Source organism: Lactococcus sp. NH2-7C (genome assembly GCF_029953655.1).
GTDB classification, from domain to species: Bacteria; Bacillota; Bacilli; order Lactobacillales; family Streptococcaceae; genus Lactococcus; species Lactococcus lactis.
In genome coordinates, this window is sequence record NZ_CP124538.1 from 1,609,247 (window position 1) to 1,666,917 (window position 57,671).

59 protein-coding genes (2 of these 59 running past the window's edge) are annotated in these 57,671 nt (G+C 34.3%); 48 read left to right on the top strand and 11 right to left on the bottom strand.

All coding sequences use genetic code 11. The features are described 5' to 3' along the window. Positions 1-613 carry the beginning of an MATE family efflux transporter gene (locus tag QJV49_RS08160; protein ID WP_225513027.1) on the bottom strand. The gene continues 728 nt to the left of window position 1, outside the view, so 613 of the gene's 1,341 nt are visible here — the first part of the coding sequence; the start codon lies at positions 611-613; the stop codon falls past the left edge of the window. A gap of 180 nt (positions 614-793) precedes the next feature. Beyond that, positions 794-991, bottom strand: coding sequence for a cold-shock protein (locus QJV49_RS08165; protein WP_003129735.1), 198 nt, complete (start codon positions 989-991; stop codon positions 794-796). A gap of 117 nt (positions 992-1,108) precedes the next feature. Here QJV49_RS08165 and QJV49_RS08170 point away from each other — a divergent pair, with 117 nt between their 5' ends. From QJV49_RS08170 to QJV49_RS08245, 16 genes are all read left to right on the top strand, one after another. Then, a complete protein-coding gene (locus QJV49_RS08170; RefSeq protein WP_029344716.1) occupies positions 1,109-1,642 on the top strand; it encodes a 5-formyltetrahydrofolate cyclo-ligase in 534 nt (177 codons plus the stop codon). Then, entirely contained in the window at positions 1,632-2,324 is a 693-nt protein-coding gene (locus QJV49_RS08175) for a rhomboid family intramembrane serine protease (protein WP_225513028.1), read from the top strand. Before QJV49_RS08170 ends, QJV49_RS08175 begins: the two co-directional genes overlap by 11 nt. A 98-nt stretch (positions 2,325-2,422) precedes the next feature. After that, complete coding sequence (locus tag QJV49_RS08180) at positions 2,423-2,854, top strand: DUF3284 domain-containing protein (protein ID WP_225513029.1); 432 nt, start codon at positions 2,423-2,425, stop codon at positions 2,852-2,854. Between the two features lie 345 nt (positions 2,855-3,199). After that, positions 3,200-4,252 (top strand): enhanced intracellular survival protein Eis, encoded by a 1,053-nt coding sequence (gene eis, locus QJV49_RS08185; RefSeq protein WP_225513030.1) that lies wholly within the window; start codon positions 3,200-3,202, stop codon positions 4,250-4,252. Positions 4,253-4,583: 331 nt separating this feature from the next. Further along, the gene (locus QJV49_RS08190; RefSeq protein ID WP_225513031.1) at positions 4,584-5,678 is read left to right on the top strand and encodes a DUF871 domain-containing protein; all 1,095 of its coding nucleotides are present in this window, start codon (positions 4,584-4,586) and stop codon (positions 5,676-5,678) included. Positions 5,679-5,775: 97 nt separating this feature from the next. Then, complete coding sequence (locus QJV49_RS08195; protein WP_012897016.1) at positions 5,776-7,260, top strand: PTS sugar transporter subunit IIC; 1,485 nt, start codon at positions 5,776-5,778, stop codon at positions 7,258-7,260. 124 nt (positions 7,261-7,384) lie between these two features. After that, complete coding sequence (locus tag QJV49_RS08200; protein ID WP_010905174.1) at positions 7,385-7,591, top strand: hypothetical protein; 207 nt, start codon at positions 7,385-7,387, stop codon at positions 7,589-7,591. Continuing rightward, on the top strand, positions 7,588-7,782 hold the full coding sequence (locus QJV49_RS08205) for a hypothetical protein (protein WP_225513032.1): 195 nt from the start codon (positions 7,588-7,590) through the stop codon (positions 7,780-7,782). The genes QJV49_RS08200 and QJV49_RS08205 overlap by 4 nt, the downstream gene beginning before the upstream one ends. A 129-nt stretch (positions 7,783-7,911) precedes the next feature. Further along, a complete protein-coding gene (locus QJV49_RS08210; RefSeq protein WP_241892739.1) occupies positions 7,912-9,348 on the top strand; it encodes a glycoside hydrolase family 1 protein in 1,437 nt (478 codons plus the stop codon). A 63-nt stretch (positions 9,349-9,411) separates the two neighbouring features. After that, a complete protein-coding gene (locus tag QJV49_RS08215; protein WP_225512846.1) occupies positions 9,412-9,864 on the top strand; it encodes a dUTP diphosphatase in 453 nt (150 codons plus the stop codon). Between the two features lie 247 nt (positions 9,865-10,111). Then, on the top strand, positions 10,112-11,455 hold the full coding sequence (locus QJV49_RS08220; RefSeq protein WP_225512847.1) for a bifunctional UDP-sugar hydrolase/5'-nucleotidase: 1,344 nt from the start codon (positions 10,112-10,114) through the stop codon (positions 11,453-11,455). A 14-nt stretch (positions 11,456-11,469) separates the two neighbouring features. Next, positions 11,470-12,228 (top strand): YutD family protein, encoded by a 759-nt coding sequence (locus tag QJV49_RS08225; protein ID WP_225512848.1) that lies wholly within the window; start codon positions 11,470-11,472, stop codon positions 12,226-12,228. A gap of 193 nt (positions 12,229-12,421) precedes the next feature. Beyond that, the gene (gene rlmN, locus QJV49_RS08230; protein WP_012897023.1) at positions 12,422-13,519 is read left to right on the top strand and encodes a 23S rRNA (adenine(2503)-C(2))-methyltransferase RlmN; all 1,098 of its coding nucleotides are present in this window, start codon (positions 12,422-12,424) and stop codon (positions 13,517-13,519) included. Positions 13,520-13,763: 244 nt separating this feature from the next. Continuing rightward, complete coding sequence (locus QJV49_RS08235; protein WP_225512849.1) at positions 13,764-14,375, top strand: nitroreductase family protein; 612 nt, start codon at positions 13,764-13,766, stop codon at positions 14,373-14,375. 149 nt (positions 14,376-14,524) lie between these two features. Next, the gene (locus QJV49_RS08240) at positions 14,525-15,505 is read left to right on the top strand and encodes a polyprenyl synthetase family protein (protein WP_225512873.1); all 981 of its coding nucleotides are present in this window, start codon (positions 14,525-14,527) and stop codon (positions 15,503-15,505) included. 222 nt (positions 15,506-15,727) lie between these two features. Further along, complete coding sequence (locus QJV49_RS08245; RefSeq protein ID WP_225512850.1) at positions 15,728-16,633, top strand: prenyltransferase; 906 nt, start codon at positions 15,728-15,730, stop codon at positions 16,631-16,633. Positions 16,634-16,651: 18 nt separating this feature from the next. Here QJV49_RS08245 and QJV49_RS08250 read toward each other — a convergent pair whose 3' ends face one another. From QJV49_RS08250 to QJV49_RS08265, 4 genes are all read right to left on the bottom strand, one after another. Continuing rightward, positions 16,652-17,800: a CPBP family intramembrane glutamic endopeptidase gene (locus QJV49_RS08250; protein WP_225512851.1), complete on the bottom strand. Its 1,149-nt coding sequence runs from the start codon at positions 17,798-17,800 to the stop codon at positions 16,652-16,654. Positions 17,801-18,053: 253 nt separating this feature from the next. After that, positions 18,054-18,254 (bottom strand): hypothetical protein, encoded by a 201-nt coding sequence (locus tag QJV49_RS08255; protein ID WP_225512852.1) that lies wholly within the window; start codon positions 18,252-18,254, stop codon positions 18,054-18,056. Then, positions 18,241-20,316, bottom strand: a complete 2,076-nt coding sequence (gene feoB, locus QJV49_RS08260) for a ferrous iron transport protein B (protein ID WP_225512853.1) — start codon at positions 20,314-20,316, stop codon at positions 18,241-18,243. Before feoB ends, QJV49_RS08255 begins: the two co-directional genes overlap by 14 nt. A 101-nt stretch (positions 20,317-20,417) precedes the next feature. Next, positions 20,418-20,876, bottom strand: a complete 459-nt coding sequence (locus QJV49_RS08265) for a ferrous iron transport protein A (protein WP_003129762.1) — start codon at positions 20,874-20,876, stop codon at positions 20,418-20,420. 333 nt (positions 20,877-21,209) lie between these two features. On the opposite strand from QJV49_RS08265, the gene msrB reads away from it, so the two are divergent. After that, a complete protein-coding gene (gene msrB / locus QJV49_RS08270) occupies positions 21,210-21,638 on the top strand; it encodes a peptide-methionine (R)-S-oxide reductase MsrB (RefSeq protein WP_225512854.1) in 429 nt (142 codons plus the stop codon). 129 nt (positions 21,639-21,767) lie between these two features. Here msrB and QJV49_RS08275 read toward each other — a convergent pair whose 3' ends face one another. The 3 genes from QJV49_RS08275 to rpmB form a co-directional block, all read right to left on the bottom strand. Then, positions 21,768-23,432: a DAK2 domain-containing protein gene (locus QJV49_RS08275; protein ID WP_225512855.1), complete on the bottom strand. Its 1,665-nt coding sequence runs from the start codon at positions 23,430-23,432 to the stop codon at positions 21,768-21,770. Beyond that, positions 23,432-23,794 carry an Asp23/Gls24 family envelope stress response protein gene (locus tag QJV49_RS08280; RefSeq protein WP_025016601.1) on the bottom strand — a complete coding sequence of 121 codons (363 nt, stop codon included), beginning with the start codon at positions 23,792-23,794 and terminating at the stop codon, positions 23,432-23,434. The genes QJV49_RS08275 and QJV49_RS08280 overlap by 1 nt, the downstream gene beginning before the upstream one ends. A 245-nt stretch (positions 23,795-24,039) precedes the next feature. Continuing rightward, a complete protein-coding gene (gene rpmB / locus QJV49_RS08285; RefSeq protein WP_003129776.1) occupies positions 24,040-24,234 on the bottom strand; it encodes a 50S ribosomal protein L28 in 195 nt (64 codons plus the stop codon). Positions 24,235-24,369: 135 nt separating this feature from the next. Here rpmB and QJV49_RS08290 point away from each other — a divergent pair, with 135 nt between their 5' ends. The 30 genes from QJV49_RS08290 (at position 24,370) to glf (ending at position 54,671) form a co-directional block, all read left to right on the top strand. Further along, on the top strand, positions 24,370-25,029 hold the full coding sequence (locus QJV49_RS08290; RefSeq protein ID WP_095348308.1) for a DUF1129 domain-containing protein: 660 nt from the start codon (positions 24,370-24,372) through the stop codon (positions 25,027-25,029). Positions 25,030-25,220: 191 nt separating this feature from the next. Then, positions 25,221-26,090, top strand: coding sequence for a glucose-1-phosphate thymidylyltransferase RfbA (rfbA, locus tag QJV49_RS08295; RefSeq protein ID WP_095348309.1), 870 nt, complete (start codon positions 25,221-25,223; stop codon positions 26,088-26,090). A 48-nt stretch (positions 26,091-26,138) separates the two neighbouring features. After that, positions 26,139-26,429 carry a hypothetical protein gene (locus tag QJV49_RS08300; protein ID WP_225512856.1) on the top strand — a complete coding sequence of 97 codons (291 nt, stop codon included), beginning with the start codon at positions 26,139-26,141 and terminating at the stop codon, positions 26,427-26,429. A gap of 62 nt (positions 26,430-26,491) precedes the next feature. After that, entirely contained in the window at positions 26,492-27,085 is a 594-nt protein-coding gene (locus tag QJV49_RS08305) for a dTDP-4-dehydrorhamnose 3,5-epimerase family protein (protein ID WP_225512857.1), read from the top strand. Beyond that, positions 27,085-27,339 carry a hypothetical protein gene (locus QJV49_RS08310; protein ID WP_225512858.1) on the top strand — a complete coding sequence of 85 codons (255 nt, stop codon included), beginning with the start codon at positions 27,085-27,087 and terminating at the stop codon, positions 27,337-27,339. Before QJV49_RS08305 ends, QJV49_RS08310 begins: the two co-directional genes overlap by 1 nt. Before the next feature lie 41 nt (positions 27,340-27,380). Beyond that, positions 27,381-28,433, top strand: coding sequence for a dTDP-glucose 4,6-dehydratase (gene rfbB, locus QJV49_RS08315; RefSeq protein WP_023190041.1), 1,053 nt, complete (start codon positions 27,381-27,383; stop codon positions 28,431-28,433). An 84-nt stretch (positions 28,434-28,517) separates the two neighbouring features. Next, positions 28,518-29,417 carry a dTDP-4-dehydrorhamnose reductase gene (gene rfbD / locus QJV49_RS08320; protein ID WP_058217796.1) on the top strand — a complete coding sequence of 300 codons (900 nt, stop codon included), beginning with the start codon at positions 28,518-28,520 and terminating at the stop codon, positions 29,415-29,417. A gap of 133 nt (positions 29,418-29,550) precedes the next feature. After that, a complete protein-coding gene (gene cps2T, locus QJV49_RS08325) occupies positions 29,551-30,759 on the top strand; it encodes a beta 1-4 rhamnosyltransferase Cps2T (RefSeq protein ID WP_225512859.1) in 1,209 nt (402 codons plus the stop codon). Then, a complete protein-coding gene (locus tag QJV49_RS08330) occupies positions 30,749-31,687 on the top strand; it encodes a glycosyltransferase family 2 protein (protein WP_225512860.1) in 939 nt (312 codons plus the stop codon). Before cps2T ends, QJV49_RS08330 begins: the two co-directional genes overlap by 11 nt. Beyond that, positions 31,688-32,497, top strand: a complete 810-nt coding sequence (locus QJV49_RS08335; RefSeq protein WP_031559109.1) for an ABC transporter permease — start codon at positions 31,688-31,690, stop codon at positions 32,495-32,497. Positions 32,498-32,511: 14 nt separating this feature from the next. Then, complete coding sequence (locus QJV49_RS08340) at positions 32,512-33,693, top strand: ABC transporter ATP-binding protein (protein WP_225512861.1); 1,182 nt, start codon at positions 32,512-32,514, stop codon at positions 33,691-33,693. A gap of 28 nt (positions 33,694-33,721) precedes the next feature. Beyond that, the gene (locus QJV49_RS08345; RefSeq protein ID WP_225512862.1) at positions 33,722-35,764 is read left to right on the top strand and encodes a rhamnan synthesis F family protein; all 2,043 of its coding nucleotides are present in this window, start codon (positions 33,722-33,724) and stop codon (positions 35,762-35,764) included. After that, a complete protein-coding gene (locus QJV49_RS08350) occupies positions 35,757-37,109 on the top strand; it encodes a DUF2142 domain-containing protein (RefSeq protein ID WP_225512863.1) in 1,353 nt (450 codons plus the stop codon). Before QJV49_RS08345 ends, QJV49_RS08350 begins: the two co-directional genes overlap by 8 nt. Positions 37,110-37,112: 3 nt before the next feature. After that, the gene (locus QJV49_RS08355) at positions 37,113-38,351 is read left to right on the top strand and encodes a glycosyltransferase family 4 protein (RefSeq protein ID WP_031559113.1); all 1,239 of its coding nucleotides are present in this window, start codon (positions 37,113-37,115) and stop codon (positions 38,349-38,351) included. Between the two features lie 71 nt (positions 38,352-38,422). Further along, positions 38,423-39,166: a glycosyltransferase gene (locus QJV49_RS08360; RefSeq protein WP_281449127.1), complete on the top strand. Its 744-nt coding sequence runs from the start codon at positions 38,423-38,425 to the stop codon at positions 39,164-39,166. Between the two features lies 1 nt (position 39,167). Next, positions 39,168-39,896 carry a glycosyltransferase family 2 protein gene (locus QJV49_RS08365; protein WP_031559115.1) on the top strand — a complete coding sequence of 243 codons (729 nt, stop codon included), beginning with the start codon at positions 39,168-39,170 and terminating at the stop codon, positions 39,894-39,896. Then, a complete protein-coding gene (locus QJV49_RS08370) occupies positions 39,896-40,294 on the top strand; it encodes a DUF2304 domain-containing protein (RefSeq protein ID WP_032947689.1) in 399 nt (132 codons plus the stop codon). The genes QJV49_RS08365 and QJV49_RS08370 overlap by 1 nt, the downstream gene beginning before the upstream one ends. A gap of 9 nt (positions 40,295-40,303) precedes the next feature. Next, complete coding sequence (locus QJV49_RS08375; protein ID WP_225512865.1) at positions 40,304-41,350, top strand: glycosyltransferase family A protein; 1,047 nt, start codon at positions 40,304-40,306, stop codon at positions 41,348-41,350. 6 nt (positions 41,351-41,356) lie between these two features. After that, positions 41,357-42,283: a glycosyltransferase family 2 protein gene (locus tag QJV49_RS08380; protein WP_225512866.1), complete on the top strand. Its 927-nt coding sequence runs from the start codon at positions 41,357-41,359 to the stop codon at positions 42,281-42,283. After that, positions 42,280-43,266 (top strand): glycosyltransferase, encoded by a 987-nt coding sequence (locus tag QJV49_RS08385; protein ID WP_031559119.1) that lies wholly within the window; start codon positions 42,280-42,282, stop codon positions 43,264-43,266. Before QJV49_RS08380 ends, QJV49_RS08385 begins: the two co-directional genes overlap by 4 nt. A 10-nt stretch (positions 43,267-43,276) precedes the next feature. Next, positions 43,277-44,239, top strand: a complete 963-nt coding sequence (locus QJV49_RS08390) for a glycosyltransferase (RefSeq protein ID WP_225512867.1) — start codon at positions 43,277-43,279, stop codon at positions 44,237-44,239. A 3-nt stretch (positions 44,240-44,242) separates the two neighbouring features. Further along, entirely contained in the window at positions 44,243-45,064 is an 822-nt protein-coding gene (locus QJV49_RS08395) for a phosphorylcholine transferase LicD (protein WP_225512868.1), read from the top strand. 2 nt (positions 45,065-45,066) lie between these two features. Beyond that, the gene (locus tag QJV49_RS08400) at positions 45,067-45,789 is read left to right on the top strand and encodes a 2-C-methyl-D-erythritol 4-phosphate cytidylyltransferase (RefSeq protein ID WP_031559122.1); all 723 of its coding nucleotides are present in this window, start codon (positions 45,067-45,069) and stop codon (positions 45,787-45,789) included. Beyond that, positions 45,789-46,841, top strand: coding sequence for an NAD-dependent epimerase/dehydratase family protein (locus QJV49_RS08405; RefSeq protein ID WP_031559123.1), 1,053 nt, complete (start codon positions 45,789-45,791; stop codon positions 46,839-46,841). The genes QJV49_RS08400 and QJV49_RS08405 overlap by 1 nt, the downstream gene beginning before the upstream one ends. Beyond that, positions 46,841-47,797 carry a glycosyltransferase gene (locus tag QJV49_RS08410; protein WP_225512869.1) on the top strand — a complete coding sequence of 319 codons (957 nt, stop codon included), beginning with the start codon at positions 46,841-46,843 and terminating at the stop codon, positions 47,795-47,797. The genes QJV49_RS08405 and QJV49_RS08410 overlap by 1 nt, the downstream gene beginning before the upstream one ends. Continuing rightward, positions 47,794-48,876 (top strand): glycosyltransferase family 4 protein, encoded by a 1,083-nt coding sequence (locus QJV49_RS08415; RefSeq protein WP_225512870.1) that lies wholly within the window; start codon positions 47,794-47,796, stop codon positions 48,874-48,876. The genes QJV49_RS08410 and QJV49_RS08415 overlap by 4 nt, the downstream gene beginning before the upstream one ends. Positions 48,877-48,887: 11 nt before the next feature. Further along, a complete protein-coding gene (locus QJV49_RS08420; protein WP_225512871.1) occupies positions 48,888-50,315 on the top strand; it encodes an oligosaccharide flippase family protein in 1,428 nt (475 codons plus the stop codon). A 25-nt stretch (positions 50,316-50,340) separates the two neighbouring features. Further along, positions 50,341-52,035, top strand: coding sequence for a hypothetical protein (locus QJV49_RS08425; protein WP_225512872.1), 1,695 nt, complete (start codon positions 50,341-50,343; stop codon positions 52,033-52,035). Positions 52,036-52,044: 9 nt separating this feature from the next. Further along, positions 52,045-53,451 carry a DUF2142 domain-containing protein gene (locus QJV49_RS08430; RefSeq protein ID WP_050490619.1) on the top strand — a complete coding sequence of 469 codons (1,407 nt, stop codon included), beginning with the start codon at positions 52,045-52,047 and terminating at the stop codon, positions 53,449-53,451. Between the two features lie 77 nt (positions 53,452-53,528). Further along, positions 53,529-54,671, top strand: a complete 1,143-nt coding sequence (glf, locus tag QJV49_RS08435) for a UDP-galactopyranose mutase (protein ID WP_031559129.1) — start codon at positions 53,529-53,531, stop codon at positions 54,669-54,671. Between the two features lie 51 nt (positions 54,672-54,722). Here glf and QJV49_RS08440 read toward each other — a convergent pair whose 3' ends face one another. Both QJV49_RS08440 and QJV49_RS08445 read right to left on the bottom strand, forming a co-directional pair. Then, positions 54,723-55,634 carry an RICIN domain-containing protein gene (locus QJV49_RS08440; RefSeq protein ID WP_309568397.1) on the bottom strand — a complete coding sequence of 304 codons (912 nt, stop codon included), beginning with the start codon at positions 55,632-55,634 and terminating at the stop codon, positions 54,723-54,725. Continuing rightward, on the bottom strand, positions 55,580-56,476 hold the full coding sequence (locus QJV49_RS08445; RefSeq protein ID WP_225513056.1) for a GH25 family lysozyme: 897 nt from the start codon (positions 56,474-56,476) through the stop codon (positions 55,580-55,582). The genes QJV49_RS08440 and QJV49_RS08445 overlap by 55 nt, the downstream gene beginning before the upstream one ends. A gap of 488 nt (positions 56,477-56,964) precedes the next feature. On the opposite strand from QJV49_RS08445, the gene guaB reads away from it, so the two are divergent. After that, positions 56,965-57,671, top strand: partial view of an IMP dehydrogenase gene (gene guaB, locus QJV49_RS08450; protein WP_031559132.1) — the start only. The gene runs 775 nt beyond the window's last position; the window shows 707 of its 1,482 coding nt (coding positions 1-707); its start codon is at positions 56,965-56,967; the stop codon falls past the right edge of the window.

Genomic DNA, 57,671 nt, shown 5'->3' on the forward strand with positions numbered 1-57,671 from the left:
AAACCGAGATCATTTGGGCTAAAATTGTCGCTCCACTTGCTCCAGCAATTCCTAATTTTAAGACTAAAATAGCAAAATATTCAAAGGCAATATTTAAAATTGAGGCAGCAATCAAAGCATACAATGGGGTTTTAGAATCACCGAGAGCCCTTAGAGCATTAGACAGATATGCGTAGAGATTAGTAGCAATCATTCCGCCTAACATAATGCTTAGAAAGGTTTTCGCACCTTCAAAAATTTGGCTTGGAGTTTGCATGATTTGAAGCAACGGCCCCACAAAAATAAGGGACAATATGCTAAGCAAAATAGAAATTGCAATTGTAAAGTAGAGACCCGTGACATAGGATTTTTTTATCGCTAACTCATCTTTTGCCCCGAAACGTTGGGCCGTTAAAATTGTCAAACCAGCCGTCATTCCTTGGGCAAAACCGACAATTAAAAAGTTGATAGAGCCTGTTGCTCCAACAGAAGCCAAAGCATCTTTTCCCAAGGTTTGACCGACAATCAGAGTATCTGCTGTGTTATAGAGGACCTGAAAAAAGTTACCCATAAGTAAGGGCAAAGTAAATGCAATAAGTCCTGTTAAAATATTTCCTTTAGTTAAATCTTTCATTTTTTCCCTAAACAAACTAAGTTGATTTCTTTATTTTAGCCCATTTTAATTGTTTTTACAATAGCATTTTTAAGAAAATAGAAATTATTTGTAAAGGCTTTCGAAAAAAGTTCTATCAGTAAAATTGGCAATAAAAAAATCACTGACAAAACTGTCAGTGATTTTTATTTAAAGCTGTAATTATTTTTGGATGTTAACAGCTTGAGGTCCACGAGGGCCATCTTCAACGTCAAAAGTTACTTTTTGACCTTCGTCAAGTGTTTTGAATCCATCAGTTTGGATAGCTGAGAAGTGAGCGAAAACGTCGTTTCCTTCTTCAGTAGTGATAAAGCCGAAGCCTTTAGTTGCGTTAAACCATTTAACAGTTCCTTGTGCCATTTTTGGTACTTCCTTATTTATAAATTTGTAAATCTAATTTCTTGAATAGGAATGAACCCAAAAGCACAGAACTAATCGTAAAACAAAAACTTACACTTTCATGTTATCATAGTTAATATGGAAAGTAAAGCAGAAAACCGTAAAAAAATATTACAAATGTTAAAAAAATTTTCAGACTACGAGAAAAGGCGTCAGAATAAGGATGTTTTAAAGCAGTTAACCGCTTCCTCAAAATGGAAATCTGCAAAAAAAATAGCGCTTTATATGTCAATGCCAATTGAATTTAATTTGACAGAACTTTTCGACCAATCTGATGACAAAGAAATTTTGATTCCTAAATGCTTACCTGAGCGTCAAATGATTTTTGCAAAGTATGATAAAGAAAATCTTGTTCGCTCAAAATTTGGCTTGCTTGAGCCAAAATCTGAAATTGCAGTTGAGCCTGATTTTATCCTTGTTCCAGGCTTAATTTGGAATGATGAGGGTTATCGAATTGGTTTTGGCGGTGGCTATTATGACCGCTATTTGGCTAATTTTGAGGGAACAACGGCCTCTGTGCTTTATGATTTCCAAAAAATGGATTTTGAGGCGGAAAGCCATGATATCGCAGTACAAGAACTTTTTATAGGGAGAAAAAATAATGAATTTTAATGAAATTAAACGAGATTTTACACGTTACAAGGCAACTTATATCTTATCAATTATCACACTCTTAGTTTGGTTATGGCAATTTTTTACTTACGGAATATCGGCGACTTCAGCAATCAACTTGTTCAATAGTGGAGCCATACTTGGTCAAGTTATGCTGTTTGACCCAAGTCAAATGTGGCGTTTGTTTACAGCAATCTTTATTCATATTGGTTGGGCACACGTTTTATTAAATGTGGCGACCCTCTTTTTCATCGGTCGGCAAATTGAAAATGTTTTTGGTTGGTTACGCTTTACCTTGATTTATCTTTTGTCAGGAATTTTTGGTAATGCCATGGTTTTTCTTTTGACACCTAGAGTGGTTTCAGCAGGAGCATCCACTTCTATATTTGGCCTCTTTGCGGCAGTCGTTGGTTTAGCATTTTTTACAAAACATCCATTTTTACAACAAATCGGTCGAATGTTTACTGTGTTGATTGTTGCTAACTTGGTAATGAACCTCTTTTCTTTAGGAAATGTAAGCATTTGGGCACATATTGGTGGTGCAATTGGTGGATTACTTTTGTCAGCAATTTTCGCTCCCAAGGCTTTCATTCCATCTATTCCCAAACAATATCGTATTTTTGCAACCGGCGCCTTTGTTATTCTCTTTGTTCTCTTTATCGGTTTACCATTTTTCAATTAAAAATATGTTTTGCTTTTGAAAACATGAAAGTGCTTGCAAAGAATCTTTAATCTTGTTAGAATAAACTTAGTTATAAAACCTGCTGAGGGAGAAAAAAGATGAGAATTGATAAAATAGTTGATGCCCCAAGAGAATTTATCTTTGAAAAAATAATTGATTCATGTCTATTTGACATTGAAAAAAATACAGGGAAACGTCCGAAAGTTAGAAGCCTGAATGGTTATGAATATAGTAAGAGTTTTGGTAAAAATCAAAGAGGAAGTATTAAAATTACAGAATTGACAGAACCAAGCATTTACGCTTTTACAACTAAAACAAATCGCAATACTTTTAGTACTCGCTGGGAATTGCATAAAATTGATGACCGAACCACTCAGGTGGTCATTGAAGAAAATCAAACATCAAATGGTTTTATTCAGATGATTAACGACAAGGCCGTTGGTTTTTTCTTGGGACGTTTTAAAAAGCGCCAAATGGTTGCTGTCTTGGATAATGTCAATCGGGCCTACAATGGTGGTAGAGCAAGATAAGTAAAGTGTCTGACAATGAAAATTTCAAGGGTTTTAAATTTACAAAGGACTACGTTGTTTTCATGCACTTTATTTTCAGTCTTACTGTTTGACTTTACTGACAGAATCAGACTGGAATGAGGATTTTGAATTGAAAAGAATTAAAAAGTACTGATTGCTCTAAAGAAAATGATACTGAAAGCTGTCAGTAATTTTGGGCTAAATATTTGGTCTCGAAGAAATTAAAATTTTGATTTGAAACAGCCGATTTTGGCTGTTTTTTTATTGGACGATTAGAAAAATCAAAAAAGTAAACGTTAACAAAAATGTTTTCTTATTCCTACAGATTTGTGTTAAAATGAATTTATGAATGCGAATACAAAAAATAATAAAGAATTTTTAGATTTGGCAACTTATGCCTTTCATAAGCCTAAAACAAAGGAACGGGCAAAAGCCTTTGACAAATTACTTGAATTTTCAACTCCTTATGGCCACTACGAAAATCAAAAACTCACGTCAATGGTGATTGACTCACACTTTAATGTTTATTGGAAAAATCAAGAAGTCAAAACTTCTGGAATTGGTTATGTTGCCAGTTATCCTGAGTTTCGAGGCAATGGAGCCATTCGACAATTAATGACCAAAAGTTTGCGAGATAATTATGAAAAAGGAGTGATTTTTTCATATTTAGCACCATTTTCATATGCTTTTTATGAAAAATTTGGTTATCATTATGCTTTTAATCAAAAACATTATCGACTAGCAGCTCAAGATTTTCCTAAAGGTAAGAGAAGTGCGGGCGAAATTAGTCGAGAAAAGTTTGAGTTTGATGATGAAAATGCTAGTGAATTTTCTGTCAGTAAAAATACAGCCCTTTTTAAAGTGCTGACAGAAGTTCATCAAAAGGATGATAATCCAGGCTCACTTGTTCGCTCTCCAGAACTTTGGTCTTACTTTTTCAGTTTTAAATCACAACCTCACTGTGCGATTTATCGCGAAAATGGTAAGGCTTTGGGCTATCTTCTCTATGAATTTTCAGAAATGACATTTGTTATCAAAGAACTGATAACTTTGACTGACGAGGCAAAACAAGCATTTTATCGTTTTATTTCAAGCCATGCTGGTTCATTTTCGGAAATTAGTTGGCAAGCACCCTCAGATACTCTCCTTGAAGAAGAACTGACAGAGCCACAGCGAGCAGAAATTAAACTTGTTCCTTATATGCAGGCACGAATTGTTAACTTACAGGAATTTTTAAAAGTACACGGTCAGCCCGATTTTTCAGTTGAAATTACTGACGAAATTATTCCTGAAAATAATATCAGTCTTGGAGAAGGAAAAAGAGAAAAAATGACCATTGGCCAATTTACGGCAAAAATTTTAAAAGAGAATCAGGCGATTCTTCGTGAATATTTTTAAAAAAGTTACTGACAGCTTTGTCAGTAACTTTTTTGATAAAAATTAAAGAAATTAAAAAATTAGAATATTGTGGGAGGAGTAGTTTGTTTGTTACACTGATATTACTGATGGAAATTGGTATAGGTCAATTCGCCTTATTTTAAAGATTTTAACGAAAGAAAGCGTTAAACCTATCTAAAAATGAGAATTTATCGTTAATGTTTCAATTTAAGAAACATGTTTTTTTTGAGATGATATCGCTTGCAAAAACGAAATGAAAGCCTTATCATAGACTTAAGGTTTATTTCAGAAATAAAAAAGGAAATAAACAAATAAGAAAAAGGAGAAAAAAATGGGAAAATTAGGGGTATCTATCTATCCAGAACGATCAAACTTTGAAGCGGATAAAACTTATCTTGATTTAGCGCATCAATATGGATTTAAGCGTGTCTTCACTTCTTTACTCGAAATTGATGGAGATAAAGAGAAAGTTCTTGCAGCTTTCAAAAAAGTTGTCAATTACGCCAATCAGTTAGGAATGGAAGTCATGGTGGATATCAATCCAGGTCTCTTTACACAACTTAACATTAGTTATGATGACCTTAGCTTTTTCCATGAAATGGGTGCAGATGGAGTTCGACTTGACATAGGATTCACAGGAGCCGAAGAAGCCAGAATGACCCGAAATCCTTACGGAATCAAAATTGAAATCAACATGAGTCAGGGAACAACCTATGTTGATTCAATAATGGATTACTCACCTGATACTGAAAAACTGTTGGGAAGTCACAATTTTTACCCACATCGTTACACAGGATTGGAGTTTAATCATTATCTTAAGTGCACAGAAAAATTCAAAGGCTATAATTTAAACACCATGGCCTTCGTCAATTCACAGGCAGCAACATTTGGGCCTTGGCCAACTCAAGATGGCCTTTGTACTCTTGAAGACCACAGAAACCTTGAAATTGCGACACAAGTTAAACATTACAAACTCCTCGGTGGAATTGATGATGTCACTATTGCCAATGCTTATGCGAGTGAAGAAGAACTTATAGCGATGAGCCAAGCATTTAACGCAAGCATGCCTGAGATTAAAGTCGTTCCACGTGAAACAATTAGCGAAAATGAACGCAAATGTCTTTTTGAAGCGACACATAGCTACCGTGGTGATAAATCAGCTTACATGCTCCGTTCAACAATGACAAGAATCACTTATAAAGACCTTGAATTCCCCGCTCACGATACTGATAAAATTCAACGTGGCGATGTCATTATTGACAACGAAGGCTATGGTCAATATAAAGGTGAGACTCAAATCGCCTTACGTGAAATGGAAAATGATGGTCGAGTCAATGTGGTTGGACGTATCGCAGATGATGAATTATTCCTACTCGATTTCCTAAAACCATGGAGCTCATTTAAACTTATCGAGAGCAAAAAATAATCGATAATCTATGCCTGTCAGTACTGACAGAACCTTAATTATGTTCAAAAAGTTTTTTTGAAAGTTATTTATTATTATATTATAAAGGAGGAATTCCATGAACGGAATTACTGCGTGGATGGAGAAATATCTCGTCCCTGTTGCGGCAAAGATTGGGTCTCAAAAACACCTAGTTGCGCTGCGTGACTCATTTATCGGTATGTTGCCAGCAACACTTGCTGGTGCCTTAGCTGCCATGATTTCAGCTATCGTGACAACATTCCCGTCAGCTATCCAACAAATGATGTTGGGAGCAACAGCATTCTCAAAATTAGCACCAGAGAAAGTCTGGACACTTGCTAATACACCAATCATTGGTGATTTGAACAATATTTCAGCCCTTGTTAACCAAGGAACACTGACAGTTATTGGTCTTATCTTTGCCTTTTCTTGGGGTTACAATTTGGCCCGTGCTTACGGAGTCAATGACCTCGCTGGTGGTATCGTATCAGTTGCAACCTTATTTGCAGGTTTGCCAAACCAAATGGGTAAATTTACAGCAGCCCTTGGTACAGGTAAAGCCGGTGTAGCAGCAACTGACAAGCTTAATGGCGTTCTTGGTGATCAAGGCCTTGCCGCTTGGAAACCACTCTTTGCCTCAGCTCACCTCGATGCTGGAGCTTACTTCACAGTTATTATTATGGGTGCCCTTGCAGTTATTATTTATGCAAAACTCATGCTTGCTGACATCACAATTAAGATGCCAGAATCAGTTCCACCTGCAGTAGCAAAAGCTTTCTTAGCAATCATTCCTACAATTGCAGCACTTTATATCGTTGGTCTAATCTACTACATCATTGGTAAATTGACAAATGACTCTGTTATTAACCTGATTACCCACTATATCGCAGAGCCATTCCAAATTCTGTCACAAAATATCTTCTCAGTACTGATTGTTACACTCTTTGTTTCAGTATTCTGGTTCTTCGGACTTCATGGACCAAACGTTTTGGCACCAGTACTCGATGGTATCTGGGGACCTCTTGGACTTAATAACCAAGCCCTCTACTTCCAAGTTCACTCACAAGGTATCCGTGACTTGATTGCTAAAGGTGCGGTTGATAAAGCACATGCCATTAATGGTGACTACGTTAACCTTTGGGTACGTGGTTCATGGGACGCCTTTGCATGGTTTGGTGGATCAGGTGGTACAATTACACTTGTTATTGCAATCATCCTCTTCTCTAAACGTAAAGATTACAAGATTGTTGGACGTCTCGGACTTGCACCTGGTATCTTCAACATCAACGAACCAGTCCTCTTCGGTCTGCCAGTTGTCTTGAATGCAATCTTCTTTATTCCATTTGCAGTCGCTCCATTGATTTCTGTAATCATTGCTTACACTGCAACAGCCCTTCACTTGGTTGACCCAGTTGTCAATGCTGTGCCATGGGTAACACCACCAATTATGAATGCCTTCATGGCAACCGGCTTTGACTGGCGGGCAATTGTCCTTACAATTATCAACTTGATCATTACCTTTGTTATCTGGGTACCATTCGTTATCGCAGCTAACAAGTTGGAAGAAACTGAACTCGACTAAATTTGAAATTAATGGTAGAGCAAGTAAGAAAACTTGCTCTACACATTTTTTGTTAAATCTGGTAAGATTTATAATATAAACCTTATCAGATGTGATAAAAAACACTCATAGAGGAGGAAATACTATGATACTCGTAAATTCTGCAATGATGCAAAAAGAAATTATTCAACTTTTAGAAGAAAATGGCTTTAAACATACAAAAAAACAAGGACTAAAACTTTTCTTTGAAACACCAACAGATGATGCAACGACTGATGCAGCAATGGCTAAGCAGTTAATTAAAGGAAGCTCATTTGGAGCAGCTGTCTTCTTTAATGTGAGTGTTGTATGAGTACCTGGGGCATCGCTTTTATCAGTTTAGGTCTATTGCTTGTGGCTTATCATAACTGGCTTGGTTTAGCAATCGTTCTAATTGGCTTTGCAATGATTCTTATTGCACGCAGCCAAAAAAAGAAAGCCGACAAAATAGAAGCAGAAAATCAACAAGCACATAAAGATATAAAAATAAAATCAAGAAAATAAAGTTGTCTTTTAAGACAACTTTTTTAGGATAATCGCTTAAAAATAAAAAACAAATTCCAAAAGATAAAACAAAATAAAACGGTTACAAATGTTATAATATAGACTATAAACAACTAATGGGGGAATAAAATGGAGCACAAAAAATTAAAGGCATTTCCAAATGATTTTCTATGGGGTTCAGCTTCGGCAGCTTATCAAGTTGAGGGAGCACCTTTTGAAGATGGCAAAAAAGCCAGCGTATGGGATAATTTTGTCCGTATTCCAGGCAAGACTTTTAAAGGAACAAATGGGGATGTCGCTGTTGATCATTATCATCGCTATAAAGAAGACGTGGCTTTAATGAAAGAGTTAGGCCTTAAATCTTACCGCTTTTCGATTGCTTGGACGCGGATTTTACCTGATGGTCGTGGTGAAGTCAATCAAGCAGGCTTGAAATTCTATGAAGATTTGATTGATGAGTTGATTGCTAATAAGATTGAACCAATTGTCACAATTTATCATTGGGATTTGCCTCAAGCCTTAGAAGATTTATATGGCGGTTGGGAATCACGGGAAATTATCGCAGATTTTGTTAACTATGCTGAAGTTTTGTTTAAAGCTTTTAAAGGTAAAGTAAAATATTGGGTATCGCTTAATGAACAAAATATTTTTACAAGTCAAGGTTGGTCACTCGCGACTCACCCACCTGGAAAAAGAGATATGAAACTTTTTTATCAGGTTAACCATATTGCTAATCTGGCAAATGCTGCGGTAATCAATAAATTTCATGAACTTGAAATGGATGGACAAATTGGCCCTTCGTTTGCCTATACGCCACAATATGCTAAGGATTCTGACCCACTCAATGTTTTAGCGGCTGAAAATGCAGAAGAACTTTATAGTCATTTTTGGATGGATGTCTATCTTTACGGAGAATATCCAATCGCAGCAATGGCTTATTTACGTGAAAATGGTTTAGCACCGGAATTTGAAGCAGGAGATGCTGAACTCTTGAAAGCTGCCAAACCTGATTTTCTAGGTATTAATTACTATCAAACGGCTACTAACGCATGGAACCCAATTGACGGAGGAGTTGGAGTCGGTTCATTTAATACCACGGGTAAAAAAGGAACGACCAAAGAATCAGGAATTCCTGGTCTACATAAAAAAATCCAAAATCCCTTTATTGACCGAACAAATTGGGATTGGGAAATTGATCCTGAAGGCCTGAGAATTGCACTTCGTCGTATCACTTCTCGTTATCGTATTCCAGTGATGATTACAGAAAATGGCTTGGGCGAATATGATAAAGTTGAAGATGGAAAAATTCATGATGATTATCGAATCAAATATCTAGAAAGTCATGTTAAAGCAATCAAAGAAGCGATGACGGATGGAGCAAAAGTCATTGGTTATCACACTTGGTCTTATACTGACCTCCTTTCTTGGTTAAATGGCTACCAAAAACGTTATGGCTTTGTCTATGTTGACCAAGATGAAACAATGGAAGGTTCATTGAAACGGATACCGAAGGATTCTTATTACTGGTATCAACATCTCATCGAAACAAATGCTGAAGAAGTCTAAATGAAAAGCGCTCTCTGAGTGCTTTTTTTATGATATAATAGAAAAAAACAAATGAGGTAAGAGATGAAAATTCGTGGATTTGAAGTGGTAACTAAATATAAAAATGCTGGAATTAATTTACCAAAACGTTCAACTGAACATTCAGCAGGTTATGACATTGAAGCAGCTGAAACAGTTAGTTTTGCGCCGGGGGAAATTAAATTAATTCCAACAGGTTTGAAGGCCTATATGCAGGCAGGTGAGGTGCTTTACATGTATGACCGTTCATCAAATCCTCGTAAAAAAGGCTTGGTTTTAATAAATTCAGTAGGTGTTATTGACAAGGATTACTATAATAATCCTGATAATGAAGGGCATATGTTCATGCAGATGCGTAATTTCACTGATGAAGAAGTCGTAGTTGAAAAAGGTGAGCGCGTGGTTCAGGGAGTCTTCATGCCTTTCTTAGTCGCTGATGGTGATGAAAATCAAGAAAAAGAAGAACGAACTGGTGGGTTTGGGTCAACAGGAGCCTAATCCAAATTAAAGTGATTTAGGAAGCGCAGTAGCGCTTTTTATTTTTGTGAATGGAAGCTTTTAAAGTCTATTACTTGGGTTATAAATCTTATGTTTGTCACAAGCAAAACCGCTAGGGCATCTGTAGATGCTTTATTGCTCTGGGGAAGATGCTATAGCTATCTTAATTTTCACTTGCTTATAAATTAGGCGAAAGCTAGTGAGACCAAATATTGTTTAGGCTTAGTAGCTATGCTATAATAGTATTATGAATAAACTGCGTATCCTCCATTTGAATGATTTACACTCTCACTTGGAATGTTTCCCTGTGATTGAGCGTTTTTTTGCGGAAAAATCACATGAAGAAGTTGAAAGTTTTTCTTTCGACTTGGGTGACAATGTGGATCGGGTTCACCCTTTGACGGAGGCAACAGAGGGACAATTTAACGTTGAATTGATGAATCGCTTAGATTTAACGGCGGCTACAATAGGTAATAATGAGGGATTAGGACTGACACATGAGATGCTTTCTCATCTCTATGATGAAGCTAATTTTCCTGTTCTTTTGTCCAATTTGACGACAAATTTTGCACAATCTGAGCCTTTGATAGTCACGACTTCATTTGGCTTACGAGTTGGATTAATCGGTTTGACAGCACCATATGTTCTCGCCTATCCACAGGCGGGTTGGGAATTGTCAGACCCTTTTGTGGTTTTAGATAAACTTTTACCAAAACTGGATTGTGATTTTACCATTTTGCTTTCTCATTTGGGTAAGAATGTTGATGAGCAAATTGCAAAGAACTATGATGAGATTGACTTGATTATTGGAGCTCATACACACCATTTATTTGAACATGGTGCTCAAGTTAATCAAACATTCCTTGCAGCTGCTGGACGTTATGGCGAATATGTGGGGCAAATTGATTTAACTTTTAATGAAAATAATCAGTTAGTTGATGCACGAATTGAAGCGATAGCAACCAATACGCTTCCTCAAAGAAAATCGGATTTGGTAGAAACCAATGGTTGGGAACTGAGAGGGCATAAACTCTTAGAGGGAACAGTCGTTGCTGATCTACCTAAAGCCTTACCTAATGTTTTACCAGATTTCAAAGCAAGTCATTATTTGGCAAAAATCTTTGCGGATTATGGAAATACAAAACTTTGTCTCATGAATTCTGGATTGTTAGTGACGGATGAATTACCAAATCACCTAACTTTAGACGATTTACATGAATTTTTACCTCATTCGATTCGTTTAGTTCGTTTCACATTTACAGGTGAAGAACTTAGACAAGTTTTGCTTGAAATCATGGATGTTTCGGATTTCCTTGCCAACCAAAAAATTCAAGGGATGGGTTTTCGAGGAAAAACATTTGGTTCTCTTATATTTCATGGAATTGAGCCACATGAAGGTGACTTTTACATAAAAAATTCGGAAAATCAGTCACTTGAAAAAATTTCTGATAAAGAGTATTATCAAATCGTTTTACCTGACCAATATTTGTTTGCTTGGTATTTCCCTTTATTGAAAAAATTGGGAAAATCAGAAATTTTATTCCCTTATTTCTTACGAGAAATTGTAGCAGAACATTTTAAAAATAAATAGAAATAGAAAAATTAATGGCTAAAGTAATAGACGAAAGTAAGTTAAATTATAATAAATATCCTGGCGAACATGTTATGGCAGTAGGGGAAGTTGTTCAAGTTGGACAACGAACTTTTCATATTGTTCATAATTATCGTGAGGCTTTTGATGCGGAAAAATTAGAACAACGCTTTTCTGATGTTTTAGATAAGTATGATTATATTGTGGGAGATTGGGGCTTTGAGCAGTTGCGTTTGAAGGGCTTTTTCTCAACAAGTCGTAGAAAAATGTTGGCAGACAATAAGATTGATCACCTTGAAGATTATGTCAATGAATACTGTAATTATGGTTGTGCTTATTTTGTTTTACGGCGGATTCGGACAAAAGATGAAGCTTTTGTTTCTGAGAAACTTTTTACCGAAAAAGAGTTGAAGCAAGGATTTGATAAGCCACGTCGTAAGAGAAATCGCAATCGAAATCGGGCGCGTGATGAGCAAAAAGTTACTACTAAAGAAGACAAACGTTCAGAAAATTCATCAGAAGCTCGTAAAGATTTTAAAATTCATGAAAAATCTACTGACAGAAAAGCAAAAGTTACTGACAAAAATAAAAAAGTTTCTGTCAGTAAAAAATCTCAAGAGAGAAAAACAGATAATAAAAAACAAAATCCAGCTAAAGATTCTGATAAAAAATTTACAATGAAAAAACGGAATCCTCGTAAAAAAGTTGAGCAAACAGAGACTAAAAAGCAAGAAAATCAAGGCTTTGTCATTCGTAATCGTAAAAAGGATTGAGGATTTTGTAAAAGTTATTTGACGGTCAGCCAACTTGTCAAAGACTAAAAATTATCGTAGAATTAACATTTATGGACTTCTAAGTGATTTAGTTCTTCATAAATAAATGATAATAATTTAAATTGATTTTAAGAGTGTATTCAAGGGATATGAAAAATTGCACGATTAAAATTTGAGATACTTAAGGAAAATAATGACAGAGAATATAATAACAGAAACGCGTCCTTCAATTTATGGATTGACACGTGACCAATTAATTGAATGGGCAATTGAAAATGGAGAAAAGAAATTCCGAGCAACTCAGGTTTGGGATTGGCTTTACCGTAAACGTGTTCAATCTTTTGAAGAAATGAGCAATTTATCAGCTGCTTTTATTGATAAACTTAATGAGCATTTTATTTTGAATCCATTAGAACAAGTTGTTGTTCAAGAATCTGCTGACGGAACAGTGAAATATCTATTTATGCTTCCTGACAAGATGATGATTGAAACAGTTTTGATGCGTCAATCTTATGGCTTGTCTGTCTGTGTTACAACTCAAGTAGGTTGTAATATGGGGTGTACTTTCTGTGCTTCTGGAATTTTGAAAAAAGAACGTGATGTAACTGCTGGGGAAATTGTCAGCCAAATCATGCTCGTTCAAAAATATTTTGATGAACGTGGTTTAGATGAACGTGTTTCACACGTGGTAGTTATGGGAATTGGTGAACCTTTTGATAATTACGAACACCTAATGAACTTCTTGCGTGTTATTAATGATGATAATGGGCTGGCAATTGGGGCCCGTCACATCACAGTTTCGACTTGTGGATTTATGCCAGCAAAAATTAAAGAATTTGCGCATGAAAATCTACAAATCAATTTAGCAATTTCACTTCATGCTCCAAATAATGAGTTGCGTACTTCATTGATGCGTATTACTCGTAACGCACCACTTGAAAAGCTTTTTGAAGCGATTGACTATTACACAGAAACAACCAATCGACGTGTGACTTACGAATATATTATGCTTTCTGGTGAAAATGACAGCCCAGAAATTGCTCAACAATTGGCTGACTTGATAAAACCTAGAAATAAATTGTCTTATGTTAACTTGATTCCATACAATCCAGTTGCAGAACATATTAAATATGAACGTTCAACAAAAGATAATACGGCAAAATTTTATGATGTTTTGAAGAAAAATGGCATTAACTGTGTCGTTCGTCAAGAACATGGAACAGATATTGATGCAGCTTGTGGACAATTACGTTCAAAACAAATTAAGAAAAATAAGGCCAAATTAGCCTAATAAAAAACTGCTGACCAGGCAGTTTTTTTATTTCCACTTTTGTCAGTAAAATATTTCGGAAATAACCTATATTTAATAAAAAAAACAAATATAATGAATAAATATGCTATGCAAAAGTGACAAAAATTTGCTAAAATATAAACAAAGAAAAAACGGGTGTCTGCTCTACTAGACTTAGAAATTGATGCATACAATTTCAGAGAAACTATTCAGCTACATCTCATAAGAGGAATAGAGGAGTATCATGGATTACGTAAAGCTCAATAAATCACGACACAAAGTAAAAAACTTTGACGGTAAAAAAATTCCCACAGTGGATGTTAAACAAATTATTTCTGCAGCAAGTTTAGCTCCTTCTGCCCACAATATTCAAAGTTGGCATTTTGTCATTGTAGAATCAGAAGAAAAACGGGAAGCATTACTTTCTGAAGTTGATCCTGGCAATCGCGAACAAATCAAACAAGCTGGTGCAGTCATTGTCCTCTTTAGCGATACAGATTTAGTTGAACGTTCTCGTGATATTGCTAGATTAGGAGCTGGAGAGTTGGATGATGAACAACTTCTGCGCTTCAATAGTCGTTATCCACAAATGTATGAAGGATTTGAAGAACTTCATGAAAGTAATTATCTTTCTATCAATATTGGATTGGTGACAATGAATCTTGTTTTGGCTATTAAAAATTACGGTTATGAAAGCAACATCATCATGGGCTTTAATCGAACTCAAAAAGTGAATGAACTTTTAGAAGTTGAAAAACGTTATCGCCCAGAACTAATTATTCCACTTGGAAATTCAGAAGACAAAGGAAAACCAAGTTATCGCCTACCTCAAAGTCAAATTATGGAAATTCGATAAAAAAGGAGTTCATCTGAACTTCTTTTTACTTATGAAAAAAAGCCATTATGTTCGCAACATTGGGTCTATTTTGCTAAAATGGAGTAAGATATTTGATAAGTCATTATCAAAAGAAATGAATGAATTATCGAGAGGAAAGAGAAAAAACATTGCTCACATTTTGGCAGGATTATCCCGAAATTCAGAATAAATTAAAGGATGTTCAAGCGCTCATGATTGAGCGTTTAAAAATTAATAATCAAGAGATAGAAGCAGCACTAGAGAAATTTGCATCACGTGGCGGGAAAATGGTTCGTCCTGCGCTTTTTTTGCTGTTCGCTGGGATTGTCCCTAATGGCTCTAAAGACGAAGAAAAGCTCATCAAAATCGCTGCATCATTAGAGATGCTTCATTCAGCAACGTTGATTCACGATGATATTATCGACGACTCCCCTTTAAGACGTGGTTTACCATCAATAGAGTCACAATTTGGCAAAGATGTAGCTGTTTATGCTGGAGATTTTGTTTATACCGTTTATTTTGAATTATTGATTGAAACTATGAATGGGACAAGTTTTGTCGCTAAAAATGCTCAATCAATGAAAAAAATTCTTCAGGGTGAATTGACTCAAATGCAATCTGCTTTTGACAAAAATAATACAGCGAGACGCTATATGAAAGCAATTAGTGGAAAAACAGCTGAATTGCTGAGCCTTAGCTGTTTAGAAGGTGTTTATTTTGCTGGTGGGGATAAAAAATTACAACGTTCTGCCCGTAAGATTGGTCGAGCAATTGGTCTTGCTTTTCAAGTTTATGATGACATTTTAAATTTTACAGTAGGACTTGATGAAGCTGATAAACCCATTTTGACAGATTTTCGTCAAGGAATTTATACATTACCTTTACTCTTAGCTCGTGAAGTAAATGATGAAGCGATTGGCCCTTATTTAGAAACGCCAGAAAATTTGTCAAGACAAGAGTGTTTAGATTTAGCAGAATTAGTGACAGAATCAGGTGGGATAGCAGGAGCACTCCTTGTCGCCGGAAGATTAACAGAACTGGCTTTGAATGAAATTCGGAAATTACCAGAGTCATCAAATCGGCAAATTTTAGAAGAAGCAACACAAATTTTATTGGAAAGAAATTATTGAAAACCTGTCACTGACAGGCTTTTTCATAGAAAATTTTACTGACAGCTAGTAGGAAATTTTTCTGTCAGTAGATTTTTTATCTAAAATTTTCTGTCAGTAACTTTTAAGATAAAGCTTTTAAATCTAGCATTTCTCTAGTTTGATTTTAAAAGTTTTGATTTAAAATGTGATAAAATAAGAAATAGTTTTTATAGACGAATTGATAAATAAAAAGAGGAAATAATGAATTTTAAAATATTTGCTGAACTAATCGAATTGAAAGCTAAAACTGCTTCAATTTTTCCATTTTTACTAGGGCTTGCTTACTCGCTTTATCATTATCAGTCAGTCAATTTGTCAGCACTTGCCATCTATTTTGTGGCAATGTTTATGTTCAACTGTTTTGTTGATATTTGGGACAACTATAATGATTATCATAAAGCAGTAGATACTGATGATTATCAAAAAAATACAAATATTATCGGACGTGAGAATTTATCAATGGGACTCATCAAAAGTTTATTGGCCTTTTTCTTTTTTGGTAGTCTGATCTTAGGAATTATTGTTGCTTTAATGACTGGTTGGGCAGTCTTTTGGTTAGGATTACTCTGTTATGCTGTTGGAGTTTTCTATGCTGGAGGGCCAAAACCGCTCTCATCACTTCCACTTGGGGAGCTTTTATCAGGTTTGACAATGGGTTATGTCATTTTTCTGATTTGCCTTTATATCAATAGTTCTCAGAATTTTGTTTGGTCATTTGGGAATCTGGCAACAACTTTCTTGATTGCTTTACCTAATACATTATTGATTGCAAATCTGATGTTAGCCAATAACACCTGCGATTTAGAAGAAGATGAAGCCAATCACCGCTACACAATCGTGCATTATATTGGGAAAAAGGCAGCACTTATTTGGTGGAGTACAGCTTTAATTTTGGCTTTTATTGCTATTGTTGTCGCAGTAATTTTAGGATTACTTTCTCCAATTATGCTTTTGATTCTGTTAATTGCACCATTGATGATAAAATTTGCTCGACCATATTTGCAAAAACAAGTAAAAAAAGAAACATTTATTTCCTCGGTTAAAATCTTAATGGTTTTTCAACTTGTACAAGTCCTGCTATTCTTTGTTAGTTTAATTAAATTTTAAAAAAAAACTCCAAATGAATTAATTTGGAGTTTTATTATTAATAGTTTTAGATTGATTTGTTTTTTCAGTTAGTGGTCTTGCACCATTGACCAGAGCGATTAAAGCAAAGACTGGCCCACCGATATAAGGAAGTAATAACCAGCAAAGATTTCCTAAGTGGAAATCAAAGAAAACAATTAAAAAGACATATAAGGCGATTCCTAGAAGAAATAAAAGATAAATAGGCAATGCTTTATTTGCAATTTCTGCTCGACTGCCAGCACTAGTCGATATTTTTGAAAAAAGGAGAATCATCGGTAAAATCAAAATGCCATAAATCATTGAAGCTAGGGCGAAAACTCTACGAAAAATTGAACTTTGAGCAAGAGAAGGTAACTTACGAACTGTAAGTTGTGGACTACGTTCTTGAATAGCGGCAATGAATTTTTCTCTTTGAGTCCAACCCGTGTAAAATAATGCAAAAGCAAGTGTACCAAAAATAAACCATTCGTAGAGAATTGTCAGAGGGTTGGTTTGTTGTGAAGATAAACTACCTGAACTGGCCATGATTGCCATGAAATCATTCATACCGTGTACTACAATTGCAAAAATAAGATTGCTTGTTTTCATATAAACCACAGCGGCTAATAGACCAAAAGCCATGACACCGAGGACTTGAATAATAGTATTTTCCAGTGGTTGATGACGTAAATTAAATAAATGAATGAGTCCAAATAAAATACTCGAAATAAATAAAGGGACAATAATCTTATCCTTAGAATTTTTAATTAAGATGCCAAAAATCAAACCTCGAAAAGAGAGTTCTTCAGCAAAACCAATTAATAAAGTGGCCCCAATTGCCAGAAAAATATATGAAGCGGGGGCATGTTTACTTATTGCGATGACTAGGCCGGCGATGAACATCACTAAAGGAAGTGTCAGCATTCCTAAAGCTTTTTTCCAATTGTATTCTTTAAATAGCAATTTTTGATGCCAGAAAAAATGATTGAGTAGCAGTAAGATAATGATAATTGGAATTTCTTGAACTACAATAGATATTAGTGAAGAAAAATGTCCAAAGCTGCGTAACCAATTGATAAGACCAAGAGACTTGAGAATAGGATTGAGTGCTAGAAGGTAGGCAAGCCAGACCAGGAAAACACTAAAGACGCTGATGTATTTTTTCATAGAAGACCTTTCTTGAGTTCAAAATAGTTGTCAGTAAGCCCTTGTGAAAAAAACTTTGACAGATTTTGCATCATATGTCATTTATGTTTTGATTATAATTTTAAATTTTCAACTTGTCAACTATAAACGCAGAGTAAGAAATGAAACGGACCAATATTCTTAAGCATAAAATACTGACAAAATAAAGTTAAAAAATACTGACAGACTTATTATAGTGGTAAATTTAACCATAATAAGTCTGTCAGTAACTTTTTTAATTACAACAATCATGTTTAACATCTGTTTTCTTAGTTGAATGAGATTCAGTTGAAACGGATAGTGTCGCCGCTCCCTTGACTGGGCAAGTGTTAACATTGCAGTCTTCGCAAGCCCCCTTGCTACGAACAGTTTTAAAAATGGCAAATCCAGTAATAATGAGGATGACAGCCAAAATGACAATACTAGCTAAGTTCATAAGTAAGACCTTTCTCTTTTCTGAAAATGAAATATAAACCAACCGACAGTACAATTAATGCTAATAAACTAAAAACATCAAAGTTTTGTGAGCTAAACAAACTACCCAATTGATAAATAATGAAACTCATGCTATAAGCAACTAAAGTTTGAAAACCAACCGCTCGTAAAGTCCAACGAACATCGCCCATTTCCTTATAAATTGTTGAGATTGCAGCAACACATGGCGCGCAAAGCAGATTAAAAACAAGGAGAGAATAAGCGGAAAGAGGAGTATAAGTGGCTTGGACAGCAGACCAGAGTTGGTGACTGTCAGAAGAATTATGAGCAAAAAGGACACCCATTGTTCCGACGATCGTTTCTTTGGCAATTAATCCAGTAATTGTAGCAACTGTTGCACGCCACTCCCCAAAACCAAGAGGAGCAAAGATAACAGCAACAACTTTACCAACATCAGCAAGTATAGATTGACTCGCATCAACATGTGCCAAGGTCCAATTATAGTTTGAAGTGAACCAAATTAGAACATTCATAGCGAAAATAATAGTACCAGCCCGCTTGACGAAAGAAAACGCACGGTCGAAAGCATATTTTAAAACAGTCATCGCATAAGGTAAATGATAGGCAGGAAGTTCCATGATGAAAGCTGAAGTATCGCCAGAAAACATCCGTGTTTTTTTCAAAATAATACCGGAGAGAATAATCATTGACATTCCCAAAAAGTAAGCACTAGGAGCAACCCAAGAAGCGTGAGGGAAAAAAGCGCCAGAAACTAATGCGATAATAGGGAGTTTGGCAGAACAAGGCATAAAAGTTGTGACCATAATCGTAATTTTTCGATCACGTTCTTGCTCAATTGTTCTCGTCGCCATAATTCCAGGTACGCCACAGCCAGAAGCAATGAGCATAGGAATAAAAGACTTACCAGAAAGGCCAAAGCGTCTAAAAATTCGGTCCATGACAAAGGCTACCCGAGCCATATATCCAGAATCTTCCAGAATTCCTAAAAGTAAAAAGAGCACAAAAATCTGTGGAACAAAACCTAAAATTGCTCCGATTCCAGCAACGACACCGTTTAAAACTAAGTCTTGAACCCAAGGGGTAACAGCTAAAGCATTCATTCCATTGGCAATTAAATCAGGAAGCCATTGACCAAAGAAGACATCATTGAGCCAATCGGTCGCTGCTGTTCCAACAGTTTGAATAGAAATAAAATAAACCAACCACATGATAAAAACAAAAATAGGAAGTCCCAACCACTTATGGGTGATCACCTGATCAATTCGATCTGTCAGATTAATTTTACCAGTTTCAGCCTGAGTAACGCAAAGTTGAACAATATGACCAATTAAATCATAACGTTCATTAACGATAATCGATTCACGGTCATCTGCCATTAATTTTTCGGTGATAGAAACAATTTCATCAACTTCCGTCAGTTGTTTTTCTGACAATGAAGTGATTAAAAGCTGGTCGCCTTCAAAAGCTTTTATTTGATCAAAGCGATTGATAAAACCAGTTACTTTACCAATTTCTGAGAGAGCCCCTTCAAGTCGATGATCATAATCTAAAGGCTGGCTTTCATGACTTTTAAGTGCTGCTTTAATAACCTCATCTAAACCTTTATTTTTGATGGCCGAGGTGGTAACAACGGGAATTCCAAGGCTATAAGAAAGTTTTTCAATATCAATTTTTTTCCCTTGACTAGCCAAAAGGTCACTCATATTAAGTGCCAAAACCATAGGGATTCCAAGTTCCATCAACTGTAAAGTCAAATAAAGCGAACGCTCTAAATTCGTTGAATCCACAATATTAACGAGGGCGTCAGGCGGTGTTTTTGTCAAGAAATCTCTGGCAACTTGTTCATCAAGTGAATATGGAGAAAGAGAGTAAAGACCAGGTAGATCTTGGAGACATATACTTTTATCTTTCCGATAAAATCCAGATTTCTTTTCAACAGTAACCCCTGGCCAATTACCAACTTGCTGATTTGAACCGGTTAGTTGATTGAAAATACTCGTTTTTCCACTATTGGGGTTTCCGAGTAGTGCAATTATTTTCATATTATCATCATTTCTTCTTAAAATTCGTTAGGCTTTGTTAAGTGTTCTGGGACAATTTCTTTACAAAAATAACGATAAAAATAGGTCAACAATTTTGTTTGCTATCGTTCAAGGACGACTTTAATTTTTTCAGCATCGGTCTTTCTTAAAGAGAGAGAATAGCCTCGAAGCCTAAGTTCAAGAGGGTCGCCAAGAGGGGCTAATTTTTGCAGATGAACACTTGTTCCTCGCGTAATGCCCATGTCCATCAAGCGGCGTCTGATATCAGATGTTGCGTCAATCATGCGAACGACACCAGTTTGGCCAACTTGCAAGTGAGCTAAACCAATGATATCCTCGCTAGAACGTTCTTCTTTTACAAAAATTTGTTCCAAAAATTCAGAACTTAAAGCAAGACGAGTTTCATCGATTTTGACAATTGCATTCTCACCGTCAGTAGAAATTAGTGTTATTTTTTTATCGGAAATCATGCCTAAATCACGGAGTTTAGCTTGGTTTTTCCCGATAATTTTATGAATATAATAAATTTGCCCAATATGGGTGTTGTTAAGAGTTTTCATTTTACCTCCCGAAATCAAATGATTACAGAAAATGTCAAGTAAGTTTTACATTTATGATTATATCAAAATTTAAAGTACGATACAAGAATTTTCTGAAAAATAACAGTAACTTTTAAAATTTAAGAAATGGAGATCCTAAAATCTTTAAGTACTTTCAATGGAAATCAGTAACGATTTTTGATAGGATGAATCATATCAGAAGAGTACTTGTTTTTGAAAAAAGTGCTAGTTGGCTGCCTGATGTAAAGGTGCCAAGCACTTTGTCAACCAAGTTTACACTAATGTCAAAAAGGTTGACAGTCAATAGTCACATATAAGAAAGGAAAATTGCTAATGGAAAAAGATGAACTTAAAAAGAAATTAAGCCCGCTTGCTTATCGAGTTACCCAAGAAAATGGGACAGAGGCCCCTTTCACTAATGAGTTTGATGATTTCTTTGAAAAAGGATTGTATGTTGATGTTGTGAGTGGTGAACCGCTATTTACAAGTTTAGATAAATATCAATCAGGCTGTGGTTGGCCAGCCTTTACACAACCGATTGATAAAGGAGTTGTCAAAGAAAAACGAGATAAATCTCTATTTATGGAACGTACAGAAGTTCGCTCTAGTAATGCTGACAGTCATTTGGGTCATGTTTTTGCTGACGGCCCTTTAGATAAGGGAGGCTTACGTTACTGTATTAATTCAGCCGCTTTGCGTTTCGTTCCTTTTGACCAATTGGAAGTAGAAGGTTATGGAGAATACATAAAATACTTTTCATAATTCTATACACTCAATAAAAAAGTTACTGACAGAAATTTAAATGGATGAAAAATGGGTCTGTCAGTAACTTTTTATAAAGCAAAAGAAAAATTCTGATATTAAACATCAGAATTTTTTTATTTCTATATTTTACTCAACTGAGAAGAGATATGGATAAACCGGTTGTTTTCCTTCGTGGATCTCAACTTCAATCTCAGGATATTTTTTCTCAAGTTCTTTAGCAATTCTGTCAGCGTTGGCTTTTTTACCTTCTTCACCAATATAAATCGCTACAATCTCACTATCTTCATCAATCATTTGGTCAAAGACAGCAAAAATTGCATCATTCATTTTTCGTGTTGAAACAACAATTTTGTTATTCAACATTCCAAGTGTATCTTTTTTATGAATTTCGATACCATCGACATTTGTATCACGAATGGCTGTTGTTACTGAACCAGATTTAACATCAAGAAGCGCCTCAGTCATAGCGGCTTTATTTTCTTCAATTGAACGTGTAGGGTCAAAGCTCAAGAGTGCTGTAAATCCTTGAGGAATAGTGGCAGATTCAATCACTTCAACAGGAATTTCAGCAACTTCAGCAGCAGATTTTGCGGCCATGAAGATATTCTTGTTATTAGGTAAGATAATTACTTTTTCTGCATTAACAGCTTCAATGGCAGTCAAGATATCTTCTGTCGAAGGATTCATTGTTTGACCACCAGAAACAACATGATTAACACCCATTTCACGGAAAATATCAGCTAAGCCTTCACCAGCAGCAATAGCAATTAAGCCCCAGTCTTTTTTAGAAGTAGAAGTTGAAACATTTGTTGATTTTGCTTCTTTTTCAGCCACGCCTTCATTTTGGAGACGCATATTGTCAACTTTAACTTTTACAAGACGACCATATTTAAGTCCTTCTTGCATAACTAAACCAGGATCTTCTGTATGAACGTGAACTTTAACGACTTCCTCATCGTCAACAACAAGAAGTGAATTCCCAATTCCTGCAAGATAAGCTTGGAAGTTATCGTGGTCGTAGCTTTCACGAGAAGTTGGACCTTTACCAAGTTCAACCATGATTTCTGTACAATAACCAAATTTGATGTCCGCTGTTGAAGCATTGGCAACACTTTCGTGTTCAACATTAACCATACGGTCCATTGCGCCAAGTTCGGCAACAGGTGTTTCTGGTACGAATTCACCATTAAGCGCCATTAAAAAGCCTTCATAGATATAAACCAAACCTTGACCACCAGAGTCAACAACTCCAACTTCTTTAAGAACGGGGAGCATATCAGGAGTCATGGCAAGTGCTTTTTTAGCCCCTTCAAGTGCTGCTTCCATAATTTCAACAGCATCGTCAGTTTCATCAGTTTTGCGTTTTGCTAACTCAGCAGCACCACGAGAAACAGTTAAAATTGTTCCCTCAACAGGTTTCATAACGGCCTTATAGGCTACTTCGACCCCATTTTGAAGCGCAGCTGCAAGATGAATTCCATCAATTTCTTCGTAATCTTTAACATACTGAGCGAAACCACGGAAAAGTTGGCTTAAAATAACACCAGAATTTCCACGAGCCCCCATAAGAAGACCTTTTGAAAGAATTTGAGCCACTTGACCAACAGTATCAGCTGGTTTAGAAGCAACATCTTTTGCCCCATTTGTAATGGTCATGCCCATGTTTGTTCCTGTATCTCCATCGGGAACAGGGAAAACATTAAGCGAGTTAACATATTCGGCTTGTTCGTTCAAACGGCTTGCCGCTGCTTGAACCATTTCTTGAAATTTACTTGCATTAATATTTGACACTAATCTTCAACCACCTTCACATTTTGTACATATACGTTTACGCTACTGGCTGTGATGCCAAGTTGATTTTCGAGATTGAAACGAACACGTTCTTGAATATTTTTTGCAACTTCGCTAATTTTTACACCATAAGAAATGACAACATAAACATCAATAGAAGTTTCGTTATCAGCAGTTGTAACGACAACTCCTTTAGAATAGTTTTCTTGACGCAAAACACTGCGGACATTATCTTTAACAGCAGATTTACTGGTCATGCCGACTACGCCGAAAATTTCAGTTGTAGATGCACCCACAACCGTTGCAATGACTTCGGTAGCAATATCGACATTTCCATGTTGGTTGTTGATAGTAACACTCATTTTCATAGCTGTACCGTCGTCAATAATTTACAAATTTTTGTAAATAAAGAAAAATTGACTGACAAACGGCACTTTCCTCCATATTATTTAAATATCATCACTCATTTTATCATACTTTTATAAAATAAAACAGCTATTATGAATTCCTTTTTGAAATTTGTTATTTATCAAGGCACACAGAGCTGTGAGTAAATAAAAAAACCCGTCGGATGACAGGGATTTTTGTGTTTTGCAAAAAACAAAAATTATACGCGTTCTACGCCTGCTGGCAATTTCTTCAAAGCTTTAGCTGAAGCCCATACAGTTTTGAGTTCACCGTTTTCAAGAATTGTAACTTTTTGAAGATTTGGTTTAACTACACGTTTAGTTTGATTCATCGCGTGTGAACGGTTGTTACTTGAAACAGTCTTACGACCAGTAAAATAACATTCTTTAGACATGATATTTACCTCCCATTAGATTTTTATGTGCTTAAAAACAACATACTTGTTGATTATAACATTTTTCAAATAAAAAAATCAAGCTTTTGACCATTTTTGGCTGTTTTTTTTCACGCTTTCTGATAAAATGAGATTATGGAAAATTTAATCGAAGAACTTACTGCTAAAAATAAAGAATACATTCATTCGGTAACGAAACAACTGATTTTAGTTGGAAAATCAGATGAAGAAGTTAAAGAAATCTTGAATGACATTCTTCCGCAAATTATTGAAGGTCAAAAATCAGGAATTATTGCTCGTAAATTATTGGGAGCGCCAACTGAATTTGTTTCTCAATATCAACCAAAAGTTGCTGACAGACCTGTCAGTGAAAAAAATGAAAATCCAGTCTTGATGTGGCTTGACAGTAGCTTACTGTTTTTAGGATTTATTTCTCTTTTAAATGGAGTAACCGCGCTTATCACTTCTAAAGCTCCGGTTTATGGCTTGATTACAACAATCTTGTCAGCGGCAGTTGCTGGTTTGGTAATGTATATGATGTATCGTTACTTTTACCGTCCTAAAGCGGATAACAGTCGTAGAACTTGGAATTGGAAAGGTTTTGCAGCAACCACTCTATCAGTTCTCCTTTGGATTGCGGTAACCATCTTCTCTGGACTTTTGCCAACATCAGTTAATTTGCAACTTCCCGCAATTGCTTTAGTTATTGTTGGTCTTGTGGCCTTTGGGGTTCGTTGGCTCTTGAAACGTCAATTTAATATCCAGTCAGCTTTGGTTGCTCAACCAAGAAGATAAAAAAAGAAGTCTCTAATTTTAGAGATTTTTTATTTATAATAGGTAGATTCTTTTCATTAGTGTTTTAAAATAGTGTCAGAAATGCCTATTTATCAACCTTTTACCCCCAAAATGACCACAGAGGGTTGTGTATTGAGAAACATTTTGTGTTATAATGTATATTGATTAATTATGATTATGGAGGTCCTTTGATGAAAGGGATTATTTTAGCAGGAGGGTCTGGTACTCGACTTTATCCACTGACACGTGCAGCATCAAAACAATTGATGCCTATTTATGACAAACCAATGATTTATTATCCATTGTCAACTTTGATGCTGGCTGGAATTAAAGACATTTTGATTATCTCGACACCAACAGATACTCCACGTTTTAAAGAATTACTTCAAGACGGTTCTGAGTTTGGAATTAATTTACAATATGCGGTACAACCATCACCAGATGGGTTGGCTCAAGCCTTTATCATTGGTGAAGAATTTATTGGTGATGATTCAGTTGCGCTTATTTTGGGGGATAACATTTATCACGGACCTGGAATGTCTAAAATGCTCCAAAATGCAGCTGCAAAAGAAAAAGGAGCGACTGTTTTTGGTTATCATGTTCCAGACCCAGAGCGTTTTGGTGTCGTTGAATTTGATAAAAACATGAATGCTGTTTCTATTGAAGAAAAACCAGAAGAACCTAAATCAAATTATGCAGTAACTGGTTTATACTTCTACGATAATGATGTTATTGAAATTGCCAAAAACATTGAACCATCACCTCGTGGTGAGCTTGAAATTACTGACGTAAATAAAGCTTATCTTGAACGTGGCGATTTGTCAGTTGAATTAATGGGCCGTGGTTTTGCTTGGTTAGATACTGGAACACATGAATCTCTCCTTGAAGCTGCACAATATATTGAAACAGTTCAACGGATGCAAAATATGCAAGTGGCCAACTTGGAAGAAATTGCCTATCGTATGGGTTATATTACAGCTGATGATGTTCTTAAATTGGCGCAACCACTTAAGAAAAATGAATACGGTCAGTACTTGCTTCGTTTGATTGGAAAAGACTAAAAAGTCATTATTAAAAGTAAAGTTGTCAAAGTACAAGAAGGACAATCAATGCTAAAAAATATTTGGGAATGGTTTTTATGGTTTACTGGTGTGACTGACGCAGGTTGGTCAGCGTGGTGGGGCGGATTTTTCAGCTGTTTGCCACTTTTTGGTGTCTTTGCTGTTGTTTGGCGAAGACTAAAATGTCATGCACCAGGTTGTCATCGAATTGGACTTCATCGTACGGCTGATGGGCTTTATGTTCTATGTCGAAAGCATCATCCAGATGTACCTGATGACTTAACGCTCGAACACATTCAAAAATCACACGTCAATGCAAAAGCAAAAAAAGATGAGTGACTGAATGAAGTTTAGCATTGTCTTGAATAAACTTTGAAAATAGTGATTAGAAAGAAAAAAATATGACTGATAATTTTTTTGAAAAAACATTGGCTGCACGAGAAATCAGCCAAATTCCTGGGATGTTAGAATTTGATATTCCAGTTTATGGTGATAATCGTGGATGGTTTAAAGAAAATTTCCAAAAAGAAAAAATGATGCCACTTGGCTTTCCAGAAAGCTTTTTTGTAGAAGGAAAATTACAAAACAACGTAAGTTTTTCTCGTAAAAATGTTTTGCGTGGTCTCCACGCTGAACCTTGGGATAAGTATATTTCTGTCGCTGATGGCGGAAGTGTTTTAGGCGCATGGGTTGATTTACGTGAAGGAGAAAATTTCGGTCATGTTTATCAAACTGTGATTGATGCAAGTAAAGGAATTTTTGTTCCACGTGGTGTTGCTAATGGGTTCCAAGTTTTGTCTGACACAGTTTCTTATAGCTATTTAGTTAATGATTACTGGGCACTTGAACTTAAACCTAAATACGCTTTTGTGAATTATGCTGACCCAACTTTGGGAATTGAGTGGGAAGATGTTGAAAATGCTGAAGTTTCTGAAGCTGATAAAAATCACCCATTATTGAAGGATGTAAAACCTTTAAAGGCTGATAAACTCTAATGTTTGCGATTCATTTACGAACAAAAAAACGTTTAGAATACTGGCAAGTTGAAAAAAATACGGACAGACCGAGTTGGGCTGAACAGGCATTTACTGACGGAGGCTTTTCTTGGAATGATAAATCGCTGTCAGTAAAAAATGTGGGTGGTTTACTCAAAATGACAGTTCCTATTGGCGATTATTTGGTCTTCAATGGAAAATATTTAAAAGCTGTGCCAAAAGCAAAATTTGTCAGAGAATATCGAGTGAATTAATTTTCAAGATTTACTAATAAACAATCAAAAAAGGAAAAAACATGACTGAATTTAAAAATATCGTTGTGACAGGTGGAGCGGGATTTATTGGCTCAAACTTTGTACACTATGTTTATAACAATCATCCAGATGTGCATATCACAGTTTTGGATAAATTAACTTATGCAGGAAATGTTAATAACATTAATATGTTATTTGACAGCGGACGTGTCGAACTTGTTGTTGGTGACATTGCAGACCCTGAAATTGTTGATCAAGTGGCTTCTAAAGCAGACGCAATTGTTCACTATGCAGCTGAAAGCCATAATGATAATTCTTTGAAATCTCAAGATGAATTTATCCAAACAAACTTTATCGGAACTTATACTTTGATTCAAGCGGCTCGTAAATATGATTTACGTTTCCACCATGTTTCTACTGATGAAGTTTATGGTGATTTGCCTTATCGCGAAGATTTGCCAGGTCATGGCGAAGGTGAAGGTGAAAAATTTACTGACAAAACACCTTACAATCCATCAAGTCCTTACTCTTCAACTAAAGCTGCTTCTGATTTGATTGTTCGTGCTTGGGTACGTTCATTTGGGCTTAAAGCAACAATTTCAAACTGTTCAAATAACTACGGACCATTCCAACACATCGAAAAATTTATTCCTCGTCAAATTACTAATATTCTTTCAGGAATCAAACCAAAACTTTACGGTGATGGAAAAAACGTTCGTGACTGGATTCATACAGAAGACCATTCATCAGGTGTTTGGACAATTTTGACTAAAGGTCGTATGGGCGAAACTTACCTTATCGGTGCAGACGGTGAAAAAAATAACAAAGAAGTTCTTGAAGATATTTTGACTCGTATGGGCAAGGATAAAGACGATTATGACCGCGTAACTGACCGTGCTGGTCATGACCTTCGTTACGCAATTGATAATAGTAAATTACGTACAGAGCTTGGTTGGGCTCCAAAACATACTGACTTTGAATCTGGTTTACAAGCGACCATCGACTGGTATCGTGAAAACGAAAACTGGTGGAAAGCTGAAAAAGAAGCTGTTGAAGCAAAATATGCTGAAACACAAAAAGTTTTGGATAAATAAAATAATTTCCAATTATATTATCTAAAAGTTACTGACAGTAATAATGACAAATCTGTCAGTAAAAAATTAAAGATTGGAGAACAAATGATTTTAATAACAGGTGGAAATGGACAACTCGGAACAGAGTTGCGTCATTTACTTGATGAACGTGGCATGGCTTATACAGCAACAGATGCTAAAGAACTCGATATTACTGACGGCGTCGCTGTTGATAAATTCTTTGATGAAAATAAACCTGAGCTTGTCTATCATTGTGCGGCTTATACAGCTGTTGATAAAGCTGAGGACGAAGGTCGTGAACTTGATGAAAAAATCAATGTTGATGGAACTAAAAATGTAGCTGAAGCGGCAGCACGTGTTGGAGCAACACTCGTTTATATTTCAACTGACTACGTTTTTGGCGGAACTTTGCCAATTGGCCAAGAGTGGCCGGTTGATGCACCAAAAGCTCCTGAATCTGAATATGGACGGACCAAACATCTTGGTGAAGAAGCAGTTGTGGCTTCTGGTGTAAAACATTACATCATCCGTACTGCTTGGGTTTTTGGTTCTTATGGACCAAACTTTGTCTTCACAATGCAAAACTTGGCGACACGTTTTCCAGAATTAACCGTTGTTAATGATCAACACGGCAGACCAACTTGGACACGTACGCTTGCTGAATTTATGGTTTATTTGGTTAATGAAAAAGCTGATTTTGGTTTTTATCATCTAACAAACGATGCTGCGCCGGGTGAAGATGTGACTTGGTTTGATTTTGCCAAAGAAATCTTGAAAGACACAGATGTGCTTGTTAAACCTGTCGATTCAAGCAAATTCCCGGCAAAAGCAAAACGTCCATTTAATTCAACAATGAGTCTTGAAAAAGCAAAAGCGACAGGTTTTGTCATTCCAACATGGCAAGAAGCTTTAGCAAGTATGCTTGAAAAAGGCGATTTGCGTGAAAATAAAGATGGCGTAAAAGGCGAAATTAACAAAAAATAATGACTCTGTCATTAAAATAAACTAATTGAAAATTCTGTCAGCGACCTGCAAAAGCTCGTCAGTACTGACAGAATTCTCATTTTGAGAGGCTGAAATAATCACTAAATAAATTTTAGTGAGTAAAAGGAACAACATGAAAAAACACGTTTTTATCATTGGTAGCCGTGGCTTACCAGCGAAATATGGAGGGTTTGAAACATTTGTTGAAGAACTCGTCAAACATCAAAATAATAAAAATATAAAATATCATGTAGCTTGTCAAAGTGAGAATTCAGACATGGCACTACCTGGAGAACATTTTGACTATCTTGGAGCAGATTGTTTTGTTATTAAGTTACCCAAAATTGGTTCAGCACGTGTGATTGCTTATGATATTTTAGCCATTAATGCGGCACTTAAATATTGTAAAAAAGAAGAAATCAAAGAACCTATTTTTTATATTCTTGGGAATACAGCAGGCGGATTTATAGGTCATTATGCCAATAAAATCCATAAACTTGGTGGAAAATTATTTGTCAATCCTGACGGATTGGAATGGAAAAGAACTAAATGGGCAGCACCAATTCGTTCTTATTTGAAATTTGCTGAGAAAAAAATGGTGCGATATGCTGATTTGATTATTTCAGATAACGCAGGAATTAAAGAATATTTAACAGGTGAATATGGACAAGTTGAATCAGAAGTGATTGCTTATGGAACAGAAAAGTTCAAGTCCGATTTGACAGAATCAGAAACTCTGGTAAAATATAAAGTTAATGATTATTATTTGATTGTAGGGCGTTTTGTGCCTGAAAATAATTATGAAACGCTAATTAGAGCTTTCATGAAAAGTTCAACTAAACGAGACCTTGTGATTATTACTAATCACGAAGGCAATGCTTACTTCAAAGAATTGCGTGAAAAAACGCAATTCGACAAGGATTCACGGATTAAATTTGTTGGAACAGTCTATAATCAAAACGAATTGAGATATATTCGTGAACATGCCTTTGCCTATTTACATGGTCATGAGGTTGGGGGGACAAATCCTGGATTGCTTGAGGCCATGTGGTCAACAGCGGTCAATGTTGTTTTAGGAGTTAATTTCAACAGGACGACTGCGGGTGATTCTGTCATTTATTTTGACAAGGAAAATTTACTGACAACTTTGTCAGAAGTTGAAGATTTGACCCCAGATGAAGGTCAAAGATTACACGAAAAAGCTCAGGCAATTATCGAAGAAAAATATACTTGGGAGCATATTTGTGCTCAATATGAGGACCTTTTCGCTCCTAAGTTTACTGATGAGTCTGAGCCTTTAAGAAAAATGGAGAACCTGGCCAGAGGCGGAGATGAGAGTTAATATTTTAATGTCAACCTACAACGGCGAGAAGTTCGTCGCTGATCAGATTGAGAGTATTCAAAAACAAACTTATACTGACTGGAATTTAATCATTCGTGACGATGGTTCAAGTGATAGGACCTGCGAAATTGTTGAAGATTTTGTCAGTAAAGACAACAGAATTAAATTAATTCGAGCTGAAAATGTTGGGGTGATTAAATCCTTTCATGAGCTTGTAACAGATAATAACAATGCTGACTTCTATTTTTTTGCTGACCAAGATGATTATTGGTTGCCAGAGAAGCTGTCAGTAATGCTAGAAGAAACTAAGAAACATGATAATAGTAAACCGGTTATGTATTATACAGATTTGAAAGTTACTGACAGAAACCTTAATGTGACTTCGGAATCCATGATACGCAGTCAGTCTGACCATGCAAATACAAAACTTGTTCAAGAATTGACCGAAAATACGGTCACAGGCGGAGCGAGTATGATTAATCATGAGCTTGCACAACTTTGGCAAAGTACAAATGATATTATTATGCATGATTGGTATTTGGCAATTGTAGCAGCTGCACTCGGCGAGTTAGTTTATATTGACCAACCTACTCATCTTTATCGTCAGCACGATTCTAATGTTTTGGGAGCAAGAACCCTCTCAAAACGGATAAAAAAATGGATACACCCAAACTTATGGTTTGAAAAATATTGGTGGCTCATTACAGCCAGTCAAAAACAAGCTCAAAAATTGCTGACAGAAAATTTATCACTAATGTCGGAAGCTGATAGAGCACTTGTCAGTGATTATGTCAATATTTTAAAGCAACCAAAAGCAGAGCGTCGACAAATTCTTGACCGATATAATTTACGTAAAAACAAAAATTATCATACAAGGATTTTTCGCACACTTATCATCACAAAATTTGCATATAAAGGAAAAAAATAAATGAATTTCTTCAGCCGTAGGAATCAAATTCTACTCAAAGAGCTTGTAAAAACTGACTTTAAATTAAGGTATCAAGGATCTGTTATTGGATACTTATGGTCAGTTTTGAAACCTATTTTACTCTTTGTAATTATGTACTTAGTGTTTGTACGTTTTATGAGATTTGGAGCGAGTACCCCTCACTTTGCTGTAGCGCTTTTATTAGGGATTACGGTTTGGAATTTCTTTGGGGAAGCGACAAATGTTGGAATGTTATCCATTGTCAGTAGAGTCGATTTATTAAGAAAGGTCAATTTTTCGAAACCTGTCATTATCTTCTCAGTAGTTATAAATGCTTTGATTAATCTTATTATTTCCCTTATTGTTGTTTTGGGATTTGCAATTATCAATGGTGTTTCTTTTAGTTGGAATATCATTTTTGTTATTCCCTTACTTATTGAATTGATTCTGTTTACTACTGGATTAGCTTTTATTTTATCAACATTATTTGTATATTTTCGTGATTTAGGACCCATTTGGGAAGTGATAATGCAGGCAGGATTTTATGGAACGCCAATTATATACCCAATCACACAAATCTCTACCCACCATTTATTTGTTGCAAAAATTCTCATGCTTAATCCAATGGCTCAAATTATTCAGGATTTACGTTATATCTTGACTTTTAGTAACAATACAAATCCAACACTTTGGCAACTTTGGGATCACTCTTGGATTATTATACTTCCATATCTTATACCAATTTTCGTTTTTGTTTTTGGATATTGGTTTTTCATGAAGCATGCGAACAAGTTTGCTGAAATTATTTAATAAGGAGTTAAAAAATGTCTGAAATTGCAGTAAAAATAGATCATGTCAGTAAATATTTTCGACTCCCTACCGAAAGTTCAACAAGTCTTCGTACTACCTTAATCAATAGGCTTCGTGGAGTTAAGGGATATAAAGAACAACACGTATTAAAAGATATAAACTTTGAAGTAGAAAAAGGGGATTTTTTTGGTATCGTAGGTCGAAACGGTTCCGGAAAATCAACACTTTTAAAAATTATTTCACAAATTTATACGCCAGAAAAAGGGAATGTAACTGTTAATGGAAAACTAGTCAGTTTTATTGAACTTGGTGTAGGATTTAATCCAGAACTTACTGGCCGTGAAAATGTATTTCTTAATGGAGCTATGCTAGGCTTTTCTCCGGAAGAAATAGGTGAAATGTACGATGAAATTGTTGAATTTGCCGAACTTGGTGAATTTATGAATCAAAAATTAAAAAATTATTCCAGTGGAATGCAAGTTCGACTGGCATTTTCTGTTGCTATAAAGGCAAAAGGAGATATTCTTGTTCTCGATGAGGTTTTGGCTGTCGGGGATGAAGCTTTTCAACGCAAATGTAATGAATTTTTTGTCGAAACCAAGAAAGATAAGTCAAAAACAGTTATTTTAGTGACGCATGATATGAGTGCTGTGCAGCGTTATTGTAATAAAGCAGTTTATATTTCTGATGGCTTTGCCGCTGAAAATACAGATGTTCAACATGTAACTAATCTTTACTCAGCTGATAATTTGAAAGTAACACAGCATGCTGAGCATGATGCTCTAGCTGATAGAGTTTGGCTAACTACTGATTCTGAAACTTTATTAACAAAAACAAATGATAAGCTATCTTTCAGGGTACATTTTGAAGCAAACTCAGAGCAAACCAAAGCAGAAAAAAGACTTTATCTATCATATTTTCTTTATGATGCTACTCGAGGAGGGGCAGCTTATGAATCTCCAGCACAAGAAGTTAAAATTGGCGAGAGTATTTCTGCAGAAATTCCGATGGAAAATTTTCATAATACAGAATTTCAGTTAGGGGCGACGCTTCGCAAAGATCCATCCGATTGGGAAAATGATAACCCATTATCTCAAACAGAGGTTATAGCAGTGACTCAACCTGGTGAGGATATTCGATTTATCTATCGTAATCCTGAAGATAAAGAGGCAGCTAGTCTTCTGAAGACGCTCTGAAACAATAAAAGGAAAGGAGGTAAAAACAGTGCCAACAAATCTTGAACGAATGAAATATGTTTTAACTAAAAATCCGGGGCTATTAGTTAAAGCACCAGGCAAAATCTTGCGAAAGACTCAGGAATATTTTCATCCATTAAAAAGTTTACAGCTGCAAATAAATAAAAATAAACGTAAAAAGACTCGTCGATTAAACAATTATGAAAATCCTAAACGAGTATTAATTTATGTAATTTATGAAAATCAACCTCAACTACAATCCTACAAATTGTTTTTCTTAAAAGCTCTCGCGGACCTTTCTGATAAAGTTTTAATTGTTTTAAATAGCACTCTTGCTGACACTGATGTTAAAAAGTTAGAAAAGTTTGGTCAAGTAATCAATAGAGAAAATACAGGCTATGATACGGCTGCCTTTCGCCATGGAATCTTACTTTTAAAAGATGAATTAGCGGACTTTGATGAACTACTTTTGGTTAATGATACCAACGTTGGTCCAATGACGGATCTATCAGCAGTTTTTCAGAAAATGTCTACTCAAAAATTAGATTTTTGGGGGATATCTTACGGTGAAAAACAAACAGATTTCACAGGTTTTAACCCCTATGGTGCTATCCATGAACATCTACAATCCTATTTTTTAGTAATTGAAAAGAATATGTTCCAAACACCTGAATTTTTACAGTATTGGGAAGATTTAACTGATACAGATTCTCGGAATAAAGCAATTGGAAAACACGAGACGGTCTTTACCAAATATTTTTCAGATTTAGGTTTTATTCATGGTGCCGTTGCTGGAAATAATGAAGATTCTGCTATGTATATTCATCCATTAACAATGCTCAAAAAATTTGATGTTCCGCTAGTTAAGTACACAGCGTTTTCAAATGATACAGATGATAAGTTTGCATGGCAGGGGTTAGAAAGAAAAACAGAAGTACCTGATTTAATTAATTATATTAAAAGTGAAACAGAGTTTCCGAAAGAAATTCTTGATGAAGTAATTAACACCATTAAACAGGCTCCTCATCCTGAACACATTTTAATAATAGATGGAGTTGAAAATCAAATTCCGCAATGCACTAGGTATCGCGTCATTAATAAAGCCGAGCAGCTTCGAAGCTTCGGTCATGAGGTTTGGACTGTTAATGCCAGTGATTTTCAAATGGGCTACGCAGAATACGCGAGTCAGATTATCATTTATCGTGCCCCTTATAGCGAACAATTTAAGCAATTGATTGAACTAGCTCATAAATATAACAAACCTGTTTTCTATGATATTGATGACTTGGTCTATGATACTGGTTATACAGATCAATTAGACTACGTAAAAACATTAGGTAAACAAGAGAAAGAAGCCTATGACTCGGGTGTAAGAAGTTATGGTAAATTAATGAAGTTATGTGATGCTTTTATTACCTCAACAACCGATCTAAAAAATGAGTTAATAAAATTAGGAAAACCGGTTTATCTTAATCGAAATCTAGCAAGCGTAGAGCTTATCTCAATCAGCGAACAAGCCATCTCTAAAACTATCAAAGAAAAGAAAAAAATAAAAATTGGATATTTTTCAGGTTCAATTACACATAATGAAAACTTTGATTTGATTATGCCCGACATTTTGCGAATTTTAAAAGAATTTCCACAAACAGAATTACATTTAGTAGGTCATTTAACAATACCAGATGAAATGAAACGCTACAAAGAGCAACTTGTCATTCATGATTTCCTAGATTGGGTACTTCTACCTTCTTTGGTTGCAGATATGGATATCAATCTTGCACCGCTAACTGATACCGTGTTTAATCGCGCAAAATCTGAAATTAAATGGTTAGAAGCAGCTTTAGTAGGTGTCGCTACAGTAGCAAGTGATATAGGAAGTTTTTCTGAAATCATAACTAATGAAACCACGGGCGTTCTAGTAGCTGATGGGATGTGGTATGAACAGTTGAAGGATTTGGTTGATAATAAAACTAAATTGGAAGTTTTAGGTACTAATGCTAAAAGAAAAGCAATTAGTACTTATAAAACAACGGAACATAAGGATGAATTTATAGAGGCAATTCATGGCTAAGTTAAAAAATATTAAAATTACTACTCTTTTTGTCAGTTTTTCATTATTTTTTGGTTTGATAGCAGCCATAATTATGCCGGTTGCTTCCGTGCCTGATGAAACATATCATTTTAATATAAGTTTTAATGAGTTTCTTAGCAATAAAGAGATGGAGAAAAATGTTGAAAATACCCCATCTAAGCAGCGACTTTTAGGGGCTGAAGACTTATTTGCTATTCGAGATACATCAGTCGCTGGTAGTGCAGATGATTTATTTAAACTTAGTTTTACACGTAAAGTGGAAGTTTTAGAACAGTCCCATTTTCGAATTAAATTTAATAAAGAGAGCCTACTACATCTTCCCCAAGCTCTAGGAGTTTTACTTGGATACCTGATCTACCCAAGTTATGGTTTAATGTTTTTTTTAGGAAGAGTATTTAACTTACTTTTTTATATAGGGTTGATTTATATTGCAATTAAAAAAGCGGCTTTCGGGAAGCTCTCTATAAGCGTAATTGCTCTCTTTCCTATTACTATTCAGCAAGCAGCCTCACTCTCCTATGATACAACACTTTTTGTAACTGTATTTCTTGTATTTTCATTAATGACAAGAATTTGGTCAGGACAACATAAAATTTCTTGGAAGTGGGTAATCTACTTTCCTTTAATATTATTAGTGCTTTATTTGACAAAAAAATCTGCATTAATTTTATTATCGCTCCTGTTGACACTCCCCACAACATTCTTTAATAATAAAAAAATCCAGACTTTGAGTCATCGTTTTTGGAATTTTTGGAATAAACACAAATGGTTAGTTCTACTTGTGTTAGTTCTTGGAAGTTTTGTAGTATTCCGTTTTCTCTTTCAATCTCACGGAGGTTTTATGAGATGGGCACACATTATGTTTAATACTTATTTTGCAACGTGGATAAACGGGAATTTAGACCCTATAATTGTATCAGGTATGGTAGGAGCCTTTAGTGCATTCAGTTACCGTTTGCCAGAATGGCTCATTATCCTGACTTTTGTTATTTTGTCATGGCTAATGCTGAGTGATAAAAAAGTTAAAATAGATAATCGAGTAGTTTTCATCAGTAGTTGTATTTTTATTTATAATATACTTCTTACTGGAACGATGATGTACCTTGGCTGGACTGGTGGTAAAGGGAACGTAAGTATTGGCGAGCAGGGACGTTATTACACACCGTTTCTAATTTATTTACTTCCGCTTTTCATGAAAATTTCTGAGAAAGTAAAAGTAGAAATAACTGGAACTCACCGAAAATTAATGGCTTTTGGATTATGTTTTGTAAACTTATCCCTATTCATTATATTGACGATTATATTCTGGTTTTCAAAAGGTTAATTTATGAAAAATATTTTATTTGTTTCCCCAACAGGTACACTAGATAATGGGGCAGAAATTTCAATATTTGAGTTGCAAAAGCAGCTTAAATCACAAGGCTTTAACGTTGTAAACGTGACTCAAGCCTCAGGAGATAAACCATATATAGAAGCTTTTGAAAAAGCTGGTATTAAAAATTACATGTTAAATGCGGTAAAGTGGTGGTGGGAAGATGCACCGGGTCCTATCCAAGGAACTGAAAGGGAACTTTATCACTATTATCGCGAACATCTTAATAAAATTCAAAAAATCGTTGACGATGAAAAAATTGATTTAATAGTTACTAATTCTGTAAACATGTTCCAAGGAGCTTTAGTCGCAGCAATTAAAAAACTTCCACATTTTTGGATTATTCACGAATTTCCAGAAGGTGAATTTTCATATTATTTAGATAAACTGGATTTTATTAATGAATACTCAACAGAAATTTTTGCGGTTCAAGGACGCCTCCAAGAAAAACTACAAAATTTAATTCCCAATCGTAAAATCTATGGTTTTTATCCTTATACCCAAAGCACAAATGAAAATTTACGAGAAGGAGATAAAACTCGTCTTGTATCAGTAGGGAGATTAACAGAACGTAAAAATCAACTGGAATTAATTGAAGCTTTCCATAGATTAGACGATCCAGAAGTTGAATTAGTACTAATCGGAAACTTTGATAAAGATTATAAAGAAAAAGTTGTCAACTTTATTAAAGAAAATAAAATTAAAAATATAACTCTTGCTGGGCCCAAAGCTCAACCATGGTCAATGGTAACAGACAAAGATATTTTCATTGGTCCATCAAAAATGGAAACCTTTGGATTAGTTTATGTAGAGGCTTTACTACATGGAGTTCCCAGCATTGTTTCAAGTAACCCAGGTCATCTGTCAGCATACGATATTTTTGGGTTTGGGCAATTCTATGATAGTGGCGATGTGAATCAACTAACAAAATTAATTTCAAATACCTTGAACAATTTTGATTTAGAAAAACAAAAGTCTTTATCGGTTTTGAAGGATATTAAAGCTATTTATTCAGTAGAAAATGCTTATCAAGAAGTTATAAAACTTTTAGAAGTAAATTACGAGTTAAATAATCAGAGTATTAGGCATTTGGAAAAAATATTGACGACTAATGATAATAACTCTGAAAGTTTTATTGCGAAAGCTAAATACATGATTAAAAATGCGCTCATTAAAATGAGGATATTACGATGAAGTTGACAATCTGTCTAGTTGCATATAGTACAAAATTTACTGAAACTGTAAGTTATAAGCAACTAAATAATATGAAAAGTTCTATTAAAGAATCTCTAAATGTTATTATCTTTGATAATGGTTCAATCAATTTTTCAAGTGAAAAAAAGCCAAGTGATTTTTCGTCTATTGTATATTATTATAATCAAAATAATGAAGAGCGTGGGACAAGAATAGCCTACCAATATGCTTTGCAAGAAACAAAAGATGAGTGGTTTATGCTGTTAGACGATGATACAAGGATAACGGAAACCTATATATACAAAGTATTTGAAGAGTTAGGGCACTCACAAGTCAGTGCTATTTGTCCACAAATTTTTGATAAAGAAATCCAAATATCTCCTACATCTAGTGAAACAATAAAGAATTTGAAGTATCCTAAAAAAGCTGGCAATTACGATGAAGATATTACTGGTATTTCTAGTGGGCTTGTCTTATCAAAATTATTCATGACAAAAATAGGAGGATTTACTAATGAATTTCCTCTTGACTACCTAGACCATTGGATTTTTTGGCAATTAAGAAGACATCATCAAATTATTAAAGTGATTGATGAAAAGATTTATCATCAACTTTCAGTGCAACGTTTAGAAGAATTATCAAAATCAAGATTTGTAAAAATTTTTACAGCAGAATACTACTACTATAAAAACTATCAGCCCGAGCATCTCTACTCAATTAGAAAGAAATATGTTAGAATGATAGTTAAAGGTTGGCTTAAGGGGAATACTTTTCCTGCAAAAGCACTCATAAAAATAATACTAGGAAAGAAATAAAATGGTAGAACCAAAAATATTATTAATTATACCAGCTTATAATGAATCCGAGGGAATTACGCAAGTTGTTCAGAAGGTTGAACAATATCGCATAAAATCAAAATATATGATTGATTATATTGTTATCAATGATGGTTCTACGGACAATGAAGAAGAAATACTTAGAAAAAATAAAATTAATCATGTTGAATTGATTCAAAATCTAGGTATTGGAGGAGCAGTGCAGACAGGATATAAGTATGCATTGGAAAAGGGCTATGACATTGCCATTCAGTATGATGGAGATGGACAGCATGATATTGAGAGCCTTCCCTGTCTGATTGAACCATTGTTGAGCGGAGTAGCGGATTTCACAGTGGGTTCACGTTTCCTAGAAGATAGTAATTCAGAATTTCAGTCCTCGACTACGAGGCAAATAGGAATTAGAATATTATCTGCTTTAATATTCATGACTTCAAAAATAAGAATAAAGGATGTTACAAGCGGATATAGAGCAGCAAATAAGAAAGTCATTTCACAGTTTGTGGGTCGCTATCCAAGTCAATATCCTGAACCTGAGAGTTACATGCATTTATTTGCAAAGAACATTCGTGTAAAAGAGGTGGGAGTGCGTATGTTTGAAAGAGAAACCGGGACATCTAGCATTAATTTATTTAAAGGAATGAGCTATATGATAAGTGTATCTCTCGCTATACTCTTTTCTGCAATTATGGGAGGTAAGAAATCATGATGCCGTTACCATTAAGGATTTTAGCCATTATATTGGCCGTTCTCTTTTTCATCTATACCATTCGACTTATTCGAAAAAATCTTGCTGAAGTTCGTCACATGCTTAAATGGTTTATTCTTGCGCTAGTTATATTATTTGGTGCAATTTTTTCAGAATTTGCTGCAAAAATCGCTTATGCATTAGGAGTGACAACATTAACTTCCTTTGCACTTTTTGTGTTGGTTGGAATGCTTCTTGTTATTTCAATACGCTATCAAATCTCTCTAATAGCAGCAGAAAAGCAAATTAAAACACTAATTCAAGAAGTTTCGTTATTGCGTAAAGATATGAAAGACACAGAACTAGGAAATAATGAAACAAAGAAAAAAGTAAGCCACATAAATAAAAATTTGGAGTAAAATAATCAAGTGAGTAAAATTTTAACAGTAACAATACCTTCGTATAACACAGAAAAGTACATTGATGAATGTCTACCATATCTTATTGATGAACGGATTATCTCAGATATTGAGATTTTAATCGTTAGTGATGGGTCAAAGGACAATACAGTATCTGTTGCACAAAAATGGGCAGATAAATATCCTGATTCAATTCGTGTAATTGATAAAGAAAACGGAGGACACGGTTCAACTATAAATCGTGGAATCTTAGAAGCAACTGGTAAATATTTTAAAGTTGTAGACGGAGACGATTGGGTTGTAACTGAAAATTTTGTCAAGCTGGTTGATTATTTGAAACAAGTAGAAGTTGATATCATAAATAATCCATATTTAGAGCATAATGAAGAAACAACAGTAGAAACGCCTATGATGAATCTAGAAATTTCTGCAAGAAATATTGTTGAGCATGATCAGGTGGTTGAACAAATTAAAATTCCACCAATGCATACCATCACTTATCGAACATCAATTCTAAAAGATAATGAAATAAAAATTGATGAAAAAATGTTTTATGTGGATGTTGAATATATTTGCTATCCTTTGCCCTTTGTTAAAACGTCAGTTTATTTAAATTTTCCTGTGTATGTCTATCGCACGAATTCGGGGACACAGTCTATGGCAATTAGCAATATGGTTAAAAATCGAGCAATGCATTTGACGATGACAAAACATATTTGGAATTTTATAACCAAATTACCAAAAGAGACAAGTCCTACTGTGAAAAAGGTACTAACTCAACGTTTCTCGGAATTAATTATTGCTCAATACGTAATCAATTTATCTATTCCTAATAGAACTGAAAGAAAATCTGAAACATCATCTTTTACTACATTTTTAAAAGATGAAAACGTCTTAAACAACAATGAAATTCTTTCTCTATCAAAACTTCTGATACGAACAAATGGTAGCATTATTAAACCTGCTGTGACTATGAGAAATAGTCTACAGTCTAATAGAACTTGGCAAGTTATTGAACGAAGCATTCTAAATTCAATAAAAAGGATGAAAAAATAATAAATTATGGTTACTGTAAACATTCTACTTTCTACGTATAATGGTGAAAAATATTTATCTGATCAAATTGAAAGTATCCTGAATCAAACTTTTAAAGGCTGGACATTGTTGATTCGTGATGATGATTCTAGTGATAGTACAGCTGAAATTATAAAAGGATATGAGTCGAAAGACGCCCGAATCAAATTTATTAACAAAAATAAAATAGAGAACATCGGGATACATAAATCGTTTAAAAGTTTGGCAAAGTTTTCTGATGCAGATTGGTATTTTCTGTGTGACCAAGATGATGTATGGTTACCTAATAAAATAGAAAATATGCTAAATTATACCGGAGAAAAATCAGAAGAAGCTAAGTTAGTTTACTCTGATCTAACAACTGTTGATAGTAACCTTAATATTATTTCAGAACGCATTCGAAATAGCAAAGGGCATGAGGCACCAATTTTAAAAGATTATCTTCTTCAACCAACTGTTACTGGATGCGCAGTAATGTTTAACAGAAATTTAAGAAATTATTGGCTGTTAGAAAAGAAAATAATCGGTTTACATGATAGTATGCTAGGATTTTTAGCGGCTTCTTTAGGAAGTTTAGAGTTTATTAATGAAAGTTATACGCTATATCGACAACATTCTGAAAATGTCGTAGGGTCTAGTACTGTTTCAGGAATTCACGCCATTTTACAATCTTTTTGGGGACAAAATCAGCTGATGAATGCGAGAGCATGTGATGTCCTGGAAACTTTTTCTTCAATTAGTGATAAAAACAAAAAAGTTTTGAAAGAGTTTACAAAGTTAAATCATGTTGGCTTATTGGGACGGTTTAAAGTAATAATAAAGTATAGGTACAGATACAGCTTAGGTGGTAAATTGTATTCCTTATTCGGAAATCTTTTGCTACTGAGTAATATAGGGAATAAGGGAGTCAAGTGAAAAATTTAACACCTCTAATTAGTGTAATTATTCCGATTTATAATGCGGAGCTTTATTTAAACGAATGTTTAAATTCGGTATTCCAACAAACATATAAAAATTTAGAAATTATTTTAATTAATGATGGTTCAAGTGATGGGTCACAAGCAATTGCAGAACGGTATGGTGAAAAAGACAAACGATTTCGTATTGTTAACCAGGAGAGTAAGGGAGTCTCTGCTGCTAGGAATAGAGGATTAGATCTTGCGTGTGGTAAATACATTATGTTTTTGGACTCGGATGATAAAATAGCATTGGATACAGTTGAGGAACTCTTGTTGCCGATTAATGGTAAAAGTCGTATATTTTCAATGGCAAAGTATTCTACTCGAGACGTTCTAAAAGATGATCATGAAGAAATACATGCCACTTCGGTTAAAGGAAAAATTATAGATCGGATAAAGGCTGTACAAACATCGGAATATCCCTCATTTAGCCCTTGGGGTAAATTATACAGTCAAGATATATTTGAAACTGTCCGTTTTCCCAATTTATCAATTCATGAAGATACAGCAATAATTTTACCGTTAATAGATTATGTAGATGAGGTTGTGCTTATCGACCAATCATTATGGTATTATCGACAAGTAAAATCTAGTATAACAAATATAAAAATATCAAAAAAGAATTTTGATATTTTTAAAAAAAATAAGATGCAAATAGATTTTGCTAAAAAGGAACATCCTGAAATCTTAGATTATGTTTATAGATTATGTATGAATGAAAATGATTTCGTGATGGGGAAGTGTCTGAAAGACAATTCTGAACTCTCTCAAAGATTATTTCAGTTATGTTTTGAACAAAATAGAGAATTAGCAGAAAAGACAAATCACAGGAAATTTTTATATCGATATGTCTTTGTTTATCGCTCTATTATGTTGCTAACAAATATAATATTAAAATCAGATATTATAAGAGGGATAGCTAAAAAGTTTCTGACTTGAAAGGTTAACTATGAAAACAAGTGTTGTCATTGCAACATATAATGGCGAAGAGTATATAGAAGAACAACTAGAAACGATAAAAGATCAAACTAAGATAGTGGATGAAGTTCTTATTTTTGATGACTTGTCTCAAGATAGAACAGTTTTTCTGATTAAAAATTTTATTGAGAAGTATGGATTATCAAACTGGAATTTGATAGTTAACAAAGTTAATAAAGGCTATAGTAGAAATTTTTATGAAGGAATTTGTAAGGCAAACGGAGACATTATATTTTGTTGTGATCAAGATGACATTTGGGACAAGAGCAAAATTGAGAATATGGTAACATTTTTTGAAAAGAATTCAAAAATAAAAGTATTATCAGGTAATTATATTTATAAAGTAGATAATTCTTTGCCCTCTGCCATGAAGTTTTTTTATAAATCGGCTAATATGATGAATCATTTTAAAAATTCTGTGAAGTCTGTCTCATTCTCTTCAAAAGGAGTGTTCTCTGGAGGAGGTCCTGGTTGGACGCTTGCAATAAAAAAAGAATACTTTGAAAAAATTTCACCATTTTATAACTTAGTTTTTTCGCATGATGGTTTTTTTAATACTTTTTCTTCAATAGATAAGGCCTGTTATAAGTACATGGGATATACTGGTCAATTTCGTAGATACAGTGGAAGTACAAGTGACAGTTCAACAGTTAATTCAAATAAAAAACTAAATCGTGAACTATTATTAACAGAAAATTATTTGGAACGAGTTAAAGTGGCTCAAAATTATCTTGAACAAATGAAAGAAGTTGATGTGACACAACAGCAGAAAATTTTGTGTAAACAACATAGAGCGCTTATGGCTAGGAAAACGTATTATTTAAAAAAAAATTTGAGCTCATTATTCCATATCCTATATTTTTGGAAAAGTTTTAATCCTGTGTGGGTAATTAAAGATATAATGAATTATAGGAAGCTTAGAAAGGAAAAATAGTTTGTGAGAAAAGTACTAAAAGATGAAATAAAAAAAATCGAACTTGAACTATTAACTTTAGTAGACAAGGTATGTCGTAAAAATAACATTGAGTATTCTCTAGGAGGGGGATCATTACTTGGTAGCGTAAGGCATAAAGGTTTCATTCCTTGGGATGACGATATTGATATTATGCTGACTCGTGAGAATTACAACAAACTTATAAAGCTTCTTAGCCATCAAGATGAAGCGGAGCTATGGCATTATTCCATCAAAGAGACGTTTCAACCTTATGCGAAATTATGTAATAAGGAAACATATCAAGCGAAGGCAGGTTTTGACTTTCTTTGGCCCAAGATTGGTGTAAATATTGATATTTTCCCGATGGACTCTATGCCCTCCAACGAAGAGGAGAGAGTTAAATTCATGCACGAAGCACAGCATAAAGCGGAAATTTTATATTCAACATCTTTCCCAGCATTTGTGAGTGGTTCAAAGTGGTACTATTCGCTAGCTCGTCTTTTTCTCCGTGGGCCTAAATATCTTAAATATCATGGAAAAAATAGACAAGTAGCAAGAGATGTTGATGAGTTCATGTCAAAATATCAGTTAGATTCTAATGCTAACCAAATTGGCTTTCTTGCAAGCCGTTATTTTGATAAGGAACATTTTCAAATTGAAATATTTGAAGAGTATGAAGAAGTTAAATTTGAGAATCTAACTGTGAAAAAAATTGTTGATCATGATAGTTATTTGCGTCAAATTCACGGAGATTATATGCAACTTCCTCCTGAAAATCAACGAATAAATCATGACTATGTTACTTTTTATTGGAAAGAAGATTAAAAATGAATATTGGGTTAATATTTGCAGGTGGTACAGGCTCACGAATGAACTCTAAAGATAAACCTAAGCAGTTTTTGGAAGTTCACGGAAAACCAATTATTATACATACCATAGACTTATTTGAAGAAACAGAGGAAGTGGATGCAGTAGTTGTTGTAATATTGTCTGATTATTTAGATTATATGACTGAATTAGTTAAGAAATTTAACTTAAAAAAAGTTAAAGCAATTGTACCAGGTGGAGAAACAGGACAACTATCAATATTTAACGGTCTTGAAGCGGCAGAAAAAATATCAGAAGGCAAAGAATCTGTTGTTTTGATACATGATGGGGTGCGCCCGTTAATTAATAGTAAAGTTATTCGTGACAATATTGAATGTGTTAAGAAAAATGGTTCAGCTATAACAACAGCACCTGCAAAAGAGACAATTGTACTTGTTAATGGTTCTCAAGAAGTCTCAGAAGTTGTAGATCGGACACGCTCTTTTACTGCTAAAGCTCCTCAAAGTTTTAACCTTTCAGATATTTTAAAAGTTCAGCGTGACGCAATTTCGAAAGGTATTACTGACGCAATTGATTCAAGCACACTTATGGGAATGTATAATAAAACGTTGCATATTGTAGAAGGACCATACGAAAATATAAAAATTACAACACCAGATGATTTTTATATGTTCAAAGCACTTTGTGACGCACGTGAAATAGGTCAAATTTATGGGGTATAATAATGATTACATTTGAAAATAAAATTGTTCAAGAAGATTTAAAAAAAATTGTAGATTCTTCTTATATTAACTTTGAAAAACTTCGTGGAAAAACTGTATTGATTACTGGTGTTTCTGGAATGCTGGCAACTTACTTGGCCTATACTATTTATTATTTAGATGTTCATGAAAATTTTCAGACAAAAATTATTGGAACTGCTAGAAATATGGAAAAGGCAAATGCTAAGTTTCAAAGTTTGTCAAAAGAATATTTTGAACTTGTTCAGCATGATGTTACTCAACCCTTTGATTATGAAAAAGATATAGATTATATTATACATGCTGCAAGTAACGCTAGTCCGAAATTTATTTCAACAGATCCCGTGGGAATTATCAAAGCTAATACTTTGGGAACAATGAATTTATTGGAGTTGGCAAGAACGAAAGGAATTCAAAATTTTCTTTTTTTATCAACACGTGAAATCTATGGTAAATCAATTAAAAATCAATTAACGGAACAAGATTATGGAGGATTTGATATTCTTTCTCCGAGAGCCTGTTATCCAGAAAGTAAACGAATGGCAGAAACGTTATTGGAAAGTTATTCTGTACAATATGAGATTCCATATACTGTGGCTCGAATTGCACATTCTTATGGTCCAGGTATGGAAATAAATAATGATGGACGTATCATGAGTGATTTGATTTCGAATGTTGTTAATCATGAAGATATCATTCTAAAATCTGAAGGGACTGCTGAAAGAGCCTTTTGTTATATTTCAGATGCAACTACAGCACTTTTAACTGTTTTGCTAAACGGTGATTCTGGACAAGCGTATAATGTAGCAAATGAAGATGAACCTATACAAATACGAGATTTGGCACAAAAATTAGTATCACTTTTACCTGATGAAAAATTAAAAGTTACGTTTGATATTCCTACTTCTCAAAGTACAGCTTATAGTACAGATGGTAGAACAGTAATGGATATGTCTAAAATAGAAAAATTGGGTTGGAACAGATTAGTTGGTCTCGATTTGGGCTTAAAAAAGACAATAGAAAGTTTTGAATAATGAAAACAGCAGTACTGATGGCAACATATAACGGAGAGAAATTTATTGAAAAGCAATTAGATTCTATAAGAGATCAAGTGCTTGCTCCTGATTATGTTATCATACGTGATGATGGTTCGACGGATGGAACGGTTAAATTTGTTAAAGGTTATATAGCAACTAATAACTTAGCTGGATGGAAGATTATTAAAAATCAAAAGAATCTAGGATGGCGCTTGAATTTTCGCCAATTGTTGATTGATTCGCAAAATATCGATGCAGATGTTATTTTTTTATCAGACCAAGATGATGTTTGGAATTTGGGGAAAAATAAACGACAATTAGAGATACTAGCTGAGCATCAAGAAATTGAGGTGCTGAGTGCTGATACTGAATTTAATGTGAGTGCTAGTGAAGCAACAGTTCCAACTAATCATATCTTTAAGGATAACGATCAAGAACTTTCAAAATTTCCTATTGAACATTTTTATAAGGCTGGTTTTCGGCAAGGTATGACTTTGGCGATAAAAAAAGAATTTATCAGTAGATTTTTAAAATATTGGAAAGAAGACTATAATTTGCTTCCTCATGATGCGCTTATTGAATGTTTAGCTGGATTATTAGAAGTTGGTTATAATTTGAACGAGTGTGTTGCAGTTCATAATCGCCATGAGTCAAATGCAAGCGGCAAAGCAGTTGTAACTCTCAAAGCATCAAAAGAGCTCCATATTCAAGAGCTTTATGCAAAGTACCAGGGATATTATGAAGTAATTTATAAAGTTCTGGAAGATAGTAATTCTCCTTTAGCACTTGAAGAAAAAGAATATTATGAATTTACAAAAAGAAGAGTAGAAAATGCACAATCTGGAAGTATTTGGAAAGTGATAATGCAGCAATTCAAAGATTGGAAAAATTATGAGCATCGTTCAAGTCAAATCAGAGATATAATCTTTGGATTTAAGAAAGAAATGAAATGAGAGAAAATAAAAAAATTAATTTTGTTATGCCAGCAAATTATAATCATGCAGTTGGTGGTTTTAAAATAGTCTATCAATATGCAAATTGGTTGGTAGAACAAGGATTTGACGTTTCAATCAGCTATTGTTATTCTCCAAGTGATCCAGTTGGTTACTCTTTTATAAAACGTTTGGTAGATTTACACATCTATAAATTTTCTAATAGAGATTCAAAGGTAACCTGGTTTCCTTTGAATTCTGAAATAAAATCATATTATAATTGTATTTTTTCTGAAGAATTTCCTGATGCAGATATAGTATTTGCAACTGCATCAAATACAGCTTCTCTCGTTTATAAACTGCCAAAAGAAAAGGGCAAAAAATTCTATTTTATTCAAAACTACGAAGCTGAAGGTTTTGGGAACAATAAAGAATTTATTGAAAAAACCTATAATTTGGGTCTAACAAATGTTGTTATTTCAAAAGATTTGGAACAAAAAGTATTAATGTCAGGAGCGCCAGAGCCGAAATATCTTCCTAATTTTTATAATCATGATGAGTTTTTCCTCGAAAAACCAATAGAAGGTCGAAAAAATATTATTTGTCTTCTAAATCATACCCAAGAAACTAAACGTACCAAACTTGGCTTATCGATTTTAAGAGAAGTGAAGAGAGAAATACCCAATCTTGAGGTACAGTTATTTGGAGCGTATGACCCCATTGAAGAATTAGAAGATTGGATTCATTTTACTAAGAGTGCAAGTGCTAATCAACTTCGTAAGGAAATTTATGGTTCTTCTAAGATATATCTTATGCCAAGTATTTTAGAAGGCTGGGGTTTGACTGGAATGGAAGCAATGGCCTGTGGAGCTGCTTTAGTTGCAAGTCGTATAGGTGGGGTTGTAGATTATGCAAGTGATAAAAATAGTATTTTAGTTGAATCGGACAATAAAAAAGCTTTTGTGAATGCTCTTATAAGCTTATTGTATGATGATAAAAGATATTTAGAAATTGCCTCTCAAGGGAAAAAAGATGTTGAGCTATATTCCATTGACAAGTCTGGGGAACGGCTAATAAAAATAATAAATGGTGAAATTTAGAGGATAATTTGATGAAGTTAATAAAAAATATGATGTATAATACAGTTTATCAAGTTTTAATATTAATTTTACCTTTGATAACTGCGCCTTATGTTTCAAGAACATTGGGAACTACAGGGGTGGGTATTTATTCATCTACAGCTGCATGGCTAGGGTATTTTGTACTTGCTGGTGGACTGGGTATTACATTGTATGGTAATCGTGAGATAGCCTATCATCAAAAAGATAAAGAGGCAAGAAGTCGCATATTTTATGAGCTATTAAGCTTAAAGTTCATTACTGTAGCTGTTGCACTTATTGCATATTTAATTTTTATTTTCTTTCAAAATAAATGGGAAATTTATTTTTTACTTCAAGGAATTACTTTGATAGCTGTTGCTTTTGATGTATCTTGGTTTTTCATGGGGCTTGAAAATTTCAAGGTTATAGTTGTTCGTAATACAATTATCAGATTACTCTTAACCGTTGCTATCTTTGTTTTTGTCAGGACGCCGAATGATTTATGGCTTTACATTTTATTACTTGCTCTTTCAACATTGATAGGCAATATGACCGTTTGGCCCTTCTTACGAAGAGAGATAATGAGAATTCCAGTTCGTTCACTAAATATTTTTCAACATCTACGACCAGTGATAATGCTGTTGCTTCCACAAGTATCTATTACAATTTATACTTCACTTAATAAAAATTTACTCCAAATATTTTCTGGCCTTGATAGCGTAGCATACTTTACACAAACGTATATGATAATTATATTGGGAGCGACACTTGTTTCAAGTTTTAACTCCGCATTTTTACCTCATTTATCAGGATTATTTTCATCTGGGGAAAGTGAAAAAGTAAAACCGCTTATTTTAAAATCTATAGATTTAGGAAATTGTATTTCTATCTTATGTATTTCTGGAATTATAGGTGTTAGTCAAACTTTCGCTGTCTTTTATTTTGGTAAAAACTTTGCTCCGGTAGGTTCTTTGCTTGCTGTTGGTTCAATAACAATATTTTTCTTGGCACTAACAAATGCCTTAAGTACACAGTATTTGTTGGCGGCAAAAAAAATGCATGAATATATGATGTCAACGATTGTCGGACTTATCGTTAATGTACTATTCAATCTTATTTTAATCCCTGTTTTAGGGACAATGGGTGCTATAATAGCAACAATATTAACAGAAGTTAGCGTAGCAACATATATTTTATTGAAGTTGAGAAATTTGTTTACACTTAAGGAAGTTTTTCACGGCCTTTGGAAGTATATTATTGGTGGAGCTTTAGTTTTTGTATTCTTGGATTTTGTTAATAATAATTTTCCAATTAGCATATTAAATTATTTAATCCAAACGATTATCGCAGTATTAATTTATATAGTAACCTTATACGTGTTGCGTGCACCAGCTAATTCGTTAGTCAGTCCTTATATCAAAAAAATTATAAAAAGATAAGTTATTCCAAATATTGAAAGTCATTATGATAAAAAAAATAAATACAAAATTATTGATTTTAATCTGCTCCTTTATATTAATATTTTTAGTAACAGAAAATAAAATTATTGCTAATACTTTGCCACCAGATCAAACGAGAGTTGAATTACAAGTTACTAATAACGGTATGCCCGTAATTCATACTTCTTATAGTGCTATGAATATTGATCATGCCTATCAAGAAATAAAAAGTGGAAATATTAGTCAGAAAGCTAGGAGCTCCGCAGCGTGGATATTAGCATCTCAAAATACAAATAGTGTCACTAATAATGGTGTGATTACTTTGAGTAACGGTCAAAAAATTGGGCAAGGTATTACTCATACAGATGAGGAAATGAGTTCAATAATATCTGGTCTAATCAATGTTGATAACTTATCGCTAATAAGTGAAATAAATCAGTCAAATACTACAGTTCCATTTTTAAATCCAGAACATGTTATTTATAAGTTTACAAACAGTAAAGGATTAGCTAAAGCCAATATTATGAAAGGCTATACGTTGATTCTTGACAATAATAATAATTTTGTTAAACTTACAAAAATACAAAAATCTTCTGAGAAAGTTGTGATAGATCTTGTAAATGTAGATAATAAAATAAAGTTTACGGCAGATGATAAGTTAAGTGCTTTGGTTTCAAACTTTGGGCAATATGTTGTTGGTACTAACCAAAGGTTTAGTTTCAATCTCGCTATCAATAAAAATATGTGGCAACAATCGGGAAATATTAACCTAGTTTTACCGCCAAAATCAAACCTTTCTTTTGATTCAATAGAGGTCTTAAAAAATTCTGATGCAGCAACAGTTGTGACGAATCCAGCTCTAGATGATACTATGGTATTCAATTCTTCTGAACCAGTGATAGCAGCTAATATCACATTAAATCCAACTCAAAGTGATATATTGTTGAGAGTTACAGTACATGTGAATCTAGAGGGGAATAATGTAAGTACAAATAAACCAATTCACACATCATTGCAGGCGGTTTCTGTAAACAAGGATGGTAGTTCAAGTATAGCTTCAACTCCTAATTTAATTATAGCGGGTATAAATTTTGCGATGACCCAAAAGAATGCTACAGAGTTTGCAGAAGGTGGAAAATTTATACTAGCTAAAACAAATGGTAGTGCGTATGAGGTTTATGGAAAAAATAAAAAATGGAATAAGTTTGATAACTTAGATACAGCACAGGCTTCAGATCCTCTAATTTTAGAAGGTGGGAATCGGTATATATTGGGGAGTGATAAGCCTCAAAAAATTCCATTTAGCGTTTTAAGGTTCAACTTTAATGAGAAAGAAAATCAAAAAATCAATAATAGCTTAATACAGATTCTAGGTCTTGCACAAGGAGATAACTATTTTCTTTATAGGATTGATACGGATAATAGTTTATCAGATTCTAATAAAATCTTTAATTTTTCTATTTTTAGCCGAAGCTATTTTTCTGCAAATAATTCTTTAATGGTTGATAATTCACTAAATAATCCCAGTAATAGTCTGATTGGTCTTGCAGGGCAAATTCCTGATTATTCTCCAGGTATCAACGAGTATAGCAATTTAACATTGGATGGAAGCAAGCAAGAATCAAGGCTTCTCCAAATGTATATAATCGTAGGTATTAGTGTTTTTGGACTTATAATTTTAGCTGTGGTAGTTTTCTTTATAAAGTATAGAAGATTGTGAGGATTGAAAATGCAAAAAAGAAAAGAAAAAAAATCAGCTTCCTCTTCTATGACTAGGGAAAAAAGTAAAGTACATAAGATTTATCTTATTCTTAGCGTCTTGCTTGGGATGGTTCTTGCTGTAGGAATGCCTTTTTTCAATGAACCAGATGGGCAATATCATTATGTAGTAAGTTCAAACATGGCAAATTTATCAAATGATATTTCAGCATATGGTGAACCTCAAATAGGAACTGGAATTGATCAACAAATTAAGGCATATCAACAGGGAGATTATTTTCAAACTTACTATCTAACTAAAATAGTTAAAATGCCAATGAATAAGCAACCAAGAGAAGGATTAACAGAGAATCCAAATATAAAATCCTATAATTTTTGGGGTCATTTAATTCCTTCCATAGGAGTATGGCTTGGACATAAGATTTATCCGTCAATTGGTGTTATGATAACAACGGCTCGCTTATTTTCCGTAATCATTAACTCATTATTAATGTTTTTTATAATTAAGTTTGTTAAAAAAGGGAAAATGATTTTTGTAGCTTTATCTCTAACTCCAGTTACTTTAAATTCATTTGCGAGTTTATCTTATGATTCTCTTAGTTTTATATTAGTTGCTTGGTTTATGGCCATAATTATCAATAGTTTGGTTGATCAAAAAATTAGCTGGTGGAGATGGATAGAGTTAGGAGTAGCTTCAATTTCTATTTATTTTGGAGCAAAAACTAACTTTAAAGTTTTATTACTTTTCATACCAGTATTGATAATAATGTTTATTTTTCCTAGAATATATAGTAAGATATCTTTGTTTATTAGTTACTTATGGACAAATAAAAGAAGACTATCAATCGCTTCATTAGTTGGAATTGGATTAGTATTTACACTTTTCATCTTTTTATTAAGTTTGAAACATGGTGGGATTTTTTATAGTATTTATAGATTTATAATTAATTACTCTGTCAATTTACGAGATTACTTATCGGTAAGTTCTGTATTCTATAATTTATTAGGTTCACCGTATCCTAATATCAACTATACTCCTGCTTGGGTAAGTATGATTTGGTACATTGTATTATTCACTACGTTACTTTCCGAAGATAAATTTATCAAAAATAAATTTATCTCATTGACGAGTTTTATCATCTTTTTATTAGGAGTTATGGCGGTTTATTATGTCTATATGACATATACTCCCACTGGAGCACCAGTTGGAAATGCAACTATATTAGGTCAAATGCAGGGCTTACAGGGGAGATACTTTACTCCTACTTTGTTTTTACTTCTATTCATCACTTGCCAAGAAAAATTTAAAATTAAAATTAATGGTTCAAAAGGTGTATTATTGTTTGTAGCTGGTACTGCGGTACTGACAAATCTTTTACTTCTGTTTTCTACACTTTTTGGTGTATATTATTTGTAAAGATAAAAACTATGAAAATTTGTATTAGAACTTTTTAATCACAACTTATATGTGATATCATGATAATAGGAGAAAAAATGAAATTTAATAAAAAAAATTATGATTATCTTATTGTTGGAGCAGGCCCTTATGGTTCGATATTTGCGCATGAAGCTGCAAAGCATGGTAAAAAATCATTAATTATTGAACGTCGCTCTCATATTGGTGGGAATATGTACACTCATAAAGAACATGGAATCAATGTTCATGATTATGGTGCACACATTTTCCACACTGATAATAAAATGGTTTGGGATTACGTCAATCAATTTACAGAGTTTAATAATTATATTAATCAAGTTGTTGCGAATTATAAAGGGGAACTTTATAACCTTCCTTTTAACATGAACACTTTTTATCAAATGTGGGGGGTAAAGACTCCAGAAGAAGCGGCTGCTAAGATTGAGGAACAGAAGGCAAAAGCAGGAGTTTCAGGAATCCCTAAAAACCTAGAAGAACAAGCAATTAGTTTGATTGGGACTGATATCTATCATAAACTTATTAAAGGTTATACAGAGAAGCAGTGGGGACGTAAAGCTACTGAGCTCCCTTCATTCATCATCCGCCGTCTTCCGGTCCGCTATACGTTTGATAATAATTACTTCAATCATCGTTATCAAGGGGTTCCAGTTGATGGATATACTGCAATCTTTGATAAAATGCTTGATTCTGACCTTATTGATGTTCAAACAGGTGTAGATTTTTTCAGTGATAAAGAAGTATTTTTAGAAGAGTTTCCAAAAATTGTTTATACGGGAATGATTGATCAGTTTTTTGATTATTCTTTTGGAGAACTGGAATATCGCTCTGTCCGCTTTGAAACAGAAACTGTAAAATCTGACAATATTCAAGGAAATGCGGTCATCAATTATACTGATGCAGAAACGCCCTATACTCGTGTGATGGAGTGGAGACATTTCGATAAAAAAGCTGACGAGGGATATACGATTTTAACGAAAGAGTTCCCTCAAAATTGGGATCGCACAAAAGAGGCCTATTATCCAGTTAATGATGAAAAAAATTCTAAGCTTTTTAGAAAATATAAAGAAGAGACTAAAAAATATCCAAATGTTATTTTTGGTGGGCGCTTAGGTAATTACCAATACTATGATATGGATCAGGTTTTTGGTGTAGCTTTAAAGGCAGTTGAGAAAGAATTTAAAGATTTAGATAAAAATTGAATCTTATTTAATCGATAAAAAACTCGGTGGAGATTATTCCACACGAGTTTTTTATTTTATAAGTTGCCATTGTTGAGCTGCTGTATAGTTTGAGTCATATAACTGTAATGGTGCATTTGGAGAATAATTCCCGTTTTTTATATCCAAGCTTTTTCCTGAATTGGCATTTTTAATTCTTATTCCAGAAGAGAATGAAGTAATTATCCACTGCTGTGCCATGGTTCCATTTCTTTGATACAGTTGCACTTTAGTACCGTTGCTCAGATTAGCACCTGCACCTTCTATACACTTTCCAGAATTTGGATTTGAAATTTCATAATTCCCATTGGAAAGTTTTGTGAACTTCCAAAGTTGAGCTGGTGTATTATTTTCGGAATAAACTTGAATTTGTGTCTTATTTGCGCTATTATTTCCAGCAAGGTCAACAAAAAGAGGATGAGTAAGATTTCTAATACGATAAATTCCATCGGTGACAGGGGTTGGAGTGCTTGTATTAGTGAAAGACCAGCTTTGAGCAAGAGTATTATTTGAAGCATATATTTGTAATTGTGAACCATTATTATAAGAATTTGCTGGAATATCAATGGCTTTTCCTGCAAGTTTAGATAGGATAGAATATCCTCCAGAACTATTTGGCACGATCACCCATTGTTGAGCATCGGTTCCATTGCCTTGATAAAGATTAACTCGAGTCCCATTAGCTGTTGCAGCGGCTTTAATCTCTAAATATTTTCCTGATTGAGGATTCATGAAAGTATAGTAGCCGTTACTCAAACGTGTTACTTGCCAAATTTGAGCTGCAGATCCATTTTTACTATAAGTTTGAATTGTAGAATTATTTACTACACCACCTCCACTAATATCTATCGCTCTGTTTGCAGATGATATGTTATAGAGCCCATTAGCTACTAAATTATCTCCGGGAGGAATGATAGAATTATCGGGGGGATTGTACCAGATGATGCAAAAAAATTACTATAATCAATTGAAGTATCAACAGCATTGGCTTTTAAGTTAGATGTTCCTTGATAATACATTTGGCTTGTATATTGCCAAGCTCCATATTGTGTATTCTGGAGATTGCTAGAAGATGGTTTGCCGTATAGATATTGAGCAGCCCAAAGATTTTTTGGACCACCTAATGTATTATAGTTCATTTGACAGGTTGCTGTATTTGTTCCAATCCATGAAGCAGAGGTATAAAACTTTGTGTTGCTATAACCATTTGTTTTGAGCGTGTTAGCAAATTGTACACCTGCTGTTGCCCAATCAACCGTTATGGGGTTGGGCCCAATAATATTTCCAGAACCATCTCTATAAGGTTGCTCGCAGTCCATAATCATTACAGTGTTGCTAGACAATCCAAAAGATTTAGCTACTTTTGCAAAGTATGCGGCTTCTTGTATGGCTAATGAATTTGCAGCACTTTGTGAATTGGCTCCTGTTAACCGCGCATAGTGATAGACCGCCACATTTAAGCCGGCATTCTGTGCCATTTTAATTTGATTTGCAGCATATGGGTTCGTATAATTAGTTCCTTCGGTGAGTTTAACAACAATTGACTTGACACCAGATGTCTTAAGAGAATTAAAGTCTGCTTGTGTCATCCATGATTGATAGCTGGCAATATCAACAGCATCTTTTCTTGGCAATGTATTATCATCGGATTTAAGATCAGAAGGAACATTGGCAGCTGGAGCTGCAGCAAACGAACGCGCTCTGATATTAGGAGTTGTAGCTGATGTATCACTGCTACTGTCTTTGGAAGCTTCTTGAGTTTGAATTTGCTCAATGTAGTGCCCCATGGGAGTATTGTCTGAACTAATAGCGTCTTCAGCTAATACTGGTTTTGTAAATAGTAATCCAGAAAAGAGTATTAGGGAAATAAGGTAAGATTTTTTCAGTTTCATTTCTAAAATTATTGCTTTCTTTTGATGGGTGTAAGATAAATAAGAGTTATTATTATATTTTACAATGATAATAAAAAAGGAATATTGCTTTTTAGTAAAAACAAATTAATTATTTAATTTATTTGTTTTTAATTTGACTTAAAGTGTAATTTCAAGTCATTTTTTTTTACTTGCATAATATATGTTACCATATTTAAGGCAAGTTTATGAAATAATAAGGTAATTATCAGTTTAAATTATGCATATTTTCTTATTTAATCTGTTTTCTACTGTTGAAATGCTTTGGGAATAGTGGTAGAATAGTAAAAATAAAAAATTGGCGAATGCCATAGAAATATAGCTATATTGAGTATATATAGCACGATAATGGAGGAATATTTTCGATGTCAAACTGGGAAACTAAGTTTTTGAAAAAGGGATTTACTTTTGATGATGTGTTGCTGATTCCAGCAGAGTCTCATGTTTTACCAAATGAGGTGAGTATGAAGACAAAGTTGGCTAAAAATTTGACTTTGAATATTCCAATTATCTCTGCTGCCATGGATACTGTAACTGACTCAAAAATGGCTATTTCAATGGCGCGTCAAGGTGGACTTGGTGTAGTCCACAAAAATATGACTATTGCGGAACAAGCTGAAGAAATTCATAAAGTGAAACGTTCAGAATCTGGTGTTATTACAGATCCATTTTTCTTGACTCCAAATCATAAAATTGAAGAAGCTGAAAACTTGATGGCAACTTACCGAATTTCTGGTGTACCAATCGTTGATACGCTTGAAAATCGTAAATTGGTAGGGATTATTACTAACCGTGACTTGCGTTTTATTACGGATTATAATCAACAAATCAAAAATATGATGACTTCTGAAAATCTGATTACTGCTCCGGTTGGAACAACTTTAGATACAGCTGCTCGTATTTTGCAAGAGCATAAAATTGAAAAATTACCTTTGGTTGATGAAGCTGGTAAATTGGCTGGTTTGATTACAATTAAAGATATTGAACGTGTGATTGAATTCCCAAATGCTGCTAAAGATGAGCAAGGTCGTTTGCTTGTTGCAGGAGCAGTTGGTGTATCTTCTGATACTTT

Coding starts and splice junctions, on each gene's coding strand:
- QJV49_RS08280 (WP_025016601.1), bottom strand. CDS start 23,794: ATGAGTGTTACTATCAACAACCAACATGGAAATGTCGATATTGCTACC.
- QJV49_RS08235 (WP_225512849.1), top strand. CDS start 13,764: ATGGATTACGTAAAGCTCAATAAATCACGACACAAAGTAAAAAACTTT.
- QJV49_RS08290 (WP_095348308.1), top strand. CDS start 24,370: ATGGAAAATTTAATCGAAGAACTTACTGCTAAAAATAAAGAATACATT.
- QJV49_RS08195 (WP_012897016.1), top strand. CDS start 5,776: ATGAACGGAATTACTGCGTGGATGGAGAAATATCTCGTCCCTGTTGCG.
- QJV49_RS08400 (WP_031559122.1), top strand. CDS start 45,067: ATGAATATTGGGTTAATATTTGCAGGTGGTACAGGCTCACGAATGAAC.
- QJV49_RS08330 (WP_225512860.1), top strand. CDS start 30,749: ATGAGAGTTAATATTTTAATGTCAACCTACAACGGCGAGAAGTTCGTC.
- QJV49_RS08170 (WP_029344716.1), top strand. CDS start 1,109: ATGGAAAGTAAAGCAGAAAACCGTAAAAAAATATTACAAATGTTAAAA.
- rfbD (WP_058217796.1), top strand. CDS start 28,518: ATGATTTTAATAACAGGTGGAAATGGACAACTCGGAACAGAGTTGCGT.
- QJV49_RS08215 (WP_225512846.1), top strand. CDS start 9,412: ATGAAAATTCGTGGATTTGAAGTGGTAACTAAATATAAAAATGCTGGA.
- QJV49_RS08190 (WP_225513031.1), top strand. CDS start 4,584: ATGGGAAAATTAGGGGTATCTATCTATCCAGAACGATCAAACTTTGAA.
- QJV49_RS08410 (WP_225512869.1), top strand. CDS start 46,841: ATGAAAACAGCAGTACTGATGGCAACATATAACGGAGAGAAATTTATT.
- QJV49_RS08380 (WP_225512866.1), top strand. CDS start 41,357: ATGGTTACTGTAAACATTCTACTTTCTACGTATAATGGTGAAAAATAT.
- cps2T (WP_225512859.1), top strand. CDS start 29,551: ATGAAAAAACACGTTTTTATCATTGGTAGCCGTGGCTTACCAGCGAAA.
- QJV49_RS08245 (WP_225512850.1), top strand. CDS start 15,728: ATGAATTTTAAAATATTTGCTGAACTAATCGAATTGAAAGCTAAAACT.
- QJV49_RS08210 (WP_241892739.1), top strand. CDS start 7,912: ATGGAGCACAAAAAATTAAAGGCATTTCCAAATGATTTTCTATGGGGT.
- QJV49_RS08305 (WP_225512857.1), top strand. CDS start 26,492: ATGACTGATAATTTTTTTGAAAAAACATTGGCTGCACGAGAAATCAGC.
- QJV49_RS08175 (WP_225513028.1), top strand. CDS start 1,632: ATGAATTTTAATGAAATTAAACGAGATTTTACACGTTACAAGGCAACT.
- QJV49_RS08310 (WP_225512858.1), top strand. CDS start 27,085: ATGTTTGCGATTCATTTACGAACAAAAAAACGTTTAGAATACTGGCAA.
- QJV49_RS08370 (WP_032947689.1), top strand. CDS start 39,896: ATGCCGTTACCATTAAGGATTTTAGCCATTATATTGGCCGTTCTCTTT.
- QJV49_RS08200 (WP_010905174.1), top strand. CDS start 7,385: ATGATACTCGTAAATTCTGCAATGATGCAAAAAGAAATTATTCAACTT.
- rlmN (WP_012897023.1), top strand. CDS start 12,422: ATGACAGAGAATATAATAACAGAAACGCGTCCTTCAATTTATGGATTG.
- rfbB (WP_023190041.1), top strand. CDS start 27,381: ATGACTGAATTTAAAAATATCGTTGTGACAGGTGGAGCGGGATTTATT.
- QJV49_RS08430 (WP_050490619.1), top strand. CDS start 52,045: ATGCAAAAAAGAAAAGAAAAAAAATCAGCTTCCTCTTCTATGACTAGG.
- eis (WP_225513030.1), top strand. CDS start 3,200: ATGAATGCGAATACAAAAAATAATAAAGAATTTTTAGATTTGGCAACT.
- rfbA (WP_095348309.1), top strand. CDS start 25,221: ATGAAAGGGATTATTTTAGCAGGAGGGTCTGGTACTCGACTTTATCCA.
- QJV49_RS08365 (WP_031559115.1), top strand. CDS start 39,168: ATGGTAGAACCAAAAATATTATTAATTATACCAGCTTATAATGAATCC.
- QJV49_RS08425 (WP_225512872.1), top strand. CDS start 50,341: ATGATAAAAAAAATAAATACAAAATTATTGATTTTAATCTGCTCCTTT.
- glf (WP_031559129.1), top strand. CDS start 53,529: ATGAAATTTAATAAAAAAAATTATGATTATCTTATTGTTGGAGCAGGC.
- QJV49_RS08255 (WP_225512852.1), bottom strand. CDS start 18,254: ATGAACTTAGCTAGTATTGTCATTTTGGCTGTCATCCTCATTATTACT.
- QJV49_RS08355 (WP_031559113.1), top strand. CDS start 37,113: ATGAAAAATATTTTATTTGTTTCCCCAACAGGTACACTAGATAATGGG.
- QJV49_RS08420 (WP_225512871.1), top strand. CDS start 48,888: ATGAAGTTAATAAAAAATATGATGTATAATACAGTTTATCAAGTTTTA.
- QJV49_RS08360 (WP_281449127.1), top strand. CDS start 38,423: ATGAAAAGTTCTATTAAAGAATCTCTAAATGTTATTATCTTTGATAAT.
- QJV49_RS08300 (WP_225512856.1), top strand. CDS start 26,139: ATGCTAAAAAATATTTGGGAATGGTTTTTATGGTTTACTGGTGTGACT.
- feoB (WP_225512853.1), bottom strand. CDS start 20,316: ATGAAAATAATTGCACTACTCGGAAACCCCAATAGTGGAAAAACGAGT.
- QJV49_RS08350 (WP_225512863.1), top strand. CDS start 35,757: ATGGCTAAGTTAAAAAATATTAAAATTACTACTCTTTTTGTCAGTTTT.
- QJV49_RS08445 (WP_225513056.1), bottom strand. CDS start 56,476: ATGGGGCACTACATTGAGCAAATTCAAACTCAAGAAGCTTCCAAAGAC.
- QJV49_RS08165 (WP_003129735.1), bottom strand. CDS start 991: ATGGCACAAGGAACTGTTAAATGGTTTAACGCAACTAAAGGCTTCGGC.
- QJV49_RS08225 (WP_225512848.1), top strand. CDS start 11,470: ATGGCTAAAGTAATAGACGAAAGTAAGTTAAATTATAATAAATATCCT.
- rpmB (WP_003129776.1), bottom strand. CDS start 24,234: ATGTCTAAAGAATGTTATTTTACTGGTCGTAAGACTGTTTCAAGTAAC.
- QJV49_RS08220 (WP_225512847.1), top strand. CDS start 10,112: ATGAATAAACTGCGTATCCTCCATTTGAATGATTTACACTCTCACTTG.
- QJV49_RS08205 (WP_225513032.1), top strand. CDS start 7,588: ATGAGTACCTGGGGCATCGCTTTTATCAGTTTAGGTCTATTGCTTGTG.
- QJV49_RS08335 (WP_031559109.1), top strand. CDS start 31,688: ATGAATTTCTTCAGCCGTAGGAATCAAATTCTACTCAAAGAGCTTGTA.
- msrB (WP_225512854.1), top strand. CDS start 21,210: ATGGAAAAAGATGAACTTAAAAAGAAATTAAGCCCGCTTGCTTATCGA.
- QJV49_RS08250 (WP_225512851.1), bottom strand. CDS start 17,800: ATGAAAAAATACATCAGCGTCTTTAGTGTTTTCCTGGTCTGGCTTGCC.
- QJV49_RS08265 (WP_003129762.1), bottom strand. CDS start 20,876: ATGAAAACTCTTAACAACACCCATATTGGGCAAATTTATTATATTCAT.
- QJV49_RS08415 (WP_225512870.1), top strand. CDS start 47,794: ATGAGAGAAAATAAAAAAATTAATTTTGTTATGCCAGCAAATTATAAT.
- QJV49_RS08340 (WP_225512861.1), top strand. CDS start 32,512: ATGTCTGAAATTGCAGTAAAAATAGATCATGTCAGTAAATATTTTCGA.
- QJV49_RS08390 (WP_225512867.1), top strand. CDS start 43,277: ATGAAAACAAGTGTTGTCATTGCAACATATAATGGCGAAGAGTATATA.
- QJV49_RS08180 (WP_225513029.1), top strand. CDS start 2,423: ATGAGAATTGATAAAATAGTTGATGCCCCAAGAGAATTTATCTTTGAA.